This window comes from Streptomyces sp. NPDC034043 (assembly GCF_055575675.1).
Genome location: NZ_JBVISF010000018.1, coordinates 56,200 through 103,428, shown reverse-complemented (window position 1 = coordinate 103,428; position 47,229 = coordinate 56,200). Strand labels below are relative to the sequence as shown.

At 74.6% G+C, this 47,229-nt stretch carries 39 protein-coding genes (1 of these 39 only partly in view); 18 read left to right on the top strand and 21 right to left on the bottom strand.

Annotated elements, in window-relative coordinates; translation table 11 throughout:
- The first annotated feature begins 507 nt into the window (after positions 1-507).
- Both ACZ51S_RS30895 and ptsP read left to right on the top strand, forming a co-directional pair.
- Positions 508-957, top strand: a complete 450-nt coding sequence (locus tag ACZ51S_RS30895; protein WP_388943818.1) for a PTS sugar transporter subunit IIA — start codon at positions 508-510, stop codon at positions 955-957.
- Positions 958-1,037: 80 nt separating this feature from the next.
- Entirely contained in the window at positions 1,038-2,708 is a 1,671-nt protein-coding gene (gene ptsP, locus ACZ51S_RS30890; RefSeq protein ID WP_468476967.1) for a phosphoenolpyruvate--protein phosphotransferase, read from the top strand.
- Positions 2,709-2,790: 82 nt separating this feature from the next.
- Here ptsP and ACZ51S_RS30885 read toward each other — a convergent pair whose 3' ends face one another.
- Together ACZ51S_RS30885 and ACZ51S_RS30880 are read right to left on the bottom strand one after the other, a co-directional pair.
- Positions 2,791-3,717, bottom strand: coding sequence for a hypothetical protein (locus ACZ51S_RS30885; protein ID WP_468476968.1), 927 nt, complete (start codon positions 3,715-3,717; stop codon positions 2,791-2,793).
- Between the two features lie 57 nt (positions 3,718-3,774).
- Positions 3,775-5,751 carry an acetoacetate--CoA ligase gene (locus ACZ51S_RS30880; protein WP_468476969.1) on the bottom strand — a complete coding sequence of 659 codons (1,977 nt, stop codon included), beginning with the start codon at positions 5,749-5,751 and terminating at the stop codon, positions 3,775-3,777.
- Positions 5,752-5,962: 211 nt separating this feature from the next.
- Here ACZ51S_RS30880 and ACZ51S_RS30875 point away from each other — a divergent pair, with 211 nt between their 5' ends.
- The gene (locus ACZ51S_RS30875; protein WP_468476970.1) at positions 5,963-8,338 is read left to right on the top strand and encodes a glycoside hydrolase family 31 protein; all 2,376 of its coding nucleotides are present in this window, start codon (positions 5,963-5,965) and stop codon (positions 8,336-8,338) included.
- A 106-nt stretch (positions 8,339-8,444) separates the two neighbouring features.
- Complete coding sequence (locus tag ACZ51S_RS30870) at positions 8,445-9,023, top strand: hypothetical protein (protein ID WP_468476971.1); 579 nt, start codon at positions 8,445-8,447, stop codon at positions 9,021-9,023.
- 182 nt (positions 9,024-9,205) lie between these two features.
- Here the strand turns inward: ACZ51S_RS30870 and ACZ51S_RS30865 are convergent, their stop codons facing one another.
- On the bottom strand, positions 9,206-9,727 hold the full coding sequence (locus ACZ51S_RS30865; protein ID WP_468803765.1) for an NUDIX domain-containing protein: 522 nt from the start codon (positions 9,725-9,727) through the stop codon (positions 9,206-9,208).
- A gap of 23 nt (positions 9,728-9,750) precedes the next feature.
- Between ACZ51S_RS30865 and ACZ51S_RS30860 the strand changes: the two genes are divergently transcribed.
- Genes ACZ51S_RS30860 through ACZ51S_RS30850 form a run of 3 tightly spaced genes read left to right on the top strand, consistent with a single transcriptional unit; the run spans position 9,751 to position 12,140 of the window.
- Complete coding sequence (locus ACZ51S_RS30860) at positions 9,751-10,464, top strand: M15 family metallopeptidase (protein ID WP_468476973.1); 714 nt, start codon at positions 9,751-9,753, stop codon at positions 10,462-10,464.
- A 54-nt stretch (positions 10,465-10,518) separates the two neighbouring features.
- Positions 10,519-10,953, top strand: coding sequence for a Zn-ribbon domain-containing OB-fold protein (locus ACZ51S_RS30855; protein ID WP_468477032.1), 435 nt, complete (start codon positions 10,519-10,521; stop codon positions 10,951-10,953).
- Positions 10,950-12,140, top strand: a complete 1,191-nt coding sequence (locus ACZ51S_RS30850) for a lipid-transfer protein (protein WP_468476974.1) — start codon at positions 10,950-10,952, stop codon at positions 12,138-12,140. The genes ACZ51S_RS30855 and ACZ51S_RS30850 overlap by 4 nt, the downstream gene beginning before the upstream one ends.
- Positions 12,141-12,359: 219 nt before the next feature.
- Here the strand turns inward: ACZ51S_RS30850 and ACZ51S_RS30845 are convergent, their stop codons facing one another.
- The 4 genes from ACZ51S_RS30845 to ACZ51S_RS30830 are packed head-to-tail and all read right to left on the bottom strand — an operon-like array spanning position 12,360 to position 16,686.
- On the bottom strand, positions 12,360-13,004 hold the full coding sequence (locus ACZ51S_RS30845) for a GTP-binding protein (protein WP_468803768.1): 645 nt from the start codon (positions 13,002-13,004) through the stop codon (positions 12,360-12,362).
- A complete protein-coding gene (locus ACZ51S_RS30840) occupies positions 12,985-13,416 on the bottom strand; it encodes a DUF742 domain-containing protein (RefSeq protein ID WP_468476975.1) in 432 nt (143 codons plus the stop codon). Before ACZ51S_RS30840 ends, ACZ51S_RS30845 begins: the two co-directional genes overlap by 20 nt.
- Before the next feature lie 10 nt (positions 13,417-13,426).
- On the bottom strand, positions 13,427-13,864 hold the full coding sequence (locus ACZ51S_RS30835; protein WP_388943788.1) for a roadblock/LC7 domain-containing protein: 438 nt from the start codon (positions 13,862-13,864) through the stop codon (positions 13,427-13,429).
- On the bottom strand, positions 13,861-16,686 hold the full coding sequence (locus ACZ51S_RS30830; RefSeq protein ID WP_468888283.1) for a sensor histidine kinase: 2,826 nt from the start codon (positions 16,684-16,686) through the stop codon (positions 13,861-13,863). The genes ACZ51S_RS30835 and ACZ51S_RS30830 overlap by 4 nt, the downstream gene beginning before the upstream one ends.
- 378 nt (positions 16,687-17,064) lie before the next feature.
- Here ACZ51S_RS30830 and ACZ51S_RS30825 point away from each other — a divergent pair, with 378 nt between their 5' ends.
- Positions 17,065-17,451, top strand: a complete 387-nt coding sequence (locus tag ACZ51S_RS30825; protein ID WP_468803770.1) for a hypothetical protein — start codon at positions 17,065-17,067, stop codon at positions 17,449-17,451.
- A gap of 62 nt (positions 17,452-17,513) precedes the next feature.
- Here ACZ51S_RS30825 and ACZ51S_RS30820 read toward each other — a convergent pair whose 3' ends face one another.
- The 3 genes from ACZ51S_RS30820 to ACZ51S_RS30810 form a co-directional block, all read right to left on the bottom strand.
- Entirely contained in the window at positions 17,514-22,325 is a 4,812-nt protein-coding gene (locus tag ACZ51S_RS30820) for a hypothetical protein (RefSeq protein ID WP_468962627.1), read from the bottom strand.
- 64 nt (positions 22,326-22,389) lie between these two features.
- Positions 22,390-23,295 carry a hypothetical protein gene (locus ACZ51S_RS30815; RefSeq protein WP_468476979.1) on the bottom strand — a complete coding sequence of 302 codons (906 nt, stop codon included), beginning with the start codon at positions 23,293-23,295 and terminating at the stop codon, positions 22,390-22,392.
- 142 nt (positions 23,296-23,437) lie between these two features.
- On the bottom strand, positions 23,438-24,988 hold the full coding sequence (locus tag ACZ51S_RS30810; RefSeq protein ID WP_468888286.1) for a hypothetical protein: 1,551 nt from the start codon (positions 24,986-24,988) through the stop codon (positions 23,438-23,440).
- An 86-nt stretch (positions 24,989-25,074) separates the two neighbouring features.
- On the opposite strand from ACZ51S_RS30810, the gene ACZ51S_RS30805 reads away from it, so the two are divergent.
- From ACZ51S_RS30805 to ACZ51S_RS30795, 3 genes are read left to right on the top strand one after another with little or no spacing between them, the layout of a single operon-like run.
- A complete protein-coding gene (locus ACZ51S_RS30805; RefSeq protein ID WP_468477033.1) occupies positions 25,075-25,833 on the top strand; it encodes a LamB/YcsF family protein in 759 nt (252 codons plus the stop codon).
- The gene (locus ACZ51S_RS30800; RefSeq protein WP_468476981.1) at positions 25,830-26,459 is read left to right on the top strand and encodes a 5-oxoprolinase subunit B family protein; all 630 of its coding nucleotides are present in this window, start codon (positions 25,830-25,832) and stop codon (positions 26,457-26,459) included. Before ACZ51S_RS30805 ends, ACZ51S_RS30800 begins: the two co-directional genes overlap by 4 nt.
- A gap of 5 nt (positions 26,460-26,464) precedes the next feature.
- Positions 26,465-27,355, top strand: coding sequence for a 5-oxoprolinase subunit C family protein (locus tag ACZ51S_RS30795; RefSeq protein ID WP_468962640.1), 891 nt, complete (start codon positions 26,465-26,467; stop codon positions 27,353-27,355).
- Between the two features lie 63 nt (positions 27,356-27,418).
- Here the strand turns inward: ACZ51S_RS30795 and ACZ51S_RS30790 are convergent, their stop codons facing one another.
- Positions 27,419-28,816 (bottom strand): HEAT repeat domain-containing protein, encoded by a 1,398-nt coding sequence (locus ACZ51S_RS30790; protein ID WP_468962624.1) that lies wholly within the window; start codon positions 28,814-28,816, stop codon positions 27,419-27,421.
- Between the two features lie 342 nt (positions 28,817-29,158).
- Positions 29,159-29,560, bottom strand: a complete 402-nt coding sequence (locus ACZ51S_RS30785) for an ankyrin repeat domain-containing protein (RefSeq protein WP_388943766.1) — start codon at positions 29,558-29,560, stop codon at positions 29,159-29,161.
- 380 nt (positions 29,561-29,940) lie between these two features.
- Between ACZ51S_RS30785 and ACZ51S_RS30780 the strand changes: the two genes are divergently transcribed.
- Entirely contained in the window at positions 29,941-30,135 is a 195-nt protein-coding gene (locus ACZ51S_RS30780; RefSeq protein WP_008743136.1) for a hypothetical protein, read from the top strand.
- Positions 30,136-30,355: 220 nt separating this feature from the next.
- On the top strand, positions 30,356-31,981 hold the full coding sequence (locus tag ACZ51S_RS30775) for an ATP-binding protein (RefSeq protein WP_468962622.1): 1,626 nt from the start codon (positions 30,356-30,358) through the stop codon (positions 31,979-31,981).
- 18 nt (positions 31,982-31,999) lie between these two features.
- Here ACZ51S_RS30775 and ACZ51S_RS30770 read toward each other — a convergent pair whose 3' ends face one another.
- Positions 32,000-33,502, bottom strand: a complete 1,503-nt coding sequence (locus ACZ51S_RS30770) for an SCO1417 family PLP biosynthesis transcription factor (RefSeq protein ID WP_468476984.1) — start codon at positions 33,500-33,502, stop codon at positions 32,000-32,002.
- Between the two features lie 141 nt (positions 33,503-33,643).
- Here ACZ51S_RS30770 and ACZ51S_RS30765 point away from each other — a divergent pair, with 141 nt between their 5' ends.
- The 3 genes from ACZ51S_RS30765 (at position 33,644) to ACZ51S_RS30755 (ending at position 36,586) form a co-directional block, all read left to right on the top strand.
- Positions 33,644-34,414, top strand: a complete 771-nt coding sequence (locus ACZ51S_RS30765) for a glycerophosphodiester phosphodiesterase family protein (RefSeq protein WP_468476985.1) — start codon at positions 33,644-33,646, stop codon at positions 34,412-34,414.
- Between the two features lie 66 nt (positions 34,415-34,480).
- A complete protein-coding gene (locus ACZ51S_RS30760) occupies positions 34,481-35,866 on the top strand; it encodes an MFS transporter (protein ID WP_468962619.1) in 1,386 nt (461 codons plus the stop codon).
- 345 nt (positions 35,867-36,211) lie between these two features.
- Entirely contained in the window at positions 36,212-36,586 is a 375-nt protein-coding gene (locus ACZ51S_RS30755; RefSeq protein ID WP_007262928.1) for an RNA polymerase-binding protein RbpA, read from the top strand.
- A gap of 142 nt (positions 36,587-36,728) precedes the next feature.
- On the opposite strand, the gene fxsA is transcribed toward ACZ51S_RS30755, so the two are convergent.
- From fxsA to ACZ51S_RS30735, 4 genes are all read right to left on the bottom strand, one after another.
- A complete protein-coding gene (fxsA, locus tag ACZ51S_RS30750) occupies positions 36,729-37,340 on the bottom strand; it encodes an FxsA family membrane protein (RefSeq protein WP_468962616.1) in 612 nt (203 codons plus the stop codon).
- A gap of 89 nt (positions 37,341-37,429) precedes the next feature.
- On the bottom strand, positions 37,430-38,197 hold the full coding sequence (locus ACZ51S_RS30745; protein WP_467892767.1) for a polyprenol monophosphomannose synthase: 768 nt from the start codon (positions 38,195-38,197) through the stop codon (positions 37,430-37,432).
- Between the two features lie 325 nt (positions 38,198-38,522).
- Positions 38,523-40,166: an amidohydrolase gene (locus ACZ51S_RS30740; protein WP_468962614.1), complete on the bottom strand. Its 1,644-nt coding sequence runs from the start codon at positions 40,164-40,166 to the stop codon at positions 38,523-38,525.
- 148 nt (positions 40,167-40,314) lie between these two features.
- The gene (locus ACZ51S_RS30735; protein ID WP_164721043.1) at positions 40,315-40,755 is read right to left on the bottom strand and encodes an Lrp/AsnC family transcriptional regulator; all 441 of its coding nucleotides are present in this window, start codon (positions 40,753-40,755) and stop codon (positions 40,315-40,317) included.
- A gap of 217 nt (positions 40,756-40,972) precedes the next feature.
- On the opposite strand from ACZ51S_RS30735, the gene ACZ51S_RS30730 reads away from it, so the two are divergent.
- Entirely contained in the window at positions 40,973-41,422 is a 450-nt protein-coding gene (locus tag ACZ51S_RS30730; protein WP_468476989.1) for a hypothetical protein, read from the top strand.
- A gap of 25 nt (positions 41,423-41,447) precedes the next feature.
- Here ACZ51S_RS30730 and ACZ51S_RS30725 read toward each other — a convergent pair whose 3' ends face one another.
- Complete coding sequence (locus ACZ51S_RS30725) at positions 41,448-42,539, bottom strand: phosphotransferase family protein (RefSeq protein WP_468476990.1); 1,092 nt, start codon at positions 42,537-42,539, stop codon at positions 41,448-41,450.
- A 26-nt stretch (positions 42,540-42,565) separates the two neighbouring features.
- A complete protein-coding gene (locus tag ACZ51S_RS30720) occupies positions 42,566-43,639 on the bottom strand; it encodes an Rv3169 family protein (RefSeq protein ID WP_468962637.1) in 1,074 nt (357 codons plus the stop codon).
- 303 nt (positions 43,640-43,942) lie between these two features.
- On the opposite strand from ACZ51S_RS30720, the gene ACZ51S_RS30715 reads away from it, so the two are divergent.
- Complete coding sequence (locus tag ACZ51S_RS30715) at positions 43,943-44,206, top strand: hypothetical protein (RefSeq protein ID WP_468962611.1); 264 nt, start codon at positions 43,943-43,945, stop codon at positions 44,204-44,206.
- 20 nt (positions 44,207-44,226) lie between these two features.
- On the opposite strand, the gene ACZ51S_RS30710 is transcribed toward ACZ51S_RS30715, so the two are convergent.
- Positions 44,227-46,725: a DUF6185 family protein gene (locus ACZ51S_RS30710; RefSeq protein WP_468476992.1), complete on the bottom strand. Its 2,499-nt coding sequence runs from the start codon at positions 46,723-46,725 to the stop codon at positions 44,227-44,229.
- A 99-nt stretch (positions 46,726-46,824) separates the two neighbouring features.
- Positions 46,825-47,229: the end of an acyl-CoA dehydrogenase family protein gene (locus tag ACZ51S_RS30705; protein WP_468803779.1), read on the bottom strand. Its footprint extends 768 nt past the window's final position; 405 of the gene's 1,173 nt are visible here — the last part of the coding sequence; its start codon lies off the right edge, out of view; the stop codon is at positions 46,825-46,827.

Below are 47,229 nucleotides of genomic sequence, written 5' to 3'. Positions count from 1 at the left end.
GGGCTTTCCTCCGGGCTTTCGTTCTGTTCTTCGTTCTTGCGTTTCCGACTCTATCAGACTCTTTCGTGTCCGATTTCCTCGGCGCTTTCCAGGTCCTGCGCTTTCGCGCTTTCCCTTTCCGGCGGATCCGACTCTATCAGCGAATTTCCGCCTCTCCGACCGCTTGCCGTTTTCACCCTGAGGGCAGACGGAAAGGATCAAGTGGAGATGGAAACGATCACTGGTTGAGGAGGAGTCCCGTCCCGACTGTTCGCGAGGTGTTCACGCGGTCCGTCCTGGCGGGACTCACGACTGTACATCTCCTCGGGGGGAGCGGGCAAATCGAATCCCGCGTATGGTCTAGTCCACCGGTCTAGTCCACTAGTCTCCGTGCGGGAGGGTCCGGCCCGGATCGGGATCAACATCGGGCGAACCCGCACAACCCGTGACATATCCTTCTGACGAGTACGCCGTTCGCAACACGTAGTGACGGCGGCACCAAGAAGCCCCACCCCCTGGGAGGCCCCCATGACCATCGTGACGTCCCCACTCGCCGGGCGCGCCATCGGACTCGCGGCAGTGCCCGATCCGGTGTTCTCCGGCGCGATGGTAGGACCGGGCACCGCCATTGACCCCGTGCGCGAGGCGTCGGAGGCGGTGTCCCCCGTCGACGGTGTGGTCGTCTCCCTGCACCCTCACGCGTACGTGGTCGTCGACAGCGAGGGCCACGGTGTTCTCACCCACCTCGGTATCGACACCGTCCAGCTCAACGGCGAGGGCTTCGAGCTGCTCGTCAACAAGGGCGACACCGTCACCCGTGGTCAGGCCGTCATCCGCTGGAACCCCGCCGCGGTCGAGGCCGCCGGCAAGTCGCCGATCTGCCCGGTCGTGGCGCTCGAGGCGACGGCCGACTCCCTCGGCAGCGTCATGGAGGACGACGACGTCAAGGCCGGGGACCAGCTCTTCAGCTGGCAGTGACGCGTCCGCCCGCACGGGCGGGCCGGAGTCGGATATCCATCGCGGCGGCTGGATCCGCCGCTCAATCGGAGACGGGTGAAATGGAGACAACGCTGCGAGGCGTCGGCGTGAGCCACGGTGTGGCGATCGGCGAGGTCCGGCACATGGGTACGGCTGTGCTCGAGCCGCCGGCGAAGCAGATCGCCGCGGACGAGGCGGAGCGCGAGCAGGGGCGCGCCCGTCAGGCCGTGGAGGCCGTGGCGGCCGACCTGATCGCACGCGGCCAGCTGGCCGGCGGCGAGGCCCAGCACGTGCTCGAGGCCCAGGCGATGATCGCCACGGACCCCGAGCTGATGTCGGACGTCGACCGGCGCATCGTCGTCGGCAGCACCGCCGAGCGCGCTGTCTACGACGCGTTCGCGTCCTACCGCGATCTGCTCGCGGGGGCCGGCGAGTACATGGCCGGCCGGGTGGCCGACCTGGACGACGTGCGCAACCGGATCGTGGCGCGGCTGCTGGGCGTGCCGATGCCGGGCGTGCCGGACAGTGACGAGCCGTACGTGCTGATCGCCCGGGATCTGGCTCCCGCCGACACGGCGCTGCTGGATCCCACCCTGGTGCTCGGGTTCGTGACCGAGGAGGGCGGCCCGACCAGTCACAGCGCGATCCTGGCGCGGGCGCTGGGTGTGCCGGCGATCGTGGCCCTGCCGGGTGCGGGTGAGATCGCCGAGGGCACGGTCATCGCCGTCGACGGCAGCACCGGTGATCTGTACGTGGAGCCCACGGCGGAGAAGCGGGCCCAGCTGGCGGCCGCGGCGGCGGAGCGGAAGGCGGCGCTGGCCGCTTCCTCCGGTCCGGGTGCGACCTCCGACGGCCACAAGGTGCCGCTGCTGGCCAACGTCGGCGGGCCGGCGGACGTGCCGGCCGCGGTGGAAGCCGGGGCCGAGGGCGTGGGCCTGTTCCGTACGGAGTTCCTGTTCCTGGACGACAGCAAGAAGGCGCCGTCCGAGGAGAAGCAGATCGAGTCGTACCGCAAGGTGCTGGAGGCGTTCCCCGAGGGGCGGGTCGTCGTACGGGTGCTGGACGCGGGAGCCGACAAGCCGCTGGACTTCCTGACGCCGGCGGACGAGCCGAACCCGGCGCTGGGCGTGCGTGGTCTGCGCACGCTGCTGGACCACCCCGAGGTGCTGCGCACGCAGCTCTCCGCGCTGGCGAAGGCCGCGGAGGGGCTGCCGGTCTACCTGGAGGTCATGGCCCCGATGGTGGCCGACCGCCAGGACGCCAAGGCGTTCGCGGACGCGTGCCGGGAGGCCGGTCTGGTGGCGAAGTTCGGGGCGATGGTGGAGATCCCCTCCGCCGCGCTGCGGGCGCGCTCGATCCTCCAGGAGGTGGAGTTCCTGTCGCTGGGTACGAACGACCTCGCGCAGTACGCCTTCGCCGCCGACCGGCAGGTGGGTGCGGTGTCGCGGCTCCAGGACCCCTGGCAGCCGGCGCTGCTCGACCTGATCGCGATGTCGGCCGAGGCCGCCGCCGCGGAGGGCAAGAGCTGCGGTGTGTGTGGTGAGGCCGCTTCGGATCCTCTGCTGGCCTGTGTCCTGACGGGTCTGGGGGTTACCTCCCTGTCGATGGGCGCCGCTTCGATTCCGTACGTGCGGGCGACGCTCGCCAAGTACACCCTCGCGCAGTGCGAGCGGGCGGCCGCCGCCGCCCGCGCCGCCGACAGCGCAGAGGAGGCGCGGGTGGCCGCGCAGGCGGTGCTGTCCGGCGAGTAGCGGGCGGTACGCGTGGTCGTCCGAGGGGCCTTCGCCGGTGGCGGGGGCCCCTCGGGCGTTCCAGGTGCGGGTGCCGGGCGGTCTACTCGCGGTGCGGGCCGGGGACGTCCACCTCGTAGCCGGGGCAGTATTCGACTCCGGGCTCCGGGGGCACGGGGTCGCCGGTGTCGGCGTCCGTGCAGTAGGCGTCGAACACGGCCGCGGCGGTGAGGGCCACCAGGCGGCCGCGGTCCAGGCGCCAGCCGTGGACCCGGTCGCGGAAGCCGTCGGTGGTGCTCCGCAGGACCAGTCCCCCGGCGCCGCCGAGGGCGAGGCCCGCGGCTAGGACGGTCACGAAGTCCAGGCCTTCACGGCCCTGGACGCGGGGGCGGCCTCCCGGCCGGCCGGCCGCTTCGGCGTGCAGGACGGCGATCAGCTGCTGCTCCTCGGCGGGGACGCTGCACACCAGGTGGTGGTGGCCGGGGCCGGCTCCGGCGACGAGGCGTTCGAGCATGTCGGCGGCCCGTTCGAAGGAGGCCTTGCCGATGTCCTCGCCGCAGTCCGCGCAGGCTCCGGCTCCGGCGAGGAGCTCGGTGGCGTACTCCCAGGTGGACTGCCGGACGGCTTCGTCGACGAGGAGCGGTACGAGTTCCTCGACGGGCTGGCCGGCGTAGGGCAGGGTCGGGCCGCCGGCGAGCTCGGCGGTGAAGCGGGTGCGGGTGCCGGGGCTGTCCGGGTCGAGGCCGTGTTCCGCGCAGTAGTCGGCGTACTCCCCGGGATCGAAGAGGGCGACGGTGGTGTGGATGCCCTGGGCGGCGAGGGAGCGCAGCAGGGCGTCGACGTGGTGGAGGTAGTCGGCGTATTCCTCGTGCTGGTCGAAGCCGAAGGTGCGGTAGTCGCGCATGGCCGCGAAGTCCCCGGGGTCGGTGAGGAGCCCGACGGTGCTGGGGACCTCGCGGCGCAGTGCACGGCGGCGCGAGGTGGTGGTCCTGCGGTTCGTGGTGTGCGGTGTGTCGGGTGTGGCGTTCATGGTTTCCCCCTGAGCGTGCGATCATTGCTCACTCACGGTAACCACTGCCACTGACAGTCACCTCCGGGTGCGGCCGAGCTCCTCGTAGAAGGCGAGCAGCTCCGGGTGGTCGACGGAGCCGGGGTTGACGGCCTTGTCCATCGGGGTGCCCTGGAGCAGGCGCTTGACGGGGACCTCGATGCGCTTGCCGGTCAGGGTGTGGGGGACGGCCGGGATCTCGATGACCTCGTCGGGGACGTGGCGGGGCGAGAGCTGCTCGCGGATGGTCGCGGCGATCTTCTTGCGCAGTGCCTCGTCGAGGGTGGCGCCGGGGGCGAGGTGGACGAAGAGGGGCATCCAGTAGCCGCCGTTCGGCTCCTCCAGGCCGATGACCAGGGATTCCTTGATCTCGGGGAGGCGTTCGACGACCTCGTAGATGTCGGCGGAGCCCATCCGGACGCCCTGCCGGTTGAGGGTGGAGTCGGAGCGGCCGTGGATGACGACGGAGCCGTGGTCGGTGATCGTGATCCAGTCCCCGTGGCGCCAGACGCCGGGGAACATCTCGAAGTAGCTGTCGCGGTAGCGGCTGCCGTCCGGGTCGTTCCAGAAGCGGATCGGCATGGAGGGCATGGGGGCCGTGACGACGAGCTCGCCGACCTCGCCGGTGAGGGGCTTGCCGGCCGGGTCCCAGGACTGGAGGTCCGTACCGAGGCAGGCGGCCTGGAGCTCGCCGATGTGGACGGGGAGGGTGGGAACGGCGCCGGCGAAGCAGCTGCACACGTCGGTGCCGCCGCTGACGGACGCGATCCAGAGGTCTTCGGCGACCTCCTCGTGGAGCCAGCGGAAGCCGTCGGGGGGCAGCGGGGAGCCGGTGGTGGCGACGCACTTGACGGCGGAGAGGTCGAAGTCGCGGGAGGGGTGGACGCCGGCCTTCTTGCAGGCCATCACGTAGGCGGCGGAGGTGCCGTACAGGGTGGCCCCCGTGCGCTCGGCGATCCGCCACTGGGCGCCGGTGTCGGGGTGGCCGGGGCTGCCGTCGTACAGGACGACGGTGGTGCCGGTGAGCAGGCCGGAGACGAGGAAGTTCCACATCATCCAGCCGGTGGAGGTGTACCAGAAGAACCGGTCGTCGGGTCCGAGGTCGCAGTGGAGGCCGAGCTGCTTGAGGTGTTCGAGGAGGATGCCGCCCTGGGACTGGACGATGGCCTTGGGCGCTCCGGTGGTGCCGGAGGAGTAGAGGATCCACAGCGGGTGGTCGAAGGGGACCGGCTCGAAGACGGGCTCGGCGGAGGAGGAGGTCAGCTCCGACCAGGCGCGGGTGCCTTCGGGGGCGGGAGTGCCCAGCAGCGGGACGTGGACGACGGCGCGCAGCGAGGGGAGCCCTTCGCGGAGCTCGGCGACGGTCTCGCGGCGGTCGTGCTCCTTGCCGCCGTAGCGGTAGCCGTCGACGGTGAACAGGACGACGGGCTCGACCTGCTCGAAGCGGTCGAGGACGCTGCGGGCACCGAAGTCGGGTGCGCAGGAGGTCCACACTCCGCCGACGGCGGCGGTGGCCAGGAAGGCCACGGCCGCTTCGGGGATGTTGGGGAGGTAGCCGCTGACCCGGTCGCCGGGGCGCACGCCGAGGGCGCGCAGCTCGGCGGCGAGGGAGCCGACCTGGCGGCGGAGCTCGGCCCAGGTGACGGGAGTGGGTTCGTGGGTCTCGTCGACGCGGAGCAGGGCGGGGTCGTCGGCGCGGGCCGGGTCCTCGGCGGCGCGCAGGGCGTGCTCGGCGTAGTTGAGGGTGGATCCCGTGAACCAGCGTGCGCCCGGCATGGAGCGGTCGGCGAGGACTTCCTGGTAGGGGGCGTGGAAGCGGACCTGGAACCACTCGGCGACGGCCTGCCAGAAGGTGTCGAGCTCGTCGACGGACCAGCGCTGCAGGGCCGGGTAGCCGCCGTCGGCGGGGGCCCCGAAGCGTTCGGCCGCCCAGTCCTGGAAACGGGTGACCTGGGCTCCGGCGATCCTGTCGGGGCTCGGGGACCAGAGGGGTTCCGGCTGGGTGGCAGAGGTCATGGGTCGGCTCCCGGTCAAGTCTGGCGCTCGCGCTTCGTGTGCGTACGGCGCCGTCGCGGCGTCGGTGTGCGCGCGGCGGCTCACAGGGACCATGCCATGTGATCGACATCCGCACCAGAGCCGTCCCGGAGCGTACGGGTTGATCGTTTGCCGGGTGAACGGCAGTTGAACCCCGCCCGCGCGGCCGGGGCCCGGTGGCAGGGTGACCGGCATGGACGGTCGTGATCTGGTGCGTGCGGTGAGGGAACTCGGTACGGCGCGCGGGCGGCGGGCCTGGCGCTCGGCGTGGCGCCACCGGCGGGCGGACGCCGAGGGGCTGCCGCGCCGGGGCGCGGAGCGGGCGCGGGTGCCGGGCCTGCTGACGGGTACGGAGGCCCGGCCGGGCGGTGGTGTGCTGCGGTTCGCGCGCAGTGAGCTGCTGGTACGGGTGACCGTGGGCGGTGCGGTGTTCTGGGGCTGGGACGGGGCGGAGCCGGTGCCGTCGTACGCGGTGGTGGGCGCCGGCCCCGAGCCGGACGCTCGGGCGGTGCTGGAGCCGGACACGGGCGGCGGCTGGCGGGTGGTGTCGGAGCGGGTGACGGTGGCCGTGTCCCGGCACGGTGCGGTGGAGGTGCGGACGCCGGGCGGGGCGGTGCTGCGCCGGGAGCTGCCGCCGCGCTGGTGGGACCCGGCGGAGGGCGGCGACGGCGCGGAGGGCGCGCGGGGGCCGGCGGAGGGCGGTTCGCGGTGGCTCCAGCGGGCGGAGGTGCCGGCGGACGCGCGGTTCTTCGGGCTGGGCGGCAGGGCGCGGGGGCCGCGGCTGCGGGACGGGGAGTACCGGTTGTGGAACACGGATCCGAAGGGCGGGTTCGGGCCGGACACGGATCCGCTGTACATCACGATGCCGGTGCAGGTGGTGGTGGCGGACGCGGGGACGCACCTGGCGTTCTACGACAACCCCTGGGAGGGGCTGGCCGTCCTGCGCGGGGGTGAGGAGGGGGCCGGTTCGGGGCCGGACCGGCCGGGGGTGAGCGAGCTGCGGCTGGAGGGCGGGCCGCCGAGGTGCTGGGTGCTGGTGGGGACGCCGGCGCGGGTGATGCAGGGGTGGGCGGGGCTCACGGGGGCGGCCGCGATGCCGCCGGAGTGGGCGCTGGGTTACCAGCACGCGCGGTGGGGCTTCGGGAGCGAGGCCGAGGTGCGGCGGGTGGTGGCCGGGTACGAAGAGCGGGGGCTGGCGCTGTCGGCCGTGCACCTGGACATCGACCACTTCGACGGGCACCGGGTGTTCACCGTGGACCGGGAGGCGTTCCCCGATCTGCCGGGGCTGGCGCGGGAGGTGGGGGCGCGCGGGGTGCGGCTGGTGTCGATCGTCGACCCGGCGGTGAAGGCGGGGGACGCGGTGCATGCCTCGGGCCGGGCGGTGGGGCCGCACGGGGCGTTCGTACGGGACGCGCGGGGGCGGGAGGTGCGGGGCGAGGTCTGGCCGGGCGAGTGCGCGTACCCGGACTTCACGGACCCGGCGGCGCGGGAGTGGTGGGGCGGGCTGTACGAGGAGCGGCTGGCGCAGGGCTTCGCGGGCTTCTGGCACGACATGAACGAGCCGGTGTCGTTCGCGCCGTGGGGGGACGCGACGCTGCCCCGGTCGGCACGGCACGCGCTGGAGGGGGCGGGCGGGGACCACCGGGCCGCGCACAACGTGTACGGGCTGCTGATGGCGCGGGCCGGATGGGAGGGCCTGGTGCGGCTGCGGCCGGCCGAGCGGCCGTTCCTGTTCTCCCGGTCGGGGTGGGCGGGCATGCAGCGGTACGGGGGCACGTGGTCCGGTGATGTGGAGAGCAGCTGGGAGGGGCTGCGGGCATCGCTGGCGCTGGTGCTGGGGCTCGGGCTGTGCGGGGTGCCGTACTCGGGTCCGGACGTGGGGGGCTTCGGGGGGTCTCCGTCGCCGGAGCTGTACCTGCGGTGGTTGCAGCTGGGGGCGTACCTGCCGTTGTTCCGGACGCATTCGGCGCTCTGGGCGGGGCCGCGGGAGCCGTGGGAGTTCGGGCCGGAGGTCGCGGAGCGGGCCGGGGCGGTGCTGGCGGAGCGGGAGCGGCTGCGGCCGTACTTCGTGACGCTGGCCCATCTGGCGCGGCGGACGGGGGCACCGTACGTGCGGCCGGTGTGGTGGGGGGCGCCGGAGGACCGGCGGCTGCGGGACTGCGAGGACGCTTTCCTGCTGGGGGACGCGCTGCTGGTGGCGCCGGTGCTGGAGTGCGGGGCGGACCGGCGGGCGGTGCGGCTGCCGCGGGGGCGCTGGTACGACACGGCCACGGGGGCGGCGTACGAGGGGCCTGGGCAGGTGCTGTTCGACGCCCCGCTGGGGCGGATGCCCGTGCTGGCGCGGGCGGGGGCGGTGCTTCCGGTGCGGCGGGGGAACGGGGAGGTGGGCCTGGAGGCGTGGGCCCCGGCCCGGGGGCGGACCGGTGGCGGGGTGGTGATCCGGGATCCGGGGCCGGGGTTCGAAGCGGGCGAGGTGGAGCGGTACACCGTGCGGTGGGCCGGTGGGGCGGTGGTGGTGGAGGACGAGGCGGGGGGTGTGGTGAGCGGGGTGGAGGTACGCGGCCTGTAGGGCGAATCGGGACTATGGGGCGTATAGCTCCGGTGGAGGGGGGCCGGGGATCCTGCGGGCGGCGGCGGGTCCGCCGTCGCCGGTCCGGTTGAGCAGGGAGTGTGTGATGGTCTTGACGAGCCCGGCGCGGGCGTACGCGCCGGACCGGTTGGCGCCGGGCCGGCGGGTGCTGGCCACCGTGCGGCGATGGGACCGGGTGCCGGGTTCCGAGGTGGTGGGGGCGTGGCAGCCGCTCACGGTGTGGGCCCTGCTGCTGGTGACCGGGGTGGTTCCGGCCGGTTCGCCTTCCGAGCTCGGGGTGGCCGCTGCCCTGCTGGGCGTGGCGGGGTTCCTGCACGGACTGCTGCTGGTCAAGGCCCTCGCGGTGCTGGGCCGCTGGACCGCCCGGGTGAGCGCGTGGCCGCGGCCGGTCGCGGTGGGGGTGCTGGTGGCCCCGGTGTCGGCGCCGGCGGCCGCCCTGGTGCGGTGGTGGCTGGGGACGCAGGGCGTTCCCGTCCCGGGCTTCGGTGTGGTGTGGGCCGGGTGCGCGGCGGGTGCGCTGCTGCCGCTGGCGGTCGGGGCGGTGCTGCGGGGGCGGGCGCGGCCCTTACCCGCGGGGGCGCTGTGGGCGCGGGGCGCGGTGGTCGCCGGGACGGTGGTGGGGGTGGTCGGGCTGGCGTCGCTGCTGATGGAGCTGCCCGTGTAGCAGGGGCTCGGGGGTCCCGTGCGGGGCGGACCCCCGCGCCCGACCCGCGTACGCGCCGTGGCGCCGGCCGCCGGGCCGTTCGCGGTCAAGGCGCGTGCGGGGACACGGCGTCGCGCCCCTGGGGCAGGCCGGCAGCCGGTCGCCGAACCGGTGGAAGGGGCTGCCGGGCGAGGCCGCCGTCCTCAGGCGCCCTGCCGGGCGTAGTGGCCCGCGAACCAGGCGGCCGCCGCGCGCGTGTGGAGGGGGAAGGCCAGTTCCGCCGGTGAGCGCAGGAGGTGCCAGCCCGTCGTCTCGTCCGTGGCGGCCGAGGCCGGGAGGGCCGAGGCCGGCCGCGTCGGGAGGAGGCCGAAGACGAGGAGGTGGCCTCCCGGTGAGCTGAGGACGTCGGCGAGGGCCACGTCGGCGGCGGGGGCCTCGATGCCCGTCTCCTCGCGGAGTTCGCGGACCACGGCCGTGCGCCAGTCCTCGCCGAAGTCCATGAACCCGCCGGGAAGCGCGATGCCGCCCAGGGCCGGCTCGATGGTGCGGGTGACGACCACCAGGCCGGTGCCGGCGGCGTCCTCGGCGGGGAGCAGGGCCACGGCCACCGGGAGCGGGTTGCGGTAGGTGACGGCGCCGCACGCGGGGCACGTCCGGGGCCAGGAGTCCGTGTCGAACGGAGCTCCGCAGGTGGAGCAGTGCGCGTCCCTCAGCTGTGCCGGCATGCGGCGATGGTATGCCAAGGGGCATGAGGATGCTGGTGGTTGCGGCGGTACTGGCGGTGCTCCCGGGGGCCTCGGCGGGGGGCCCGGGGGCCTCGGCGGGGGCGCCGGGGTTCGTGGCGTTGCGGGACGTGGATCCGAGCATCGTGGAGGACATGCGGTACGCGGGCCCGCGGAACTTCACGGGTGCCGCCGTGGACGGGTACGAGGAGCCGGTGTGCCTGCTGGCCCGTCCGGCGGCCGCGGCCCTGCGGCGGGCGCAGCGGGAGCTGCTGCGGTCCGGGTACGCGCTGAAGGTGTACGACTGCTACCGGCCGCAGCGCGCCGTGGACCGGTTCGTGCGCTGGGCAGGCGACCCGGCCGACCAGTCGACGAAGGCCGAGTACTACCCGGACCTGGACAAGGAGCGGCTGATTCCGGAGGGGTACATCGCGGCGAGGTCCTCGCACAGCCGCGGGAGCACGGTCGACGTGACGCTGGTGGCGCTGCCGGCGCGGCGGGAGCTGGACATGGGGACGGCCTTCGACTTCTTCGGGCCGCTGTCGAACACGGACGATCCGCGGGTGACGGGCGCGGCGAGGGAGAACCGGCTGCTGCTGCGGCGGGTCCTGGAGGGGCAGGGTTTCGTGAACCTGCCGCAGGAGTGGTGGCACTTCACCCTGCGGCCGGAGGCGTTCCCGGAGACCGCCTTCGACTTCCCGGTCTCTGTCGCGGCGGGACGGCCCGTGGCAGACTTCTGACGCTTCGTCAGATCATGCTGCCCGGGAGGGGACTTGGAACGCACACGCACACCCGTGGTGAGCGGGTGGTTCACCGAGGCGGGCGCCGGAGGCGGCTTCCGCCTGCTCGGCACCCGGTGCTCCGCCTGCACCTCGGTGTTCTTCCCGCGCGAGGACGCGTACTGCCGCAATCCGCACTGCCCCGGCGGCGGCGAGCTCGCCGAGGTACCGCTGTCCCCGCGCGGCCGGGTCTGGTCCTACACCGACGGGCGGTACCGCCCGCCCGCCCCCTACGCCTCCGACCCGGACGCGCCCTGGAAGCCGTACACCCTGGTCGCGGTGGAGCTGGAGGCCGAGCGGATGGTCGTGCTCGGGCAGGCGGCGCCCGGGGTGACGGTCGCCGACCTGACCGTCGGCATGGAGGTCGAGGTGGTCCCGGGGGTGCTGGACGAGGACGCCGCGACCACCTGGCTGACCTGGTGGTTCAAGCCGGTGGAGGGGGCGCGGTGAGCGAGGACGTGGCCGTCCTGGGGGCCGGCATGCACCCGTGGGGCAAGTGGGGCCGCGGCTTCGTCGAGTACGGGCGGGCCGCCGCCCGGGCCGCGCTCGCCGACGCCGGGCTGGAGTGGACCGACGTGCGGTCCGTCGTCGGCGCCGACACCGTGCGCGGCGGTTACCCGGGCTACGTCGCCGGGGCCACCTTCGCGCGGGCGCTCGGCTGGCAGGGAGCCCGGGTCACCAGTGTGTACGCGGCCTGCGCCTCCGGAGCCCAGGCCATCGGGGCGGCCCGGGCGCAGATCCTCGCCGGGCTGGCGGACGTGGTGCTGGTGGTGGGTGCCGACGCCGCGCCCAAGGGGTTCTTCGCCCCGGCCGGGGGCGACCGGCCGGACGATCCCGACTGGCTGCGGTTCCGGATCCTGGGGGCCACCAACCCCGCCTACTTCGCCCTGTACGCCCGCCGCCGGATGGCCCTGCACGGGGACACGGCCGAGGATTTCGCGCTGGTCAAGGTGAAGAACTCGGCGGCGGGGGCGCACAACCCGAACGCCCGGTACCGCAAGGCGGTCACCGCCGAGGAGGTCGCGGCCTCGGCGCTGGTGGCCGATCCGCTGCGGCTGCTGGACATCTGCGCCACCTCGGACGGGGGCGCGGCGCTGGTGCTGAGCAGCATGGACTTCGCGCGGGCGCGCGGGGTGGCCGCCCCGGTGCGGATCCGGGCGGTGTCGACGGTGACGCCCACGTATCCGCGTACGGTGCTGGACCTGCCCGACATCGCGACCGACTCGGCGGCCGCCGTGGTGCCCGGGGCCGGTTCCTTCCGGGCCTCGATCGCCCGTGCCGCGTACGAGGAGGCGGGGCTGGGGCCGCGGGACCTGTCGCTGGCCGAGGTGTACGACCTGTCCACCGCGCTGGAACTGGAGTGGTACGAGGACATCGGGCTGTGCGGTGAGGGCGAGGGCGCCAAGCTCGTACGGGAAGGGGCGACGGCACTCGGGGGGCGGGTGCCGGTCAACGCGAGCGGCGGGCTGGCCTCCTTCGGGGAGGCGGTGCCCGCGCAGGCCATCGCCCAGGTGTGCGAGCTGACCTGGCAGCTGCGGGGTACGGCCGGCGCCCGTCAAGTGCCGGGGGCACGGGCCGGGATCACCGCCAACCAGGGGCTGTTCGGGCACGGTTCGGCGGTGGTGGCCGTGCGGTGAGCGGCGCGGGGAAATGCTGCCGTCAGGGTGCTTGACGGCCCCGGGCGGCGGGTTCACACTCGCTCCACGGTCCCGCGCGACCGGGACCCCCGACCCCCCATGAGAGCTGCGGCCCGTACCCCAGTCGGCGGGGGTACGGGCCGCCTCCACGCGGACCCGGCCGGGCCGTGCCGTCGGAGTCCCGCCCGGGCCCTGTCGTCGAAGTCCCGCCTGGCGGCGCTACTTCGACGACAGGACCTCGGACGACGTGCTCATGGTCCGGCGGCGGGCCCGGGCCAGGGACATGGCGTGCTCCACCACTCCCACCAGGACGTCCTTGACGGACTCCCGGTCGCGGGCGTCGCAGAGCAGCACCGGCACCTCGGGGTCGAGGTCGAGCGCCTCCCGTACGGTCACCACCGGGTGGCGGTCGGCCCCGTCGAAGCAGTTGACCGCGACGAGGAAGGGGATGCCGCGCCGCTCGAAGTAGTCGATGGCGGCGAAGCAGTCGGCGAGCCGGCGGGTGTCCGCCAGCACGACGGCGCCCAGGGCGCCCTGTGCCAGCTCGTCCCACAGGAACCAGAAGCGGTCCTGTCCTGGCGTGCCGAAGAGGTAGAGCACCAGGTCCTCGCGGAGGGTGATGCGGCCGAAGTCCATGGCCACGGTCGTGGTGCTCTTGCCCTCCACTCCCCCGGTGTCGTCGATGGCGGCACCCGGCTCGGAGAGCCGCTCCTCGGTCCGCAGCGGGCGGATCTCGCTGACCGCACTGACCAGGGTGGTCTTGCCCACCCCGAAACCGCCCGCGACCAGGATCTTCAGGGTCAGCGGCTCGACCGGCGACACGGCATGCATCGCGCCGGTGCGGCTAGAGCGCCCGAAGGCCATCGATCACCTCTCGCAGAATGGATTCATCGGGCAGTTCGGCCGGCGGGACCGGCCGGGTCACGTGGACCAGCTCCTCGTCGACGAGGTCGCCGATCAGGACCCGGACCACGCCGATGGCGAGGTCGAGGTCCGCGGCGAGTTCCGCGACCGACTGGGGGCGTTCCCGGCACAGCCCGAGGATGTGGGCGTGTTCCGGGGAGAGGGTCATGTCCCAGACCGGATCGTCGGCCGCCGCTTCGGCGACGACGAGCGCGATCAGGTCGAGGCGGTGCTGGGCGGCGTGGCTGGTCCGGCCGCGGGTCATGGCGTACGGGCGTACGACGGGACCCGCCTCGTCGTCGAACCAGTGCGGGTGGCCGGTCTCGGGCGTCGGACGGTCGGTCGTGGGGTGGTCCTGGCCTGGATCGCTCATGCCGTCCGTCTCACCCTCCGGCTGGCAGTCCGGAGCGCGGGGCGGTCGCCAGGTGGTCGCCTACGCGCTTGACCATGAGCGTCATCTCGTACGCGACCTGGCCCACGTCGGAGTCGGAGTCGGAGAGCACGGCCAGGCAGCTGCCGTCGCCCGCGGCCATGACGAAGAGGAAGGCCTCGTCGAGCTCGACCACCGTCTGGCGGACCCGCCCCGAGTCGAAGTGGCGGCCGACGCCCTTGGCCAGGCTGTGGAAGCCGGAGGCCACGGCGGCCAGGTGCTCGCTGTCCTCGCGGGTCAGGTCCTTGGAGCTGCCCGTCGGCAGGCCGTCGCCCGAGAGGACCACCGCCTTGCGGATGCTGCCGACCTTGTCGACGAGCTCGTCGAGGAGCCAGTTGAGCGGGCCGGAGCCGCGGCCCCTGGTGTCGTTTACGGTCTGCGGTGCGGTCATCGACCGTCCCCTTCGTTCTCGTGCGCGGGACCGGCGCCGGAGCGGCCGGCCTCGGTCTCGGACTGCTGCTGGGCGTGCTGGTCGCGGCCCGCCGTCCAGCCCCGCTGGAGGGCGGACATGCGCGTGCGCACGTCCTCCGCGTCCCGGTCGGTCACCGGGTCGTCGGAGGGCTGCGCCGCGGCGGGGGCCTTGGCGTTCTTGAGCTGGGGTGCGAGGTTCGCCTGGCGGACCCGGCGCGGCAGGCCTCCGGGGCCGGGCGCGGGGCCGCCCGCCGCGGCGGGCTCCTCGGGGGCGGTACGCGGCCGAGCCGGGCCCTTGACGGCGGCCGGGCGGGGCTCCACCCGGCGGCCGTGCTCGGCGACCAGGGTGGGCGCGGGGCGCCGCCGGGGCAGCGGGACGGTTCCGCCGGCCCGGGGGCCGTCCGGGTGGGCCGGCTCGGTGCGGGAGCTCTCCAGGCGGACCGGGCCGGTGGGGGGCAGCGGCTCCCGCTCGCGGTCGCGGTCGGGCTTCCAGGGGCCGCGCTCGGCGCGCCCCGCGCCGTGCGGGTGGCCGCGCAGGGGCCGGTCCGCGGAGCCGGTGCCGAGGAGGGCGCTGCGCGGGATCCCGCCGGGCGGGGTCTCGTCGTCGAGGGTGGCCATGGGCGGGCGGCCGCCGACACCGGTGAGGCCGGTGATGCCGGTGAATCCGGTGGCGACCTCGTCGAGTCCGGCGGGGTCGTCGAGACCGTCCGGGCCGAGGAGGCCGAGGGGGCCGAGGGGGTCCTCCAGCTCGACCGGGCCGTTGAGCACGCCGGCGGGCAGCCGGCGGGCCGACTGGGCCCGGTCGACGGCGGTCCGCCCGGGTCGCGCGGAACTCTTGGCCCCCGGGCCGGTCCTGACGCCCCGGACCCCCTTCACGGCGTCGAGGCGGATGCCGCTGCCGTTGGTGTCGGGGGCCTCGGTGAGGAGGTCGGCCGGGAGGAAGACCACCGCGGTGGTGCCGCCGTACGGGCTGGGCTGGAGGACGACCTTGACGTTGTGGCGGCGCGCGAGGCGGCTGACCACGAACAGGCCCAGGCGGTCGGTGTCGGAGAGCTCGAACTCGGGGGTCTCGGCGAGCCGGAGGTTGGCGTCGAGCAGCGCCTCCGGGTTCATGCCGAGGCCGCGGTCGTGGATCTCCAGGGTGAAGCCGTTGGCGACGCGTTCGCCGTGGACCTGGACGGCGGTGTGCGGGGGCGAGAACACCGTGGCGTTCTCAAGGAGTTCGGCGACCAGGTGGGTGACGTCGGCGACGGCCGGGCCCTCGATGCCGATGCGGGGCAGGCGCCGCACCTCGATCCGCTCGTAGTCCTCGACCTCGGCCACGGCGGCCCGTACGACGTCCATGAGCTGGACGGGCTTGCGCCACTGGCGGGAGGGCGCGGCGCCGGAGAGGATCACCAGGCCTTCGGCGTGGCGGCGCATGCGGGTGGTCATGTGGTCGAGGCGGAACAGGTCGGCGAGTTCCTCGGTGTCCTCGGTGCGCCGTTCCATGGTGTCGAGCAGGGTCAGCTGGCGGTGCAGCAGCACCTGGTTGCGGCGGGCGAGGTTGACGAAGACCTCGGACACGCCGCGGCGCAGCTCGGCCTGCTTGACGGCGGCCTCGACGGCGGCGCGCTGGAGGCTGTTGAGGGCGAGGCCGACCTGGCCGACCTCGTCCTTCTCGAACTCCAGGCGGGGTGCCTCGGTCTCGACGTCGACGGTCTCTCCGGCGGCGAGTCGGCGCATCACGCTGGGCAGCCGGACGCCGGAGGCCTCGTGGGCCTCCTTGCGGAGCCGGGAGAGGTCCCGGATGAGGTCGCGGCCGATGCGCACGGACATCACGAGGGAGAAGGCGAGGGCGAGGAAGCCGAGGACGCCCGCGACCGCGGCCTGGACGAGGACGCCGACGGCGATCGGCTCGACGCGCTTCTGGTAGCGGTCGCCAGCGGCGGTGCCCATGGTGGCGAGGTCGCCCAGGACCTTGGTGGCGGCCTCGTCCCACTGGGCGGCGGTGATGCGGGGGTTCTTGCCGGCGCCGCCGGTGATGAACCGTTCCTCCGCGTCGCGCAGCGCCTTGGTCTGGGGGCCGTTCCAGTACTGCTGGAAGAGCTTGCGGTCCTCGGCCGGCAGGATCGCGAGGTTGAACTCGTACAGCAGGCCGCGGTTGGCCGCGAAGTCGGAGACGCGGCGGACGTCGCCGGCGGCGACGTTGCCGGCGGCGAGGGCGGAGGCGACGACCGCGTCCTCGCGGGAGAGGGTCTCCCGGGCGCGGGTGATGCCGACGAGGGCGCGGCCCTGCTGGTCCATCTCGACGTTCTCCAGGGCGTGGAGATTCATCAGGAACTCGTAGCAGGGGTCGACGAGCCGGCTGTAGAGGTCCAGGGCCTGGGCGGGGCTGAGCGAGCCCTGGTCGACGGAGCGGCGCAGCGCGGTGATGCCCCGGAAGGCCTCGGTGATCGACCGCAGGCGCTGGCGGGCCTGCGGGCTGAGCTCGTCGGTGACCTGGGGGTCGAGGGCGTTCGCGGTGATGGAGCGGACCATCGTGTCGGTCGCCGTGCGGCTCTTGGTGAGTTCCGCGGTGGCGGTGGCGGCGCGCGGGTCGCCGAGGACGACCAGGGTCTGCCTGCGTTCCTTCTGGACGACGCGTACGACGTCCTCCATCGGGTAGCCGACCTTCTTGATGACGTACGCGACGTCGAGCAGCTGTACTGCCTCCCGGCCGGTGATGACCGTGGAGAAGCCCCAGAGGGCGGTCAGGGAGACGAGCGGCACCAGGAGCAACGCCACGATCTTCCGGCGGATGGACTTCCCGCGAAAGCGCATGGCCTCCCCAGCCTCCCCCAGCTCAACCCCGTTGTCAGGGGTCGGTGTTCCGTCATTTAAACGGCGTGAGCCTACTACTGACATGGAGCGGCTACGCAGGGGTGTCCGGACGTTTTCGGCCTGCCCGCCGGACGAAGATCACCAGTTGTCCGATACCTCCGGTCAAGTCCGCGCCGATATGTGGCAGATGACACGTGGTGGGGTATCAGGTCCCTTGTTCGAACGGATGGCTGGAATTCTGCGTTCCGGGTCCGGTATACGGAACTTTCCGGGTGCTCCCCGTCGTCTGACGGACAGGGCAGGGAATGGAATGGCGGTGCGGGGCGGGCGGGCGCGTGGCGCGGCATGGCGGAGCGGCGGCCGGGAAGTGAGCGGACCATGAGGATGTACGAAGAGGACGGCGCGGCGGCCGAGTCGCCGGGGCGGGGCCTGTGGGTGGAGGAGCCGGCCCGGCGGCGCCGCATGCCCGACCCGGTGCGGTCGTCGGCGGTGCGGGCGGTGCTGATCGTCGCCGTGACGCTGACGGAGGCCACGATCACGTTCTTCCTCGCGCTGACCGGGTCCTGGCTGGCCTTCCCGATGGTGCTCATCGGGATAGCGGCCACCATCGTGGCCACCTGGGCGGTGCTGGACGTGTGGATCACCCGCCAGATGTGGAACCAGCGCCACGGCGTCCTGTCGGAACCGAGCAGCGCGGCGCGCGAACCCCGCCGGGGCCGCATACCGGGCCACGAGGGCCGCCTGACGGCCCCGGGCCGGGGGTGATCCCGGCCCGGGAGGGCGTCATGCGGAAGGAACCGGGGTAGTCGTCCCGGCCCGGGAGGGCGTCATGCGGAAGAGGCCGCTCCCGTGCGGCGGAACATGCGGGTGGCGGTGATCTCGCCGTGGATCGTCTCGCCTTCCGGGGACGGCTGCGGCAGGCCCGGGCGCAGGTGTTCCTCGACGCTGATGTACTTCAGGCCCGCGCGCAGGTCGGCGTCGTTGCGCAGCCGGATGACCAGCGGGAACTCGGCGAGGGCCGTGGTGTCGAAGAGGCCCGTCGTGTACAGGAGCTGGACCCCGAGGGCGTCCGAGACGGCCCGCTGGAGCTCCAGCAGGTACGTGGCGTTCGCGCGCCCGATCGGGTTGTCGAGGAACAGCGTGCCCGCGTGACGGTGCTTGTCGCGGCCCCGGTCGTTGCTGCGCAGCGCGGCCATCGTGCAGTAGAGGGCGATGGCCGCGGTGAGCAGCTGGCCGCCGGAGAAGACGTCGCCCATCTGGCCGACGGGTACCCGCTCGGCGCGCAGCACGGCGTCGGGCTTGAGGATCTCGACGGAGATGCCCTTGGGTTCGAGGGCGGCCTGTACGCCCCTCAGGAGCAGGGACATGCCGTCGCGGCGGCCCTCGCCGAAGGCGGCGTTCTTCTTCACGGCCGTGCGGGTGGCCTCGTCGATGACCTCGCCGAGCCGCTCGGTGAGCGTGGCCTGGTCGGGCTCCTCGAAGCGGATCCGCAGGAACTCCTGGCCCGACCACTCCCCGAGGCCCTCCGGGAGCTGGGAGAGGCGCTGGGCGGAGCGCAGGGTGGCCAGGGCGGATTCCACGAGGCCGCGCAGCCGGTCGACGATGCTGTCGCGGTTGCGCTCCAGCTGCGCCAGTTCGTCGGTGAGCACGCGCAGGCGCGGGGCGAACGCGGCCGCCCAGGCGGCGGCGTGCTCGGGCAGGGCGGAGGCGGGCAGCTCCCGGATCTGCTGGCGCGCGGGGGTGCGTACCTGCTCGTAGCGGTTGGCGTTGGCGTGCCGGACCAGGACGTCGCTCGCCTCGCGCACCGCGGACTCCGCGGCGGACAGGTCCGCGGCGCAGGCGCGCAGGGAGCGCCGGGCCTCGGCGGCGGACTGCCGGGCCTCCTCCAGGGTGCCGGCGTGGGCCGCGGGCTCCTGCTCGTCCTCCGGGTGGTTCTGGTCGCGCAGCAGGTCCCGCAGGAGGGCCGCCGTCTCGTCGAAGCCTCCGGCGCCGTCCTCGGCGGCGCGGTGGGCGCGCAGCAGGTCGGCGTGGGCGGCCCGGGCGGATTCCACGGCGGCGGAGTGCGCGGCGAGCTGCGCGGTGGCGGTGCGCAGCAGGCCCTGGGCCTGTTCGACGTCGGCCGGGACCAGCTCCTCGGGCAGCTCGGTGTGCGCGTCGCCCTCGGCGGGGGCGTGCCGTTCGGCTTCGCCACGCAGCCGGCCGAGCTGCTCGCTCGCGGCGGAGGCACGGGATTCCAGCATCTGGACGAGGGCCTCGGCGCGGGCGGCGGCGGCCTGCCGGGAGGGGCCGTCGGCTCCGTCGGTGCCCTCGAGGAGCTGGGCCGCCCGCGTGCGGACCTTGTTGGTGAGCCGGTCGAGTTCGGCGAGGGCGGCGCTCTCGTCGCTCTCGGCGCGGGCCTGTTCGGCGCGCAGGTCGGCGCCCACGCCGACCTTCTCGTACAGCCGGGAGGCGGCGCGGTAGGCCTCGCGGAGGTCGGGCAGCGGCGGCCGGTGCCCGTCGGAGCCGTCGTCCTCGGGGAGGGGCTCGGGGGCTCCGGCGATCTCGGCGCGTTCGGCGCGCAGGGCGCGGGCGGTGCGACGGGCGTCGTCGGCGGCGCGCTGGGCGGCGCGGCGGTCCTCGTCGGCGGCGCGGGCGCGGTCGAGGCAGGCCTCGGCCCGGGCCTCGGACTCGGCGGCCTCCTCGGCGAGTTCGCGGACGCGGGCCTGCCAGCCCGAGCGTTCGCGCAGGCGGTGGGCGAGGCCGGCGAGGGCGTCGGCGGCGCGGCGGGCGCGCTGGGCGGCGTCCTGGCGCTCGTCGCGGACGCGGGCGGCGTCCGCGGCGGCCTCGTCCGCCTCGGCGCGTGCGGTACGGGCCTCCGCGAGCTCGGCGTCGGCCTCCTCGGCGAACGTCCGGGCGGCGGCGGCCTGCCGCGCCAGCTCGGCGAGACGGCCGGGCGGGCAGCCGGTGCGCCAGGAGGCGAGCCGGGCGGCGAGCTCCCGGTCTCCGGCGAGGCGGGCGGCCAGGTCGCGGATCTCGGTGTCGCGGGCGGTGGCGCGGGCCCGCAGCGCCTGGCGCTCCTCGTCGGCGGCGTGCTCGTCGTGCATGGCCGGGTTCGGCGGTACGAGGAAGACGGCGTCGTCGGAACCGGCGGCCGGCGGGACCGGCGCCAGCAGGGCGGCGGCCGTGCCGACGGCGACGGTGGAGCGGGGCAGCAGGGCGGCGCCGGAGAGCACCTCGCGGGCGCGGGTGTGCGTGTCGGGGTCGGTGATGACGACGCCGTCGACGAGTTCGGGGCGGGCCGCGAGGACGGCCGCGTGGTCGGCGGGGTCCACGGACTGGGCGAGGTAGCGCCAGCCGGGCAGGGCCGGGATGCCGTGCTCGCCGAGGTACTCGACGGTGGCGAGGACGTCGGGGCCGGGCGGCAGCAGGCCGCCGTCGCCGAGCGCGCCGAGGATGCGGGCGTCGTCGGCGGCGGCGGTGCGCAGCTCGAACAGCTGGCGTTCGGCGGAGCCGACGGTGTCGGCCAGCAGTTCGCGGAGGGTGTCGGCGTTGCGGTCGAGGTCCTCGGCGGTGAGTCCTCCGGCGGTGGGTCCGGCGGCCCCGGGGCGGCCGGGGTCGCCGGCGGTCGCGGTGGTGGCGCCCGCGCGGCCGGGGGTGCCGCCGCTCGCGGCCGGGACGGGTGCGGCGGCACCCTGGCCCGCCGCCCCGCCCGCCGCCCCGCCCGGCGTACCGGAACCCGCGGGGGCCGCCACGGATCCGGCGGCGGAGTCGGCGGCGCGGCCCGCGCGCGGGTGCGGCAGGAAGGTCTCGGGGACGGGCGGGAGGCCCAGGAGCTCCGCCAGACGCGGTGCCGCGGCCAGGGAGGCGGCCGCGCGGTGCTCCGCCGCGTGGGCCGCCTCGGCGGCGTCGGCGGCGTCGGCGGCGCGGGCGGCGGTGAGTTCGGCGCGGGACTCTGCGGAGGCGGCCTCGCGGGCGGCCTCGGCGGCGCTGCGGGCGGCCTCGCGGGCCTCGTCCCAGGCGGCCACGGCGGCCTTCTCGGCGTCGCTGGCCGCGAGCGCGGCGCGGGCCGGGTCGGCGTCGGGCGCGGTGTCGTCGAGCCAGCCGGCGCGGACGGCGTCGGCGGTCTCCTGCTCGACCTCGGCGAGGCGGGCGCGCAGGTGCTCGGCCTCGCTGCGGGCGCGCTGGGCGGCGGTGGCGGCCGAGGTGGCGTCGCGGTGGGCGGTCTCGCCGACGGCCTGCAGCTCGGCGGAGCGTTCCTCCTCCTCGTTGGCGGCCCGTTCGCCCTGCTCGGCGGCGGTGTGCAGGGCGCGTACCAGTTCGGCGGCGGCGGTGGCGCGGGCGGCCAGCGCGGGGGCGGCGTCGCGTTCGGCCTCGAGGATCGCGGCGGCGACGCGGGCGGAGCGGTCGGCGGCGGCGCGGTGGCGCAGTACGGTCTCGGCGGCCTGCCAGGCCGAGTGCAGGGTGCGCGCTTCGAGGAGCTCGCGGCGCTGGGCGGCGGCGGCCTTGTCGGCGACGGTCAGGGCCAGGGAGGCGTGCCGGTAGGCGAGTTCGGCGGAGACGGCGGCGCTGCGGGCGCGCTGGGACTCGGCGGCGGTGACCGCGTGGGCGGCGTCGGTGACCCGCTGGGCGAGGTCGGCGGCGCGGCCGCGTTCCTCCGAGGCGCGGGCGGACAGCCGCCGGGCGAGGGTGCGGGTGCGGCGCTCGGCTCCGGCGTGGACGTCGCGCAGCCGGGAGCGGGTCTCGGCGGCCTCCACGATGCGGTTCAGGAGGTCCACCGAGCCTGCGGTGAAGTCGCGTTCGGCCATCAGCTCGGCGCGGCGGCCGAGTTTGTTGCCGAAGCCGTGGACCAGGTCGGCGAGGCCGTCGGTGTCGCGGGTGTCGGTGACGGCGCGCAGCAGCAGGTCGGTGAAGTCGGAGTCCTTCTTGACCGCGAAGAGTCCCGCTGCCTCGCCCTCGTCGGCGTTCATCTCACGCTGGTAGCGGAAGAGTTCGGGGTCCAGGCCGAGTTCGGTGAGGTGCTCGTTCCAGCGGTCGTGGATCTCCTCCCAGTACACCTCCAGGTGCGGGTACGCCTTGCCGGCCTCGGTGAGGGCGTCGCGGAAGCCCTTCATGGTGCGGCGGCGGCCCTGGGCGCCGGAGGCGCCTTCGACGGGCGGGCGGACGGAGGTGGCCTCGGCGACCGGGAGGCTGTCCAGGCTCAGTCCCGGCCCGGGGCGGAAGGAGTACCAGGCCTCGGCGAACTTGCGGGGGTCGTTGGAGACCTGGCGGCCGCGCCATTCGCTGACCTTGCCGACGACCACGCATTCGCCGGTCTGGGTGTGCTGCCATTCCAGGGCCACGTGGCCGCAGTCGTCGGCGAGCAGGAACTTGCGCAGGACGCCGGAGCTGGCGCCGCCGAGGGTGTTGCGGTGGCCGGGGAGCATCACCGAGAAGATCAGCTTGAGCAGGACGGACTTGCCGCCGCCGTTCTCCAGGAAGAGCACGCCCGCGGGCGCGGGGCGCCGGGGCGGGCCGGTGGGCTCGTCCTCGAAGAACTCCGCCTGGGCGGGCGCCGGGTGGGGCACCGGTTCGCCGACTCCGCGCAGGTCGAGCACGGTGTCGGCGTAGCGTGCGCCGGCGGGCCCGATGGAGTAGAGGCGGATCCGGGACAGCTCGTACATGGCGGCGGACTCTCGTTGCTTCTCGGTGTTCTCGGTGCGTTCTCGGTACGGAACGGCGGGTGGATCAGACGTGGAACGGCAGGCCGGCGTCGGCCGCGAGCTCCAGGTCGTCGCCCTCGGGCGGCGGCAGGAGGGTGGCGGAGCCGTCGCTGACGGGGACCACGCCGAGTTCCAGCAGTTCGGCCATGGCCGCCGTGCCCGCCATGTCGCGGACCTGGAGCTGGTAGCGGGGGGTGGTGCGGTAGGTGCCGCCGGCGTCGTCGCCGGTGCGCTGGAGGAAGCCGGATTCGGTGAGGAAGGCGGCGGCCTTGCCGACGATGCCGGTGGTGGAGCCGGCCAGCCGGCGGGCGTCCTTGGTCGCGCCGGTCGCGCTGCGGCGGGAGTAGACCCGCCAGGCGGCTTCCAGCCCGGGGGCGTCGGAGGCGGGGTCGGTGTTCTCGCCGAGCTCCTCGGCGCGCTCCTCCAGGCGGCGGCAGGTCTGCCGGACGAAGGCGTCGACGCCGTTGACGGTGACGCGGCCGATGTAGCCGTCGTCGGCGAGGTCCTCGGGGCGGGGGAAGGCCAGGGCGGCGACGGCGAGATGGGCGAGGCCGTGCAGGAAGCGGTCGCCGCCGTCGGCGGAGGTGCGGCGGGCGTAGTCGCCCATGCGGACGGCGAAGACGGAGTCCTCGCCCGCGGCGACGGCCATTCCGGCGCGCGGGGACACCTCCAGGACGACGAGGCCGAGGCCGGTGGCGACGGCGTCGGCGAGCCGCCCGAAGGCGGGGTCCTCGCGGTAGCGGCGCAGCAGCTCGGCGTACTCGGCGTCCCGGGCGGGCAGCAGCTTGGGCTGGAGCCCGAACCCGACGAGCCGGGCCGCGTCGGCGGCGTCGGCCGGTGTGAGGGCGGCGGCGGCCTGGGCGGGCGCGGCGGGGGCCGACGGGCCGTCGGGCTCGCTCCACGCGGGGTGCTCGGCGTGGTGGTCGCTCACGGGTGGGTCTCCTCGGCGGTGCGGTGGTGCTCGAACGGTGGTACGGGTGCGGCCGGCCCGGGCCCGCGCCCTCGCGCGGTACCGCCGGTGGGCGGGCCGTACGCCGGGCGGGCGGCGGGGACGGCCACCGGAACCGGCGGGGTCATACGGCCTCCGAGCGGGCCGCCGCCATGCCCGCGGCGTCCAGGAGGGCCGTGCCGACGATCAGGTCGGCGCCGCCGAACTCCGGGTCGTCTAGCTGCGTGCCGTCGTCCACCGCGAACAGCAGCCGCTCCTCGCCCTGGCGGTACGCCGTGCCCACGGCCGGGCTCGCCGCGTGGACGGCGAGCAGGGCCACCAGGTAGGGCAGTTCGGGGTCGGCGCGGCGCGCTTCGGCGAGGAGGCCGGAGAGCCTGCGCGGGGCGTCGTGCGGCAGGTCCAGGAGCTGGGTCGCGGCGGCGAGCTGCTCCTCGCTGAAGCGGCTGTCGTCGGGGGTGGCGATGAGGTCCGGCTCGGGCATCTCCGCGCCGAGGTGTTCCCGTTCCACGGGTGGGGTGAGGAGTATCTCCACCAGGTCGGCGACCCGCACCGAGACGGGGGTGCGCAGGCCGGTGCCGGCGGCGAAGAAGGCGTCGGTGACCCGGGCGGCGTGCTCCACGGGGAGCGGCAGCAGGGGCGCGACGAGCTGGCCGTAGAGGTCGATGCCGGCGCGGCGGGCGGGCGCGGCGAAGGCCTGGCGGTCCTGCTCGGCGCGGAAGAGCGGGCCGGCGTCCAGCAGCCGGGACTGGAGCTGGGTGTGCCGGCGGATGCAGTCCTTGACGATGTCGACGAGTTCGGCGGCGCGCCGCTTGTTCTCGGGGTCCTCGGCCTCGTCGCGGGCCTTGCGGATGTTCGTCAGGATCGCGTTCTCGTGCCGGTAGCGGTCGGCGACGTGCTCCAGCGCTTCGGCGATCATGTCGGGGACGGCCTGGAGCCAGTCGACCGCGCGGACGTTGCGCCGCGTCGCGTCGAGGGTGCGGCGCAGGGTCTCGGCGTACTGGACGGTCCGGTAGCGGGCCTGCTCGGCGGCGAGCTGGGCGTCGGCCAGCCGGCCGCGGCTGATCAGCACCTCCAGCTTGACCTCGGCGGCGATCTGGGCGCTGGTGACGTCCGTGTCGAGGGCGCCGACGAGGACGTTGACCGCCTCGTCGGTGGTCCGCAGGTAGACCGCGCCGCCGTGGCCGGGTACCTCCTCGATCAGCTTGAAGTCGTAGTCCCGGCGGACGTACACCCCGTCGGGGCCGAAGGTGCCGTAGATCGCGCGGAAGCCCCGGTCCACGCTCCCGACGTTGATCAGGTTCTCCAGGACCCAGCGGGCGACCCGTTCGTGTTCGGCGGCGGGCCGCCGGGGGGCCTGGGCGGCGACGCGCGGCAGCAGCCGGGCCACTATCTGCTCGTGGTCGGCGCCGGTGTCGAAGTCCATGTTGAGCGTGACCAGGTCGATCGCGGACAGCGCGACCTCCGCCATCGCGTAGACCCCGTACTCGCCCGCCAGATTGGCCTTGCGTACGTCGAGGTCGTGCAGCGGGGCGGTGCAGGCGAGGGCGCGCAGCCGACGGGCGAGGCCCTCGTCGGCGGCGGGGCCCGGCGCCGGGGACGGAAGGGGTTTCGCCGGGGCTGGGAGAGTCACGACGGAAAGAGTAGGCGGTGTCAGGGACAACATCCCAAACGGCATGGTTTCCGCCGGATCGGGTCCCGGCGGCTGGCGGCGCGGCGCGGCCGCTGTTCTACGCTCACCGCATGGCTTCCATGATCACACCTCTGATCGACCTGAACGCCGACCTGGGCGAGGGCTTCGGACGCTGGACGCTGACCGACGACGACGCCCTGCTGTCGGTGGTCACGAGCGCCAACGTGGCCTGCGGCTTCCACGCGGGCGATCCGTCGATCATGCGCCGGGTCTGCGAGCTGGCCGCCGCCCGGGGCGTACGGATCGGCGCGCAGGTCTCCTACCGGGACCTGGCCGGGTTCGGGCGGCGGTCGATGGACGTGCCGCCCGGGGAGCTCGCCGCGGAGGTGGCCTACCAGATCGGGGCGCTGGAGGTGTTCGCCCGGGCGGCCGGATCCCGCGTGTCGTACGTGAAACCGCACGGTGCGCTGTACAACCGCACGGTCCGCGACGCCGGCCAGGCCGCCGCGGTGGTCGCCGGGGTCCGGCTGGCCGCCGGGGAGGCCGGGCTGCCGGTGCTGGGCCTGCCGGGCTCGCTGCTGCTGGCGGCCGCCGGGGAGGCCGGGCTGGAGGCCGTGCCGGAGGCGTTCGCCGACCGGGCGTACACCCCGCTCGGGACGCTGGTGCCGCGCGGGGGCCCGGGGGCGGTGCTGGACGATCCGGACGCGGTGGTCGGCCGGGCGGTGCGGATGGCCGCCGAAGGGACGGTGACGGCCTCCGACGGCTCCGCCGTGGCGGTGCCCGCCCGCTCGCTGTGCCTGCACGGGGACACCCCGGGGGCGGCGGGGCTGGCCAGGCGCGTGCGGGAGGCGCTGGAGGGCGCCGGGGTGCGGGTGGAGGCCTTCGCGTGAGCGGCCGCCGGACGCTGGTGGTGGGCGCGGAGGCGCTGCTGGTGGAGGTGGACTCGGCCGGGGAGGTGGCGGCGCTCCACGCCGAGCTGCTGCGCCGGCGGGAGGCGGGCGAGCTGGGCGGCGTACGGGAGGTCGTGCCGGCCGCGCGGACCGTGCTGCTGGACGGCGTGGCGGAGCCGGCCGCGCTGGCGGCGCGGATCGCCCGCTGGGAGGTGCCGCCGCTCGCCGGGACGCGGGGGCCGCTGGTGACCGTCCCGGTGCGCTACGACGGCCCGGACCTGGCGGAGGTGGCGGGCGCGTGGGGCGTCGCCGAGCGGGAGGTCGCGGAGCTGGTCGGGGGGATCGTCTTCCGGGTGGCCTTCTGCGGGTTCGCGCCCGGCTTCGGCTACCTCACCGGGCTCCCGGAACACCTGTGGCTGCCCCGGCGGGCGACGCCCCGTACGGCGGTCCCGGCGGGCTCGCTGGCGCTGGCCGGGGAGTACGCGGGGGTCTACCCGCGCTCCTCCCCCGGCGGCTGGCAGCTGATCGGGTCGGCCGACGCGGTGCTGTGGGACCCCGCGCGGGAGCCGGCGGCGCTGTTCGCGCCCGGGGTGCGGGTGCGGTTCGTCGGGGAGGCGGGCGGGTGAGCGGGCTGCTGGTGCTGCGGGCGGGGGCGCTGACCACCCTCCAGGACCTGGGCCGGCCCGGGTACGCGCACCTGGGCGTGCCCCGGTCGGGGGCGCTGGACTCGGCCGCGCACGCCCTGGGCAACCGGCTGCTGGGCAACCCGCCGGGCGCCGCCTCGCTGGAGACGACCCTGGACGGGGTGCGGCTGCGCGCACTGGCGCCGGTGACGGTGGCGGTGACGGGCGCGCCCTGCGCGGTACGCGTCTGCGGGCGCCCAGCGGCCTGGGGTGCGCCGGTGCGGCTGCGCGCGGGGGCGGAGCTGGACGTGGGCCGGGCGGAGCACGGGCTGCGCGGCTACGTCGCGGTGCGGGGAGGTTTCGCTGCGCCGGCGGTGCTGGGCAGCCGCTCGACGGACCTGCTGTCGGGGCTCGGGCCGCCGGTGCCGGCGGCGGGGTCGGTGCTGGCGGTGGGCCCGGCCGGCCCGGATCCGGTCCCGGTGGCCGACGCGGTGGCCCCGGCGGGACCGCCGTTCGCGGAACTGGTGCTGCCGCTGCTCCTGGGCCCCCGGGCCGACTGGTTCACGGGGGCTTCGCTGGCGGCGCTGCTGTCCTCGGCGTACCGGGTGTCCCCGGCGTCCAACCGGATCGGCCTGCGCACGGAGGCGGGCCCGGCGCTGGCCCGGGCGCGGGGCGGGGAGCTGCCGAGCGAGGGGATGGTGCTGGGTGCGGTGCAGGTCCCGCCGGACGGGTTCCCGGTGGTCTTCCTGGCCGACCATCCGGTGACGGGCGGCTACCCGGTGGTCGGGGTGGTGCCCCCGGGGCCGGCCCTGGACGCGGCCGCGCAGGCGCGGCCGGGCCTGCCGGTCCGCTTCGTCCCCGCGACGCGGCGGCGGCCCCGCCGGGCGCCGGCGCGCTGACGGGGCCCCGGGCCGGGCCGCCCCGCGGGGGCGGGTTCCGGCTGCTGGGGACGCGCCCCCGCGCTATACCGCCGACTCGGGGGCGATGCGGCTGCGGACCGCGGACTGGACGTCCTCCTCCTCCGCCGGGTCCGCCGCCAGGCGGCGCAGGCGCGGGGCCACGCGGGCGTCGGCGGTCTCCGCGTGGCGGGCCGCGACCTCGCGGGTGGTCTCCTCGCAGTCCCAGAGGCATTCGACGGCGAAGCCCGCCGCGAAGGTGGGGTCGGTGGCGGCGAGGGCCCGGGCCGTGCGGCCGCGCAGGTGGGAGGAGGCCGTCTCGCGGTAGACGTGGCGCAGGACGGGGGCGGCGCAGCCGATGGAGAGCCGGCCGGCTCCGTCCACGAGGGCGAAGAGGCGCACGGAGTCCGGGCCGGCGGCGCGGACGGTGTTGCGGAGGGCGCCGAGGACCAGTCCGGCGTCGTCGGCGCCGCCGCCCGCGGCCAGGAGGGCGGCGGCGGCCGCTCCGAGGGCGTCGGGGCGGTGGATCCAGCGGCGGGCCCGGTCGAGGGCCGCCGGGCCGCACATGCGCTCGAATGCGGCCACCGCCGGCTCGTCCCCGGCGGCTTCGATCAGGTCCAGGACGGCCGGGTTCTCCGGTTCGGCGAGGACCAGGTGGTGCAGGGCGGTGGCCCGGGCGGCCTCGCCGCGGGCTCCGGCGGCGGCCGCGAGGATGGCGGAGCGGTCCTCGGGGGCGGCGACGGCCGCCAGGCAGCGCGCGGCGGGCACGTGCAGGGGGGTGCCCCGGCGCAGCCCGTCGGCGGCCCAGTCGAAGACGGCCTGGACGCCCCAGCCGGGGCGGGGGCCGCCGGGGGTCATCTGGCGCTGCCAGCGGTCGAAGGAGCCCTGCTGGCGGGCGGCGCGCAGGCGCTCCGCGTAGGCGGGCAGCTCCTCCCACAGGGCCCACGGACGGGGCTCATAGGCGTCGCGGACGGCGGCGGCCAGCCGCGCCTCGCCCTCGGCGGTGGCGGGGAACCGGGAGAGGACGGGGTCGGCGAGGGACCGCAGTCCGCCGTCGTCGTCGCGCAGGGCGAGTTCGTCGAGGGCCCAGGCCCAGTTGGCCCCGGAGGCGGCGTAGCGGCGCAGCAGCATGAGGGCGTCGTCGCGGCCGTAGGAGGCCAGGTGTCCGAGGACGGACAGGGCGAGGCCGGTCCGGTGCTCCTCTTCGTCGACGAGGTCGTCGGCGCCGAAGAGGTGGGCCTCGATCTCGCCTAGGGGGCCGTCGAGGTCGAGGTACAGGCGTGCGTAGTACAGGGAGCGGTTCTCCACCTGCCAGTCCTGGCGCGGGTCGCGCAGCACGCACTGGTTCAGTGCCGCGAGGGCCTCCGGCCTGGGCGCGGCGAGCGCGTGCAGGGTGCCGTCGCCGCGGCCTCGCTGGAGGAGCCCGAGCAGGGTACCGCTCGGCGCTATGACTGGTTCGAACATGGGAATGGCCTCAAATCAAGCTGGGGACGCGACCGGGAATCGGGATTCACAGAGCCGCGTAACAGCATGTGAGGACGTCCGCCGTCTGGTTCCGCTCGATGTAGACCATTGCCTTCTCACTCTCGTCGGTGCTTCGTGACCACGGCGGCCGGTGCGGCAGGGCCGGTGTGGACACCCGTGTCGTGTCCAGCCCGCTCCTGCCCGTCCGTCATGTCCGCGAATCGAATCCGACGCCATGATGACCCAGGCGGTTTGTGCGCCGCGACCACATTTAAGGGCGCCGTGACCAAGCCGTGAGGTGGCGGGGCCGTCGGGACCGGGCGGCGCCCGGAAAAAAGCGGACTACTTGGCTCCGAACAGTTCCAGCAGGTCGGCCTTGTTGAACATGCGGGCCGTGTCCACGGCGGAGGGGGTACCGGCGGCCGGGTCGGCGCCGCCGGCCAGCAGCGCGCGGATGACGGCCTCCTCGCCCTTGAAGACGGCGCCCGCGAGGGGGGTCTGGCCGCGGTCGTTGGCGCGGTCCGCCTCGGCGCCGTGCTCCAGCAGGACCGTGACGGCCTCGGCATGGCCGTGGTAGGCGGCGAGCATGACGAGGGTGTCGCCGCGGTCGTTGGTGAGATTGGCCGGAACCCCGGCGTCCAGGTAGGCGGCCAGCATCGCGGCCTCACCCTGACGGGCGAGGTCGAAGATCTTGCCGGCCAGTTCGACGACGTCCTCGTCGGGGACGTCCTGGTGCTCGCTCATCGGTCGTACCGCCTTTCGGTCTCTGGCTTGTCGGCGCCACCCGCGGCGCACCGTCGGGGCCGCGTGAACGTCCCCTTCCGGGAGGAGTTTCCCCAGGCCGGGAGGGCAGGACGGCGCACGGCACTGCGTCCGTACGGGTGAATCGCCAGGGTAGCGCCCGCCCGGGGACATGGCGGGGCCGGTCCGAGGCAAGGATGCCCGGCGGCGGCGCCGCGACACCGCGGGAGCCGGGCGCGCCAGTCAGGCGCGTCCGGTCAAGTGAAAAAAGCCGGGATTCACCCGTATGCAGCTTTTATCGCATTGATACTTCCTGTGAGCCTGGAACAACTGATGGTGACCGTCCCCACCCACCAGGAGCCCCGACTCATCAGGAGAACGTCATGGTCCTGTCCATCTCAGGTGTCGTCCTGCTCGGCATCATCTGCTTCCTGTTCTTCAAGAAGGACGGGATGAAGCTCTCGCACGCGTTCGTCTGCGCGCTCTTCGGCTTCTTCCTCGCCGGCTCCGCCATCGCACCGAGCATCACGGCCAGTACGGCCAGCCTCGCGAGCCTGCTCGGCGGTATCAAGCTGTAGGGGCCGTCCGGCGGACCGCGGCCGGTCCCGGCCCCGCCGGGGTTCCGGCCCCGCTCGGCTCCGGCTCCGCCCGGGCTCCGGCCCCGCCCGGGCCCCCTCCACGCCCAGCCGTACACCTACGACCAGGCCCGCGGCCCCTGCCCCCGGATCCGCCCGGTCCGGCAGCGCCCGGGCCCCCCGACACCCCAGTCCCGCACCACCACGACTCCAGGAGACGACCGTGGCCCGGCGCCCACTCCCCCGCATCCTCAGCAGCGGCCACGCGTCGCTCACCCGGGGCCGCGACCTCGCCCGCACGGCTGCCGACAGCGCCACCGACGTGCTCCACCCGCTCATCGTCATCGGACGCGGACTGCGCGTCCTGGCCTCCGCCGGGCGGCGCAGATGGGCCTCGACCCCGAAGGACAAGCGCGGTCCGGCGCTCTTCCTCGGGGCCGCCTGCGTGCTCGTGGTGGCGATCGTCCCCTACGGACCCCTCGCCGCCCTGATCACCGTCATGGCGGTCGCGGCCTGGCACGGACGCGACCGCTCCCCGGCCGCGTCCGGGCCCGGCGACGCCGAGGCCGAGCGGCTGCGCTCGCTGTACGAGGCGCTCGTGCCGTACTTCTCCGCACCGGAGGACCCCAGCCCGCTCTTCGCCCACGGCGGGGCGTGGGAGGAGGCCTTCAGCGACTACGAGTTCGACGCGGCGGGCCGGGTCGTCCGGCTCGGCATCCGCTACCCGGCCTACTTCACGGATGGAGAACCCGCCTCGCGGGCCCGCATCGAGGCCCTGCTGCACGCCAAGGCCGGGCGCGGCCGGGAGTACCGCTTCGACTGGGACGAGGAGGGCAACCGGCTCCGGCTGCGGGTGCTGGCGGCCCTGCCCACCGGCATCGCCGCCCAGCCGTTCGTGACCGCGCCGGGCGAGACCGTCCTCGGCTTCACCGACCCCGGGGGCGTCCAGCGCACCGTGCCGGTGCTGGAGGGGGAGGAGCCGGCCGACGTGCCGCCCGTCATCTGGCGGACCGGCCCCCGCTCCGCCGAGCCGCACCTGCTGGCCGTCGGCCAGCCCGGCAGCGGCACCTCCACCCTGCTGCGGTCGATCGCCCTCCAGGCCCTGCGCCAGGGCGGCGACGTGATGATCGTCGAGGGGGGCGGCAGCGGTGAGTACGCCTGCCTGGCCGGCCGCGCCGGGGTCCTCGCCGTCGAGTACGGCCCCGCCGGGGCGGAGGCCTCCGTCGAGTGGGCGGCGCACGAGACCGAGCGGCGGCTGATCGCCACGCACCGGGCCCGCGAGGCGGGCCGCCCCGCGCCCGAGGACGCGCGGCGCCCGCTGTGGATCCTGCTGGACCGGCCCAGCGTGCTCGCGCACCTGGCGGCCGCCGAAGGGCGCCCCGATCCCCTCGCCCAGCTCCAGGTGCCGTTGCGGCACGGGCGGGCCGCGCACGTCACGGTGGTGGTCGCCGAGCACTTCGACCACCTGGAGCTGCTGAACGACGCCGTCTGGCAGCACACCCGCGCCCGGGTCGTGCTCGGAGCGGCCCCCGTCCAGCAGGTCGCCGACGTCCTCGGGCTCCCCCCGCACACCACGCCGCCCCCGCAGCTGCCGCCGGGGCGGGGGTACGCGCGGCTCGGTACGGGGCCGGTGCACCGCCTCCAGGTACCGGCCACGCCGGACCCCTACGACGACGCCTCGCACCCCGCGCACCGCCAGGCGGTGCTGGAGCTGCTGCCGGAGCGGCAAGCGCCGGTCCAGGGCGGCGAGGGTCCGGCGGTCCCCGCCCGGCCGCTCCGGGCGGTCCGGCCGCAGCCGTCCTCGGCCGACGCCTCGGAGACCCCCGAGGTCCCGGCGGAGGCGCCGTAGGGAGCGGGGCCGGACGGCCTACGCGACGAAGGTGCGCGGGGGCTCCGCCCCGCTGCCGCCCGCCCCCGTGCCGACCAGGCGGGCCGCGGCCGCCAGGCGGGCGGCGGCCTCCTCGGCCAGCGGCCCGCCGACCGTGAACGGCAGCCGGACGTACCCCTCGAAGGCCCCGTCCACGCCGAACCGGGGGCCCGAGGGGACGCGGACGCCGACCCGCTCCCCCACCTCGGCCAGCCGCGATCCGGACAGCCCGCCCGCCCGGGCCCACAGCGTGAGCCCGCCGCGCGGCACCTCGAACTCCCAGTCCGGCAGCTCCCGGCGCACCGCCGCGACGAGCGCGTCCCGGTTCTCCCGGGCCTGGTCGCGGCGCATCCCGACGGCCTCCGCCCAGCCGCCGGTGCGCATCAGCCAGTTCACCGCGAGCTGCTCCAGGACCGGAGTGCCGAGGTCCGCGTACGCCCGGGCCGCGACCAGGCTGCGGATGATGTCGGGAGCCGCCCGGACCCAGCCGATCCGCATCCCCGCCCAGAAGGCCTTGCTGGCGGAACCCACGGTGATCACCGTGGAACCCGCCGGGTCGAACGAGCAGACCGGCCGGGGCATGACGAGGTCCGCGTCCAGCTGGAGTTCCGCCATGGTCTCGTCGGCGATCAGCACGGTCCCGGCGGAGCGGGCCGCCTCGACCATCGCCCGGCGCTTGTCCTCCGACGCCAGGGCCCCGGTCGGGTTGTGGAAGTCGGCGACGACGTAGGCGAGGCGGGGGGCCGAGTCGCGCAGCACCTGCCGCCAGACGTCCATGTCCCAGCCGCCGAGGCGCGCCCCCATGGCCACCGGCACCAGACGGGCCTCGGCGGCGCGCATGAGCTGGAGGATGTTGGCGTAGGAGGGGGACTCCACGGCGATCCGCTCGCCCCGGCCCGCGAAGAGGCTGCAGATGGCGTCGATGGCGCCCATCGCCCCGGTCGTCACCATGATCTGCTCGGGCATGGTGGGGATGCCCCGCTCGGTGTAGCGGTCGGCGAGCATCCGGCGCAGCGCGGGAAGGCCCGCCGGGTAGTCCCCGTGGGTGTGCGCGTAGGGCGGGAGTTCCTCCAGGGCGCCCTGGACGGCCTTGGTCAGCCAGGGTTCGGGCGCCGGGAGGGCGGCGCAGCCCAGGTCGATCATCGAGCCGAGGGACTCGGGGGGCAGCGGTTCCAGGCCGCGGGCCGGCAGCGGGTTCCCGGCCGGTACGGCGGTCCAGCTGCCCGCGCCCCGGCGCGATTCCAGGAAGCCCTCGCCGCGCAGGGCCTCGTAGGCGGCGGCGACGGTGGTGCGGCTCAGCGACAGGGCCACGGCCAGCTCCCGTTCCGCGGGCAGCCGGGCGGCGACGGGGACGCGCCCTTCGAGGACGAGCAGCCGGACGCCGTCGGCCAGGGTGCGGTACGCGGGCGGCTTGCGGGCTCCGGGCGGCGCGGGCCGTTCCTGCTGGGAGGCGATGAGCCGGGCGAGCTGCGCGGCACCGACCGCTGAGGTCCACTGGGCCATGGTGTCCGGTCCACCTTCGTCGAATTGGCCCCGGAATCGGGATTCCGGAGCCGGTATTGGATTGGCCGTGCGGGTCCAGACTGTCATGGGGCGGTCCGTACCGGCCAGACGGGTGGCGGAGGCAGCGGGCATACTGCCGCCGTGACTGACGTTCGCCTTCGGCACCCCTACCTGGACCACCCGGCTCCGATCCCCTTCGCCCACCGGGGCGGGGCCGCGGACGGGCTGGAGAACACCGCCGCCGCCTTCCGCAGGGCCGCCCGCGCGGGCTACCGGTACTTCGAGACCGATGTGCACGCGACGGCGGACGGGAAGCTGGTGGCGTTCCACGACCCCACCCTGGACCGGGTCACCGGCACGCGCGGCAGGATCCGTGAGCTGCCCTGGAGCCGGGTGCGCGAGGCGCGGGTGGCGGGCAGCGAGCCACTGGCGCTCTTCGAGGACCTCCTGGAGGAGTTCCCGGAGGCCCGCTGGAACGTGGACGTCAAGGACGAGTCGGCCCTGCATCCGCTGGTGAACCTGATCGCCCGGGCCCGTCTGTGGGACCGGGTGTGCGTGGGCTCCTTCTCGGAGAGCCGGGTGGCCCGGGCACAGCGGATCGCCGGGCCCCGGCTGGCGACCTCGTACGGCGTGCGGGGGGTGCTGGGGCTGCGGCTGCGGTCCTTCGCGATACCCGCGGCCCTGCGGGCGGGCGCGGTGGCGGCTCAGGTCCCGGAGACCCAGGGGGGCGTCCGGGTGGTGGACCGGCGCTTCGTGCGGGCCGCGCACGAGCGGGGGCTCCAGGTGCACGTGTGGACCGTGAACGAACCGGAACGCATGGAGGCTCTCCTCGACCTGGGTGTCGATGGCATCATGACCGACCGGATCGACATCTTGCGCACGGTGCTGGACCGGCGCGGGGCCTGGGCCTGACACCCCCGGCCGCCGCGCGCGGTGCCCGGGACCGTGCGGTACGGGGACCAGCGAGGGGGCTCTCGGATGAGCGCGCAGACGACGGACGAGGCGGAGCCCGGGGCCGAGGACGGCAGACCGTCCGCCGCGACGGCCGCCGCACGCAAGCGCGAACAGCGCGGCTGGTACTTCTACGACTTCGCGGTGTCCGTGTACTCGGCGAGCGTGCTCACGGTGTTCCTGGGCCCGTACCTGACCTCGGTGGCCAAGGCCGCCGCGGACGCGGGGGGCTATGTGTACCCGCTGGGCGTGCCGGTGCGCGCCGGTTCCTTCTTCGCCTACTCGGTCTCGGCCTCGGTGATCCTCGCCGTGCTGGTCATGCCGCTGGCCGGGGCGGTCGCCGACCGGACGGGGCGCAAGAAGCCGCTGCTGGCCGTGGCCGCGTACACCGGCGCCACGGCGACGGCGGCGATGTTCTTCCTGGGCGGTGAGCGCTATCTGCTGGGCGGGCTGCTGCTGATCGTCGCGAACGCCTCCCTGTCGGTGTCGATGGTGCTCTACAACGCCTACCTTCCGCAGATCTCCACCCCGGACGAGCGTGACGCCGTCTCCTCGCGGGGCTGGGCCTTCGGCTACACGGCGGGCTCGCTGATGCTCGTGGTGGACCTCGCCCTCTATCTGGGCCACGACTCCTTCGGCCTCTCCCAGGGCGAGGCCGTACGGATCTGCCTGGCCTCGGCGGGCCTGTGGTGGGGGGCCTTCGCGCTGATCCCGCTGCGCCGGCTGAGGGACCGGGCGGTGGTCCGGGAGGGGGCGGCCGGGGCCCCGGCCGTGAGCGGCTGGAAGCAGCTGGTGGCCACGTTCAAGGACATGCGGCGCTACCCGCTGACCCTGTCGTTCCTGCTCGCGTACCTGATCTACAACGACGGCGTGCAGACGGTGATCTCCCAGGCCTCGATCTACGGCTCCGAGGAGCTGGAGCTGGAGCAGTCCACGCTGATCGGCGCGGTGCTGCTGGTGCAGGTGCTGGCGGTGGCGGGCGCGCTCGCGATGGGCCGGCTGGCGCGGGTGTACGGGGCCAAGCGGACGATCCTCGGCTCGCTGGCCGCGTGGGCGCTGACGCTGGCGGCCGGGTACTTCCTGCCGGCGAGGACACCCATGTGGTTCTACGCGCTCGCCGCGATGATCGGGCTGGTGCTGGGCGGCAGCCAGGCGCTGTCGCGCTCGCTCTTCTCCCACTTGGTGCCGGCGGGCAAGGAGGCCGAGTACTTCTCGGCGTACGAGATGAGCGACCGGGGGCTGAGCTGGGTCGGACCGCTGGTCTTCGGCCTGACGTACCAGGTCACGGGCAGCTACCGGGACGCGATCATCTCGTTGGTGGTCTTCTTCGCACTGGGTTTCGTGCTGCTGGCGCGGGTGCCGGTGCGGCGCGCGGTGGAGGCGGCGGGGAATCCTGTTCCCGTACGCCTCTGAAACGCGGACCGGGGCCCGTCCGGGCCCCGGTCCGGCCCGCCCGCCGCCCGTCGGAGCCCGGACTCACGAACGAATTCCGAACGAATTTCGACGTTGCGGCAAAGGGCCGGTAGTGTACGCCTTTGGCCTGCCAGGCGGACCGTTACTGCGCGCACAAGAAGTATAGACGTTGGGTGACATCTGCTGCCAGATGTGACAAAACGGGCACTGGTGGGTACAACAAGGGGCGGCACGACGGGCGACGCGTGACCCGGAGCGGGAATCTATACCGCCGACCGGACGTTGACCGGATGACGACGACAGCGACACCTGTCCTGTGGGCGACAAGCCCGGGAGGCACGATTCATGAGTGAGCGAGCTCTCCGCGGTACGCGGCTCGTGGTTACCAGCTACGAGACGGACCGCGGCATCGATCTGGCCCCGCGCCAGGCGGTGGAGTACGCATGCCAGAACGGACATCGATTTGAGATGCCGTTCTCGGTTGAGGCAGAGATTCCGCCGGAGTGGGAGTGCAAGGCGTGCGGCGCCATGGCACTCCTGGTGGACGGGGACGGGCCCGAAGAGAAGAAGGGCAAGCCTGCGCGAACGCACTGGGACATGCTCATGGAGCGGCGCACCCGCGAGGAGCTGGAGGAGGTGCTGGCCGAGAGGCTGGCCGTCCTGCGCTCCGGCGCCATGAACATTGCCGTGCATCCGCGCGACAGCCGCAAGTCCGCCTGAGACGCGGACACAGCGCAATAGCCGAGGGGCCCCGCCACTGATGTGGCGGGGCCCCTCGGCGTTGTCGCGTCGGCGTCGTCCCCTTCGCCGTCCGGTCCGCCCGAGGACTGCGGGCTCCGGACTACGGGCTACGGGCTACGGGCTACGGGGCCAGCGGCGGCCGGCGGTCCGCGTCCGGGCCGGGCTGCCGCCCGTGCGGGTCCTCCCGGACGACCTCGCCCTGGACGACCTTGCCGTCGGGGTAGCGGATCCGGGCCTGGGTGAAGGCGTCACCGAAGCCGCCCGCGGTGGCCGCGGCCACCTTCCGCTCCAGCGTGCGCTCGGCGCGGCGGCCGGCGAAGGCCCGTACCGGAGGCAGCAGCAGGAGCAGGCCGGCCACGTCCGAGAGCAGACCGGGCATGATCAGCAGCAGCCCGGCCAGCATCGTCATCGCGTTGCCCGAGCCCTTCTGGGGCCGCGGCGCGGAGGGTGTCGCGCCCGCCATCGCCTGCTCCTGGGCCTGCTGGAAGCTGCGGGTGAGGTTCTTGAAGGCGCGGCGGCCGGCCCGCTTGATGACCACCACGCCCAGCACCAGGCCGCCCGCGAGCAGCGCCGCGACGGCGAGACCGCCGGCCTGCCGGGCGACGAGGCCGAGCAGCCAGATCTCCAGGATCAGCCAGGCGGCGACCGCCAGGGGGATGAACGTACGGGCGGGCGAGCGCCGCCGGGGGGCCGTCGAAGTGCCGGTCCTCAGTGAACCAGTGCCGGTCGTCATACCCTCCAGTGTGCCTGGAGCCGCGTAAAAGCGGTCTCAGCCGGAGGTACCGGGCACCCCCTAGGGGTCGGTCGGCCCGGCGGGACGGGTCAGGCGCGGCGCCTGCCGCCCAGCTTGGCGGCGCGCTCCTTCAGGCCCCACTGGGTGACCCGGAGCAGGGCCTCGACGACGATGTCCTTGCTCATCTTGCTGTCGCCGAGCTCGCGCTCGACGAAGGTGATGGGCACCTCCACGACCCGGAAGCCCTTGCGGACGGCCCGGCGGGCCAGGTCCACCTGGAAGCAGTAGCCCGCGGAGGCCACCTCGTCCAGGCCGAGCCCCTCCAGGGTCTCGCGGCGGAAGGCGCGGTAACCGCCGGTCACGTCACGGATCGGGACGTCCAGCATCAGCCGGGAGTAGGTGGATCCGCCGCGGGAGAGGACCTCCCGGCTCTTGGGCCAGTTGACGACCCGGCCGCCCGGCACCCAGCGGGATCCGAGCACGAGGTCGGCGCCGCCCAGCGCCGTGAGCAGCCGGGGCAGCTCCTCGGGCTGGTGCGAGCCGTCGGCGTCCATCTCCACGATCACGCCGTAGCCCTGCTCCAGGCCCCAGGCGAAGCCCGCCAGGTAGGCGGCGCCGAGGCCCTCCTTGCCCTTGCGGTGCAGGACGTGGACGTGGTCGTCGGCGGCCGCCAGTTCGTCGGCGAGCTTGCCGGTGCCGTCGGGGCTGTTGTCGTCCGCGACCAGGATGTGGGCCTCGGGGACGGCGGCGCGGACGCGGCCGGTGATCAGGCCGATGTTCTCGGCCTCGTTGTACGTCGGAATGATCACCAGGGTGGTGCCGAGGGGCCCGTAGGTCCGCTGTCCGCCGTCGCTCACTGGGTCCCCTTGTGTGTTCTTCGTACATCCCGTCACAGCAGGATGATTTTAGAACAGCCGGCGACCGGGACCGGCGGTCCTTCGGGCCGGACCGGCTCCCGCTGGCCGCGGGCCGCCGGGCCGTTGTCTACTGGGCCGCCGGGCCCGGTCCGGGGCCACCCCTCCCCCGGCTGTCGCCGGGGGTGCCCCCGCCGGTGAACCCTTCCCTCGCCCACCAGGCGCGGGCGCGCAGGGCGGACGGAGCGGTCCGGCGGGGACGTCCTGTGGTGGACCGGGCCGAACCTATCCGGGCCGGGCCGCCGGTGCCGCACCGAGGCGGGGTGGATCACCCCTGTGGCCGTACGAATACCTCCCGGCCGCCGACCACCGTCGCCAGGCACACCGGAAGGGCGCCGCCCGGGCTCAGATCGGGCAGGCCGGGCGTGCCGGAGCGGGGGTCGGTGGACCAGCGGGCGACCCGGTCGTCGGGGGCCTGCACCACCAGTTCGCCGGTCCGCCAGACCGCGTAGTCGGCCGGGGCGCCGGGCACGAGGGTGCCTGCGTCGTCGCGGCCCAGTGCCCGCCAGCCGCCCCGGGTGTGGGCGGCGAAGGCGGCCCGTACGGAGATCCGGTGCTCGGGGGTGCGGTGGAAGGCGGCGGCGCGGACCGTGCCCCAGGGGTCGAGCGGGGTGACGGGCGCGTCCGAGCCGAAGGCCAGCGGGACACCGGCCTTGAGCATGGCGGCGAAGGGGTTGAGGGTGCGCGCGCGGCCGGCACCCAGCCGGTCGGCGTACATGCCGTCCTCCCCGCCCCACGCCGCGTCGAAGGCGGGCTGCACGGAGGCGGTGAGACCGAGCTCGGCGAAGGCGGCGATGGTGTCCGGGGTCATCATCTCGGCGTGCTCCACGCGGTGGCGGGCGGCCCGGATCCGGTCCAGGCCCACCTTCTCCGCGGCCGCGCGCACACCCTCGACCACGGCGGCGACGGCGGCGTCGCCGATGGCGTGGAACCCGGCCTGGAGCCCCGCCCCGGTGCAGGCGGCCACGTGCTCGGCGACCTCGGCGGCGTCCAGGTAGCCGGTGCCGGTGTGGGGGGCGTCGGCGTACGGGTCGTGCAGGCAGGCGGTGTGCGAGCCGAGGGCGCCGTCCACGAAGAGGTCGCCGGCGGCGCCGACCGCGCCGAGTTCCCTCGCGAGGGCGAGGTCGCGGTCGGCCCAGTAGCCGTGGACGCGCGGGCCGGGGTGTCCGGCGGCCAGTTCCAGCAGCCCGGCGAAGTCCTCGGCGGAGGAGATGTCCGGCCCGCCGCACTCGTGCACGGAGCCGATGCCGAGGGAGGCCGCCCGGTCCAGGGCCGCGCACTGCGCCTCGGCGCGCTGGGCGGGACCGAGCGCGCCGAGCGCGGCCCGCCGCACGGCGTGGTGGTCGTCCTTGGTCAGCGGCTCGTCGCCGTGCGGGTGCACCTGGGGGACGAGGTCCAGCAGGGCGGTGGTGACCACGGCGGAGTGCACGTCGATCCGGCTCAGGTACAGGGGGCGGCCCCCGGCGGCCTCGTCGAGCTCGGCGCGGCGCGGGGCGCGGCGCTCGGGCCAGCGGGCGGCGTCCCAGCCGTGGCCGAGGAGCACCCGGTCGGCGGGCCGCCGTGCGGCGTACGCCCGTACGAGGCCGAGGGCCTCGGGGAGGGAGCGGGCCCCGCTCAGGTCGAGGCCGGTGAGGGCGAGGCCGGTGGAGGTGGTGTGCACGTGGGCGTCGGTGAACGCGGGGGTGACGAGCGCCCCGCCGAGGTCGACGACCTCGTCCACGCCCTGCGCGAAGGCGTCGGCGGCGCCCTCGGAACCGACCCAGGCGACGCGGCCGCGTTCGACGACCATCGCGGTGGCGAAGGGGTCGGCGGGGCTGTGCACCTCACCTCCGCGCAGGAGGACGGTGCGGGTGGTTCCGGCGGTGGGGGCGTGGGCTCCGGCGGCGTCGGCGGAGGAGGTGCGGTCGGTCATGGGGACCAGTCTCGCCCCTCCGCCCGCCGCGGATTTCCCCGGGTGGGGGCGGGCGGCCGTGCGCGGGCGCGGGCCGTACCGGGGGCCGGCGCGCGGGACGGGGGCCTTGCGCGCGGGGCGCCGCGCCTCGAGGTCCGCCGGAGGCCCCCTAGACGCGGGGCGGACGGGCCTCGTAGGGGGTGGAGAGGACCACCGTGGTGCGGGTGGAGACGTGGGCCAGGGCGCGCAGCCGGCCGAGGAGGTCCTCGAGTTCGAGGGGGCTGGCCACGCGGACCTTGAGGATGTAGTTCTCGTCGCCGGCCACGCTGTGGCAGGCCTCGATCTCGGGTACGCCCGCCAGCCGGTCCGCGATGTCGTCGGGGGCGCTCGGGTCGAAGGGCTTGACCGAGATGAAGGCCGTCAGGGGCAGCCCGACCGCCTCGGGGTCCACGACGGCCGCGTACCCGCGGATGACGCCGCGCTGCTCCAGCCTGCGTACTCGCTGGTGGACCGCCGACGTGGACAGGCCCGTGGCCTTGCCCAGGTCCGTGTAGCTCATCCGCCCGTCCCGCACGAGCAGATCCACGATCTGGCGGTCCAGCTCCTCCATTGCGCTCATAGCCGCACAACCTATTGCCCCGAGCGGCTCCAGGCACAGCGGTGTCCACGCGGAAGTGGCACCTGCGGCGGGCATGTGACCAAAGCCACAGGCATGTACGGGCGTACATCCCGCTCTGGTGGTTACTCGTGCCGCGCGACGGGAAGTGCTTGGTGTGGCCGTGGCCGAAGTACCTGCCCGCCCGGCCCACCCAAGGGGGAATACATCCATGCAGAACACCAAGCGCGCCGGCCGTACCGAACCGGAGCCCCTGGAATCCGTCGGAACCGGTTACGCGGACGACGGGGAGTACCTCGAACCCGGCGACGCCGAGGACTTCGACGTCCACCACGCGGTCTGCCCCGACTGCGGGCAGTCGATCGCCCTCGTCGCCGACGAGGAGCACCTGCCGCAGCACGCGCTGTGCCTGACCCCGTGGAACCCGTTCGGGCTCACGGTGTGCGCCGGCACCGGCCGCCCCGTCGCGGACGCGCTGCCGACGCTGGGCGCGCTCCTGCCGGAGCAGCAGGAGCTGGAGGCCGTCGTGCACCTCGACCTGCCGCAGGGCCTGGACTGGCGGACGCAGCCGTTCTCGCACGTCGGCGGGCCGGGCTCGCGTCCCCTGCGGCCGGAGGCGGCCCCGCTGCCCCGCAAGAGCCAGCACGCGCAGGCCGCCTGAGCGGGCTCGCGTCCGCCGTCCGCGCCTACCAGTACGTGCCCTGCACCATGCCGGCCAGGCCGGCGTGGTGCAGGATCAGGCCGTCGGGGTCGGCGGGGACCTCCACCTCGCCGAAGTACGCCTGCCGGTAGGCGATGCGGAGCATGACGATCCCGTGCCGCAGGGCCGCGTACAGGGTGTGGAACTCCATGTGCGCGGGGGTGTGGCCGGTGAGTTCCGCGTAGCGGCGTTCCAGGTCCTCGCGGCGCAGGAAGTCCGGCAGGCCCGGCTGGCCGAAGCTCACGGTCAGGTCCTGGAAGAAGCGGTGCAGGTAGACGGTCCAGCCGAGGTCGACCTCGCGCGGGGCGTAGGCGGCCATCTCCCAGTCGAGGACGGCCACCGGCCGGAAGCCGTCGTAGACGATGTTGCCGATGCGGGCGTCCCCCCAGTTCAGGACCGGTTCGCCCTCGTCGGCCGGCCAGAGCTGCTCCAGCCGGTCGAAGGCCCGCTCCAGCAGCGGCGAGCGCGCCAGGCCGGACACCACCCACTCGTAGTAGGCGCGCTGCGCGTCGACGTGACGGCGCAGCGGGCTGCCCTCGCCCGCCGGGAGCAGGAACGCGGCCTCCTCGGCGGGGAACCGGTCGTGCAGCCGGGCGAGGAGGGAGATGCTCGCCTCCTGGAGTGCGGCGCGCTCGGCGTCGGTGGCGGAGTGCAGCCAGTTCCCCTCGTAGGTGTAGGGCATGACGTCGGGCGGTACGCGGCCCTCGGCGCGGGCCATCACGAAGAAGGGCGCCCCCAGCGGTGCCGGGTCCTCCTCCAGCCACAGCACGCGCGGGACGGGCAGGTCGGTGTGCTCGGCGACCAGGCTCATCACCCGGTGCTGGCGCGGCATGTCGTAGGTGGGGAAGACGGTGTAGGCGGCCGGGTCGGCGGCCAGCCGCAGGGCGCAGCCGCGGACGGGGGCGTCGGGGTGTTCGATGTCGAAGAGCAGGGTCTCGCTGGACATGCCGTTGGAGCCGGGGACGGAGGTGTTGACGACCTTCGCGCCCGGGAGGCGGCCGTCGAGCCAGGCCGCGAGGCGGCGGCCGAGTTCCTCGGGCTCGCGGGTGGAGGTGCGCGGGCGGGGTGCCGTGGCCATGGGCGGCGCTTCCTCTCTGGTGGGGGTCAGGACGCGACGGAGGAGTGGTCGGCGAAGCCGCTGGGGTCGTGCCGGCCGAAGCTGCCGTGTTCGAAGATGCCGAAGCCGGTCCGCCCGTCCAGGGTGAAGCGGGCCGAGTGGTCGGTGACGCCGAAGGCGGCCATGGGGTGCGCGGCCGGGTCGGAGAGGTCGTACGCGCGGCGGTCGGTCCAGCCCCGGCCCTGCCAGGTGCCGTGCTGCCAGTCGGTGGCGGGCGGGTAGCCGGCGCCGATGGCGAGCGGGGAGGAGTTGAGGATCCGCACGCCGAGTTCGAGGGGCTTGCGGGACGGCTCGGTGAGGTGGACGACGGCGCTCTCGGGGTGACGGCTGCCGGGGCGGTAGCGGATCTCGGTGTGCGGCCAGCCGAGCTGGACGTCGTGGCGGCCGCTGTCCTCGGGGAAGACCTGGACGGCCTCGCTGAGGGTGCGGTGGCCGTCGGCGTCCTCCTGGGCGATGACCATCAGGAAGCGGTCCTCGAAGCGGACGGGGATCCAGAGCCAGTGGAAGCCCTCGGGGCGGTGCTCCTCGGCGGCGCGGCCGCCGTCCTCGCCGGGTATCGGGCGCACTCCCCAGCTGCGGTCGCGGGTGCCGGTCCACTCCCCCGGCGTGACGGTGAACTCCTCGCCCCGGGCCCGGACGGTGCCGGTGACGCCGCCCGCCTGGACGAAGCGGCGGCCTTCGAGCATGAGCCGGTCGCCGCGGCGCTGGACGTGGTGGGGCTCCCAGACGGCGGGGAACTCCGCGGTCCAGGTGACGTCGTACGACAGCCCGTGCGGGTCCGCCGGGTCGGGGTCGCAGCGCAGGGTGAGCCGCTTGAGCGGTACGTCGACGGTGATCGACAGGGGTCCCACCGAGAGGTTCATCCGGTCGTCGGTGAGGGCGTCGGAGGCGCGGACGGCGAGGATTTCCCCGCCCAGGCGCAGGGTGGCGTAGGCGTCGATGACCCCGGCGTTGGGGTAGACGCCGAGGCCGAGGACGAGGACGGCGCGGCCGGCGTGGTCGAAGACGTGGAAGATGCAGCGGTCGTAGGCGTTGCGGTCCCCGCTGACGTGGTGCTTCATCGACAACGGGGCCTGGTGGACGGGGTATTCGTCCAGGGCGACGGGACGGTCCGCGGGCACGGCAAACCTCCTGGAGCGCGGGGGCGGGCAGGGCTGCTGAGCGGATATGACGGTACGTCAGATATCCCGCTCCCGGCCAGAGCCGTGGCACGCCCTGACGGCCCGGCACACCCGGCCACCGTGCCGCGCGGGACGGCGGGGCGACGGGGCGGGGCGCACGACCCCGCGCGCGTGGGACGGCTCGAACGGATGGGCGCGGGCGGGGAGGGGTTACCCGTGCGTCGGATCGGGCGTTGGCGGTGCATGACCACCCTCGAAACGCCGTCGGCGAGGGCGGGGCGCAGGCGGCGCCCCACCCCGCCGGGGTACGAAGAATCGGTTCAGCAGGCGGTTCCGCAGCCGGCCCGCCAGCACGGCCGGCCCCGCCAGCCCGACCCGCCGATCTACGGCGACCTGCTGGCCCGCTGGGCCGCCGACGGCCGCACCCTGCCGGGGCGGCGCGACCCGGAGTGGTCCCGGATCACCACCTCCCCGATCTGGCCGAGCGGCCCGCTGTACGAATCCTGAGCGGACGCGTACCGGCCGGCTTACCGGGGTGGGGGTGTCAGCGGTCCCCCTTCGCGCAGGGTCTTCCAGATCGTGACGACCGCCACGAGCTGCGCCAGGCAGAACGCCAGCGAGGCGAAGCGCATCTGGTAGACGTACGCGACGAGGCCGGCGCTGGTGGGCCAGTAGCGCCGCTCGCTCTGGAACGTCTGCACGTCCATGACCAGGCCGGTGAACGTCATGACCGAGGCGAAGGCGGCCATGGCCGGGGTCGTCCCCTGCATGCTCTGACCGATGGTCTGGGCGACCACCTGGTGGGCCGCGACCGGAACGGCGAACGCCGCGGCGACACCGAATGCCTTGCTCGGCCCGTGCCGTCCGGGGAGGTCGCGCCACAGAGCCCCGAGGAAGAACCCTCCGGCCACCCAGGTGGAGTGCCAGAACAGGACCTCGGAGAGGATGTCGAGGAAGCCGCTGCCGGACTGAGTGATCACGAGCCACGATTCGTTGCGGATCATCTCCGTCCAGTACATCAGGGCGGTGGCGGGCAGGCCGACCCAGCACGCGACGAGTGCGCCCCGGCAGGCATTGCCCCACCACGTGGGCATGGGCCCGCAGGCGAACGGCAGGTCGACCGGCCGTACCCCTTCCGGCAGACACCGGTCCAATGCGTCGATCTCGCGCTCGATCGACTCCTGCGTCGGGGTGCGTTCGGCGGACTGGCCGGCGCCCGCGCGCTGCAGCCGCGACTGGAGCTGCCGGAAGCGTCGCGCCAGGCGCAGCAAGTCGGAGCGGTCGGTCCTCGATACGGTCCTCCCGAGCGGGGTGTTGTCCGCCGAGGGCTGCTCCAGCACGGACCTGGCCTGTCCCAGAGCGAGCAGCCCCCAGGCCGCGGCGAGGCTGACGATCAAGACGACGATGTCGCCCGAGAAACCGTAGTACAAGGCGTAGCTGGGTACCGCGGTGAGCACGAACAGCACCACCAGCAGGAATTTCTCGGCCCGGTCGGGCGTGAACGAGTCTTCCTCGCGGTGTTCGGAACGGCAGACCCGGAGCGCCCCCACCAGGACCAGCGGTGTCAGGTAGGAAGCCAGCGGCGTCAGCGAGAAGAGAGCCTCGTTGGGGAACCGCCACCACCACTGGTCGTAGAAGGCGTCCCAATGCTGTCCGTACGTCTGCCAGCCGGGGTCGGCGAGCCAGGTGCGGTGTTCCCAGTCCCGCTCGAAGGCGACGAAGGCCCACAGGACGACCGAGGCCGCCACCACGAAGGAGACCGATGCCATCAGCCGGCGCGGCAGCCCTCCGTCGCCCATGAGCAGGACTCTCTGCCCCGACGAGACCAGCCCGAGCACGCACACGAAGACGACCGCCACGAGGACCAGCGGCACGATCCAGGAGCCGGGCGGCTGGATCTCGGCGTCGCTGCTGGTCAACAGGGTGGACTCGGACCATTCGACATAGACGTGGGCTGCCGCCAGACAGAGGGCGAAGGCGCACGCCCCGATGAGGAAGGCCTTCCCCACCCTGCCCAGGAAACACAGGACGAGCCCGAGCGCCAGCAGGGTGAAGAGCCAGACGCCCGACTCGTAATTCCACACCCAGGACCTCTGCCGGCTGATGAAGCGGAAGGCGTTGTCACCCAGGTAGACCACGAGGACGCACAGCGCCTGCAGGAGCGCCCAGGTCTTCATCAGCCGGAGCGACTGTTCCTCCCTCGGCGCCGGGTCGTTGCCGAGACCGCGCCGGAGCCTCCTCGCACAGAGCAGCAGCAACGCACTCGCCTGCAGGTACCAGAAGGCACCCGAGGCACTGCTGAGGCCGAAGGTCTCCCAGAACTCGCCCTCCGTCCAGGTGATGGCAAGCCACTGCTGTGCCGGGGGCGGACGGAACGCCACCTGGAAGGTCTGCTCGCCCTTCAGGTTCCGCCACTTCAGTTCGGTGCCCTTCTCCCCGAAGGCCGGCGCCGGGGTGACCGACATGGCACCGGGGCCGCCCAGCCGGACCCGCACCTCCTCCCAGGTGGCCCCGGCGAGATTCGGCGGCGGCCGCAAGGCGATGGTCCACTCGTTCCTGCGGGCGTCGAGCTGCCAGGGCCCCACGGGGTAGGAGTCAAGCTGCTGAACCCATACGACGGCCTCGTAGTGGACGGTGGTCCAGGTGCCGTCGGCCGTCACGGTCAGCGGTTTGAGCCGCCACTCGAAGACCTCGTAGGTGCTCTTCTGCGTGGCCTTCCCCAGCAGGCAGCGCAGCGCGGAGCGGTATCGCGGTGAGCGGGCGTCCAGGAGCAGGTCGGGAGCGCGCTCCCAGCTCGTCGGAGCCCGCACTTCCATCACGCTGGTGAGAAGGGTGTCGTCACGGCCGCGGTGGGTGAACTCCGCCGATGCGGTGACCTTGGCCCCGCGCAGTTGGTCCGCCCGGCAGGAGTCCACCGCCCCGGCGGCCCGGGCCCGCCCTCCTCCGGCCTGCACGGCGAGGACGGCGAGGACGGCGAGCAGCAGCACGTACGGCAGGGACGGTCCGGAGCGCGTGGGACGGATCACCGCCCATGATCTTCTCCGCCCGGCCCGGACGGCTCTCGGCGACACGGCAGAACCCCCGCGGGTTCACCTCGGCGGCCGAGAGCCGTCACGCGTCCGGCGTCAGCGGGTTTCGGGACCCGCCAGGTGGCGGGCGATGACCATGCGCTGGATCTGGTTGGTGCCCTCCACGATCTGGAGCACCTTCGCCTCGCGCATCAGCCGCTCCACCGGGAAGTCCGCGGTGTAGCCGTAGCCGCCGAGGATCTGCACCGCGTCCGTGGTGACGGCCATCGCCGCGTCCGTGCAGAAGAGCTTCGCCATCGCCGCCTGCCGGGAGAAGGGCTTGCCCGCGTCCCGCAGCCGCGCGGCCGCGAGGTACAGCGCCCGGCCCGCCTCGATCTTCGTGGCCATGTCGGCCAGCATGAACCGCAGCCCCTGGAAGTCCGCGATCGGGTGCCCGAACTGCCTGCGGCCGAGCGCGTACGCGAGGGCCTCGTCCAGCGCGGCCTGGGCCACGCCGATGGC

What these genes read in the sequence shown, in the direction of transcription:
- ACZ51S_RS30895 (WP_388943818.1), top strand. Translation starts at nt 508, where the DNA reads ATGACCATCGTGACGTCCCCACTCGCCGGGCGCGCCATCGGACTCGCG.
- ptsP (WP_468476967.1), top strand. Translation starts at nt 1,038, where the DNA reads ATGGAGACAACGCTGCGAGGCGTCGGCGTGAGCCACGGTGTGGCGATC.
- ACZ51S_RS30885 (WP_468476968.1), bottom strand. Translation starts at nt 3,717, where the DNA reads ATGAACGCCACACCCGACACACCGCACACCACGAACCGCAGGACCACC.
- ACZ51S_RS30880 (WP_468476969.1), bottom strand. Translation starts at nt 5,751, where the DNA reads ATGACCTCTGCCACCCAGCCGGAACCCCTCTGGTCCCCGAGCCCCGAC.
- ACZ51S_RS30875 (WP_468476970.1), top strand. Translation starts at nt 5,963, where the DNA reads ATGGACGGTCGTGATCTGGTGCGTGCGGTGAGGGAACTCGGTACGGCG.
- ACZ51S_RS30870 (WP_468476971.1), top strand. Translation starts at nt 8,445, where the DNA reads ATGGTCTTGACGAGCCCGGCGCGGGCGTACGCGCCGGACCGGTTGGCG.
- ACZ51S_RS30865 (WP_468803765.1), bottom strand. Translation starts at nt 9,727, where the DNA reads ATGCCGGCACAGCTGAGGGACGCGCACTGCTCCACCTGCGGAGCTCCG.
- ACZ51S_RS30860 (WP_468476973.1), top strand. Translation starts at nt 9,751, where the DNA reads ATGAGGATGCTGGTGGTTGCGGCGGTACTGGCGGTGCTCCCGGGGGCC.
- ACZ51S_RS30845 (WP_468803768.1), bottom strand. Translation starts at nt 13,004, where the DNA reads ATGGCCTTCGGGCGCTCTAGCCGCACCGGCGCGATGCATGCCGTGTCG.
- ACZ51S_RS30840 (WP_468476975.1), bottom strand. Translation starts at nt 13,416, where the DNA reads ATGAGCGATCCAGGCCAGGACCACCCCACGACCGACCGTCCGACGCCC.
- ACZ51S_RS30835 (WP_388943788.1), bottom strand. Translation starts at nt 13,864, where the DNA reads ATGACCGCACCGCAGACCGTAAACGACACCAGGGGCCGCGGCTCCGGC.
- ACZ51S_RS30830 (WP_468888283.1), bottom strand. Translation starts at nt 16,686, where the DNA reads ATGCGCTTTCGCGGGAAGTCCATCCGCCGGAAGATCGTGGCGTTGCTC.
- ACZ51S_RS30825 (WP_468803770.1), top strand. Translation starts at nt 17,065, where the DNA reads ATGAGGATGTACGAAGAGGACGGCGCGGCGGCCGAGTCGCCGGGGCGG.
- ACZ51S_RS30820 (WP_468962627.1), bottom strand. Translation starts at nt 22,325, where the DNA reads ATGTACGAGCTGTCCCGGATCCGCCTCTACTCCATCGGGCCCGCCGGC.
- ACZ51S_RS30810 (WP_468888286.1), bottom strand. Translation starts at nt 24,988, where the DNA reads ATGCCGTTTGGGATGTTGTCCCTGACACCGCCTACTCTTTCCGTCGTG.
- ACZ51S_RS30790 (WP_468962624.1), bottom strand. Translation starts at nt 28,816, where the DNA reads ATGTTCGAACCAGTCATAGCGCCGAGCGGTACCCTGCTCGGGCTCCTC.
- ACZ51S_RS30785 (WP_388943766.1), bottom strand. Translation starts at nt 29,560, where the DNA reads ATGAGCGAGCACCAGGACGTCCCCGACGAGGACGTCGTCGAACTGGCC.
- ACZ51S_RS30780 (WP_008743136.1), top strand. Translation starts at nt 29,941, where the DNA reads ATGGTCCTGTCCATCTCAGGTGTCGTCCTGCTCGGCATCATCTGCTTC.
- ACZ51S_RS30770 (WP_468476984.1), bottom strand. Translation starts at nt 33,502, where the DNA reads ATGGCCCAGTGGACCTCAGCGGTCGGTGCCGCGCAGCTCGCCCGGCTC.
- ACZ51S_RS30760 (WP_468962619.1), top strand. Translation starts at nt 34,481, where the DNA reads ATGAGCGCGCAGACGACGGACGAGGCGGAGCCCGGGGCCGAGGACGGC.
- ACZ51S_RS30755 (WP_007262928.1), top strand. Translation starts at nt 36,212, where the DNA reads ATGAGTGAGCGAGCTCTCCGCGGTACGCGGCTCGTGGTTACCAGCTAC.
- fxsA (WP_468962616.1), bottom strand. Translation starts at nt 37,340, where the DNA reads ATGACGACCGGCACTGGTTCACTGAGGACCGGCACTTCGACGGCCCCC.
- ACZ51S_RS30740 (WP_468962614.1), bottom strand. Translation starts at nt 40,166, where the DNA reads ATGACCGACCGCACCTCCTCCGCCGACGCCGCCGGAGCCCACGCCCCC.
- ACZ51S_RS30735 (WP_164721043.1), bottom strand. Translation starts at nt 40,755, where the DNA reads ATGGAGGAGCTGGACCGCCAGATCGTGGATCTGCTCGTGCGGGACGGG.
- ACZ51S_RS30730 (WP_468476989.1), top strand. Translation starts at nt 40,973, where the DNA reads ATGCAGAACACCAAGCGCGCCGGCCGTACCGAACCGGAGCCCCTGGAA.
- ACZ51S_RS30725 (WP_468476990.1), bottom strand. Translation starts at nt 42,539, where the DNA reads ATGGCCACGGCACCCCGCCCGCGCACCTCCACCCGCGAGCCCGAGGAA.
- ACZ51S_RS30720 (WP_468962637.1), bottom strand. Translation starts at nt 43,639, where the DNA reads ATGAAGCACCACGTCAGCGGGGACCGCAACGCCTACGACCGCTGCATC.
- ACZ51S_RS30715 (WP_468962611.1), top strand. Translation starts at nt 43,943, where the DNA reads ATGACCACCCTCGAAACGCCGTCGGCGAGGGCGGGGCGCAGGCGGCGC.